The following is a 54,528-nucleotide window of genomic DNA, read 5'->3' as shown; positions in this document are numbered from 1 at the left end:
TCGACGGCGTCGTCGTAGGCGTCCTGCGTGTTCGCGAACCCGGCGCGGTAGACGCCGTTGTTGATGGGGTCGTAGATGTCGTCGATGATGCGGTCTACCTCGTCCTGATACCCGTCGGGGTAGAGATCCACGTCGCTCGCGGCGACGCCGTCGAACGCCGTGTCGAGCATCCGGAGTATCTCCTCGGACTCGTTGTTGACGATGGTCTCCTCCTGTTTGTCCCAGAGGACGGGGACCGTCACGCGGCAGGTGGCGTCGGGGTCGGCTTTCACGTACAGTTCGCGGAGGTAGTCGGCGCCGTACAGCGAGTCCTCGGTACAGCCCTCCTTCTCGGGGGTGAACTGCCAGCCGTCGTCCCCGCGGTACGGGTCCACGACGTCGACGCTGATGGCGTCCGTCAGCCCCTTGAGCGCGCGAACGAGGAGCGTGCGGTGGGCCCACGGGCACGCGAGCGAGACGTAGAGGTGATAGCGGCCCGCTTCCGGCTGGAAGCGTGCGTCCGGGTCGTCCTCGATTCGATCCCGAAACGTCGTGTCTTGCCGGTCGAACTCTCCGTCCTCGTTCGTACTCTGGTAGGCGTCTGTTCGCCACTCGCCGTCGACGAGCATGTTCATGGTATCCTTCGTTAGCGCTCGAACCGGATAAACACCCGAGCGAGGTAACATCCGTGTCACCCCAGACGACCGTCTCTGGGCCGCTGTGTAGTGTGTGGGTCTGACCCACTTGCCCGCCTGCCCTTCGAAGCCCTTATCAGGTCGCTCGGCCACGTATTCGCCAAGAGTACCTATGTCGGACAAACCTGCCTCGATGTACCGGGACATCGACAAGCCCTCGTACACCCGACGCGAGTACATCACGGGCATCCCTGGTTCGAAGATCGCACAGCACGAGATGGGTCGCAAGACGGCCGAGAAAGACGACTACCCCGTCCAGATTAGCCTCATCGTCGAGGAGTCGGTCCAGCTCCGTCACGGCTCGCTCGAAGCCTCGCGCCTGTCGGCCAACCGCCACCTCATCAAGGAAATCGGTGAGGAGGGTGACTACCGGATGACGCTGCGGAAGTTCCCCCACCAGGTCCTGCGCGAGAACAAGCAGGCGACCGGTGCCGGGGCCGACCGTGTCTCCGACGGGATGCGACAGGCCTTCGGGAAGATCGTCGGCACCGCCGCCCGCGTACAGGCCGGCGAACAGCTCTTTACGGCCTACTGCAACGTCGAGGACGCCGAACACGTCAAAGAGGCGTTCCGCCGTGCCTACAACAAGATCACGCCCTCCTGCCGCATCAAGGTCGAGCGCGGCGAGGAACTGCTCATCGCGTAACGCCGCGACGGCTTTCTCACGCTGGTCGTCCACCCGGACGACTGCACTTTGCGCTTAGCGGTTGCACTGATACGTCGTTTGACTGTCACTGACTCGCCGAGGGTCACACGAGGCAGGCGGCACCGCCGAAATAGTATTGAGGCAACATGTCGTACCGTGAGGTATGGTACTCAGACTACTGCTGCTCGCGGTCGGACTGCTCGAACTGGCCGCGCCTCGGAAGATGGTCGACTTCTGGATGGACCTCGCGGCCGAAGACGGCGACGTCGAACTCAAACCGTGGGTGTACAGCGTGGCACGGATCGAGGGTGCCGTCATCGTGCTATGGGTGTTGCTCCGGGGTCGGGGTGGCGGTCACAGCGAGGCGGACACAGCGGACGCATAGCCCGAACGCGGTCGTCCCTCGGCGTTTCGACGCTGTCAGCACACGGTCGTGAGGACTGGTCGGTCCCGTCACTCGGTCGGCGACCGGCGGGTGGTCGCGATACGAAGCGAGTAAGCGATGCTCAGGAGGCCGACGAGCTGCACCATCCGGACGACCAGTCGAATGACTGGTTGGTACTGGATGGAGACGACGCGAAACGCGATGAGTCCCTGTCCGGCCACCGCCAGCGCGTACGCGAGGCCGAACAGCAGTAACATCCCGACCGAGAGGTACCGCATCGACGGGTCGTCGTTCCGCCGGAGGCCGCGGTAGGCGTGATAGCCGATATAGAGGCCGACGACGGCCGACCCGGTGGCGGCGACGCCGGCGAGGAGGCCGACGGGAGCGGCGAACGGAGCCATCTCAGAAGTTCCCCCACAGGCGGCTCAACTGATCGGCCACGTCCTCACCCCGCCGCTCGATGCGCCACGTCAGGTCCCCGTCGCGGATGGCGAGTTCGAACCGCTCTAGCGTCGAGACGTAGACGGTGTCGTGGTGGCCGTCGGCTCTGGGTCGGGTCTGCTCTTCGAGGAGGTCTGCCGCCGTCAGCCGATCGACGCGCCGATAGATGGTCGAGACGGAGACGCCACAGCGGTCGCTGAGTTCGCTGGCCGACCGCGGTTCGGCGCTCGTCGCGACGAGAATCGTCCGGGCGTGGTCGTCGTCCAACAGGTCGACGACCGTAGAGAGGTCGGCGTCCTCGGTCACAGACTCATCCGTCATACCGGGGTGATAAATGTCGTTCGCATGGGTTCGTCGCTCTGGACTCCGTCGCGATGCGTTCGCTCGTCCGACGGGCGGGAGCCCGGTGTCGGTCAGCGTCACGGTCTCACTCCAGTTCGTAGGTGAACAGCATCCTGAAATCGGTCCCACCGCTCGACAGCACGACGTTGACCGCCGAGGGGTCGCCGTGGTCGCGAAGGTCGACGGTGGTGGTGTCACCCGGTTCGACCGTCTCGCGGTCCGGCCACAGCGAGATCTTCTCCACCTCGTTGGGACCTGCTCCGTCCTCGAAATCGAGCCAGAGCCACTCGGCCGGGACGGCGTCTCCGGCCTCGTGTCGGAGCGTCAGTGCCTCTACGCCCGCGTCGGTCGATGCGCCCCACGTGACCTGCGGTGGGTCCACGTCCGGTGTCGGGTCGACGCTTTCCCGGCGCGGCGCCCGCGCCTCGACGGTGGCGAGGCGGCCGTCGACCGTGATCTCCGCTCCCTGACTCTCCTCGGTCAGTCGGTAGCTCTCGCGGAAGGCCGATTCGAGTGACTCCTGCGTTGGCGTCCGGCCCGCGGCGAAGTGCATGGCGAGCACCTGATACGTCGCGTCGTCGCCCAGTCTAAACGCGTCGGCACCGAACTCCGAGTCGCCGCGGGGGTCCATGCTGTACGGCCCTGCGATGACCTGTCTGCTCGCGCCGACGGCGGCACTGACCGCCGCGAACGCGTCGCTGGCCTCGTGATACCGCGTTCGGTCGCCGGCACCGGTGTCGATCAGGAGTTCCAGATTCGCCGCCGGATGTTCCACCGCGTTGGTCCAGACGACGACGCCGTCGCCGACGGCGACCCGTCGCTCGGTGTCCCTGCGAGCGAACAGGTCGTACCCCCGGTAGGTCCCGTCGGGAGCGTAGCCGCTCCCGATGAGTGTCGACGCCACGGCGTCGCGGTCGAACGACGCTTCGACGACGACGCCGAGGTTCGACGTGACCATGCGGTCGTAGTTCTCGAACCCGATGCCGAAGTAATCCGGTTCGAGCTTGAACAAGGCGCGTCGGGCCCGGAACTTCCGGGGCGCGTCGGCGACGTATGGGCCGGGTTCGACGGACCCGAAACTGTAGCCGTCGTCGTAGCGCGTCTCGAACGCATCGGGGGTGGGGAGCCACCGTCGGTACGCCGGTTCGTCCGCCGGTGGAACGTCGAGGCGGCCGTAAGAGAGCGAACTGCCGAGCGGGGGGAGGCTGGACAGACACCCCGTGGTGCTCGCTGTGGCTCCGACCGCGAGCGTCGCGGTACCGGCCCGGAGAAACCCACGGCGTGTCCGTTCGTCGGAGGGTGATGTCGTGTCGTCGCTCATCGCTGTGTCTGTCTGGAGACACGCCTCGGACATCATACGACCGGATGGCCCGCAACGCGCTGCAAACGAGCGGAAGGTTTTTGTAGGGACTTCCACCCCACGCCCGACCCGACAGCACACACATCTTTGTAGCGATACCCCTAAGCGACGACGATGTTGGACCTCGCCGTCACTACGCGGTCCGAGACGTTCGAGCGGATGGTGGACCCGCTCGCCGCCCGGGGGATCGCCATCGGCCACGTCGATACGAGCGAACGAGCGGTACCGCTGACTGCGGACCCGTTCGAGGAGTACGACGTGGGGTTCGTCTACCCTCCACGAATCATGGAAGGGGCCGTCGCCGACGCGATGCTCGACGTCCCGTGGGTCAACGACCGCGAGACGATTCTGCGGTCGCGTAACAAAGCCGACGTACTGGCCCGACTCGGCCGCGCCGACGTCCCGGTGCCCGAGACGGTGATGGTGTCGAACCCGGCCGATGAGGCTGCCCTCGTTGCGGCCTTCGAGCAGGTGCAGTCGCCCGTCGTCGTGAAACCGAACTCGACGACCCGCGGCGTCGGCGTGACGACGGCCCACGACCTCGACTCGTTTCTGGGCGTCGCGGACTACCTCGATCTGGTCCACGACTACCGTGCGACTGGCGACCGGTCGTTTCTGGTACAGGAGTATCTCCCCGACGCGCGGGACTACCGGGCGATGGTCGTCGACGGGGAGTGCGTGGGGGCGGTCGAGCGCCGCCTCCCGACCGCGGCCCGCGAGCGCGGGCGCTGGAAGCACAACGTCCACCGCGGTGCCGACGCCGAGGGCGTCGAGCTGCCAGAGGAGTTACGCACTCTCGCAGAGCGGACGGCCGCGGTACTCGACGTCCAGTATCTCGGCGTCGACTTGCTGGTGACCGAGGACCGCGCGGTGGTCAACGAGACGAACGCCCGTCCGACTATCGACAGCGCGACGAAGTACGAGGACGGCTTTTGGGACGATTTAGCGGGACTGATTCGCGAGACCGCAGACGCGTAGCCGCCGCTGTCCGGTCACGAACGAACACGACGTGAGAGCGGAGAGAACGGAGACGGGACGACCTTACAGTTCGATGTCGGCGGAGTCTTCCTCGCGGTCGAAGGTGACTTCGAGGATGCCGTTGTTGTAGGTGGCCGACGCGGAGTGTTCGTCGACCTCGCTGGGGAGGGTGAGTCGCTCGTGGTACTCTCGCTGGTGGCTGTCGGCGTCGATGGTGAGGACGCTGCCGTCACACTTCAGGTCGATAGCCTCCTTCTCGACGCCGGGGATGTCGGCGACGACGCGGATCTCGTCGTCGGTCTCGTGGACGTCGACGTGGAGGTCACCGCCGCCGTTCGGGCCGTCGCGGTCGATATGTACGTCCCCTTCGGAACCCATCATCTCGTCCATCATGCGCTCGATTTCGCGGAAGAACTCGTCGAAAGGGTCGTCGTTGTCGTCCCGTCTCATCAGTACGAGGCGGTACGTCGCACTGTCTGAAAAGCCTTCTGACGGGCTCACTCTTTGCTTCCACTGCCGTCGGTTCGAGCCGAGGCGAGACGGCGTGTCCGGCAGGTCGTAGATTCGGTACGGAATGCTCATAAACAATCACCCGCGAAAACAACTCCGAAAACACTTTACTCCGTAGCGCAGGTTTACTAGGCGGTATGAGCGACCCAGTTCGTGTTGGCCTCAACGGCTTCGGCCGCATCGGCCGCAACGTGTTCCGCGCTTCGCTGGAGAACGACGACGTCGAAATCGTGGGTGTCAACGACGTGATGGACGACGAGGAGATCGACTACTTCGCCCAGTACGACACCGTCATGGGCAACCTCGAGGGTGCCGGCGTCGAGGACGGCGTGCTGACCGTCGACGGCACCGACTTCGAGGCGGGCGTCTTCCACGAGACGGACCCGACAGAACTCCCGTGGGACGACTTAGACGTCGACGTCGCCTTCGAGGCGACCGGCATCTTCCGCACCAAAGAGGACGCCAGCCAGCACCTCGAAGCGGGTGCCGATAAGGTCGTCATCTCCGCGCCGCCGAAGGGTGACGAACCGGTCAAACAGATCGTCTACGGCGTCAACGAGGACGAGTACGACGGCGAGGACATCGTCTCGAACGCCTCCTGTACGACCAACTCCATCACCCCCGTCGCGAAGGTGCTCGACGAGGAGTTCGGCATCAACGCCGGTCAGTTGACGACCGTCCACGCCTACACCGGCTCGCAGAACCTGATGGACGGCCCCAACAGCAAGCCCCGCCGTCGCCGCGCCGCCGCCGAGAACATCATCCCCACCTCGACCGGCGCCGCACAGGCCGCCACCGAGGTCCTGCCCGAACTCGAAGGCAAACTCGACGGGATGGCAATCCGCGTCCCGGTCCCGAACGGCTCCATCACGGAGTTCGTCGTCGACCTCGACGACGACGTCACCGAAGCCGACGTCAACGCCGCCTTCGAGGAGGCCGCCGCCGGCGAACTCGAAGGCGTGCTGGGCGTCACGAGCGAGGACGTCGTCTCCTCTGACATCCTCGGCGACCCCTACTCCACGCAGGTCGACCTCCAGTCGACGAACGTCGTCAGCGGGATGACGAAGATTCTGACGTGGTACGACAACGAGTACGGCTTCTCGAACCGGATGCTGGACGTCGCTCAGTACATCACCGAGCAGTAAGCGTCGGTCTCCGCCCGCGGTGTTTCTTTCGCCGTCGTCCCTCGACCGACTGGTCTCGCCGCCTGTTCGTGGCCGTCTCGACCCCGCTGGACGCCCGGAGCGCCGACGCCGACCGCTCGACTCGGAAACGCCTATACACGGGGCCGGCGTTGTCTCGCGTGATGACTTTCCAGACGCTCGACGACATCGAGGACGGCCAGCGCGTCCTCGTCCGACTCGACCTCAACTCGCCCGTAGAGGACGGCGACGTACAGGACAACCGCCGGTTCGACCGCCACGCCGAGACGATTCGCGAACTCGTCGACCGCGACTTCGAAGTCGCGGTGATGGCCCATCAGGGCCGCCCCGGCCGGGACGACTTCGTCTCGCTCGAACAGCACGCCGACATCCTCGCGGACCACATCGACAGCGACGTCGAGTTCGTCGCCGACACGTTCGGGCCCGACGCCATCCACGAGATAGCGGGGCTGGAGGCCGGCGACGTCCTCGTACTGGAGAACACCCGGATGTGCGACGAGGAACTCCCCGAGGAGGACCCCGAGGTCAAGGCCCAGACGGAGTTCGTCCAGACGCTGAAAGGCGAGTTCGACGCCTACGTCAACGACGCCTACTCGGCGGCACACCGCTCGCACGCTTCGCTCGTCGGATTCCCGTTGGTGATGGACGCCTACGCGGGTCGCGTCATGGAGACCGAGTACGAGGCCAACACCGCCATCGCCGAGAAGGAGTTCGAGGGCAACGTCACGATGGTCGTCGGCGGCACCAAGGCCACCGACGTCATCGACGTGATGACCCACTTAGACGAGAAAGTCGACGACTTCCTGCTTGGCGGTATCGCCGGCGAACTGTTCCTGCGCGCGGCGGGCTACCCCGTCGGCTACGACATCGACGACGCCGACCTCTACGACCACCAGTGGGAGAAAAACAGCGAGAAGATAGAGTCGATGCTCGACGCGCACCGCGACCAGATTTCCCTCGCGGTCGATCTGGCATACGAGGACGACGGGTCCCGCGCCGAGCAATCGGTCGACGACATCGACGAGAAGACCGTCTCCTACCTCGACGTGGGCAGCGAGACGGTCATGGAGTATTCGCCCGTCATCCGCGACTCCGAGGCCGTCTTCGTGAAGGGTGCGCTCGGGATGTTCGAGGACGAGCGCTTCTCTGTCGGCACCGCCGGCGTCCTCGAAGCCATCGCGGACACCGACTGCTTCTCCGTCGTCGGCGGCGGCGACACCTCTCGGGCCATCGAGATGTACGGGATGTCAGAGGACGAGTTCGGTCACGTCTCTATCGCGGGCGGGGCCTACATCCGCGCGCTGACCGGTGCAGAACTGGTGGGCGTCGAAGTGCTCAAGCGCTAGCGGTCCGTCTCGGCGTGTCGCCGCTTCCAGCCGTCTTTGGGGTCGTAGACCGCCACTGGCCGCTTCTCTCGGGGGCGCGTTCGCGCGTGTCTGGCCGTCCAGTCGCCGTCGTCGCGCTTTCGGGGAGCCATCGCAGGCATACGAACCGATACGACCCTCTGTAGTAAATTCCTTGTGATTAATGGTGTAAAAATACAACTCGATCCCGAGTAAGTCGTGGCGACGGTCGCCGAAGACGCCCCTCGGGGGCCGCCGAGCCGAAGTGTTTTCGATGGCAGCGCCCCACGGTTCGGTATGTTCACCGGTATCGTCGAGACGACGGGTGCGGTACAGGCAGTCGTAGACGACGAAGGGGGGCGGCGGGTTCGCATCGGCGCACCCTTCGAGGGCCTCGACCACGGCCAGTCGATAAGCGTCAGCGGCACGTGCCTCACTGTCGAGAACGTTTCCGACGGCGAGTGGTTCGAGGTGTTCCTCGCCCGCGAGACGCTGGCTCGGACCTACTTCGACGACCTATCGGGTGGTGACGCGGTCAACCTCGAACGGGCGATGCCGGCCGACGGCCGGTTCGACGGCCACATCGTGCAGGGTCACGTCGACGCCACCGCCGAGATCGTCGGCATCGAACGGGAGGGGGATGACTGGACGTTCACCTTCTCGCTTCCGGAGAGCCAGCGAGACTACCTCGTCGAGAAAGGCTCTATCACGGTCGACGGCATCAGCCTGACCGTCGCCGACCGGCGCGCGGAGTCCTTCGACGTGGCCATCATCCCGACGACGTACGCGGAGACGACCCTCTCCGAGAAGTCGGTCGGCGACCCCGTACATCTGGAAGTCGACGTCGTCGCGAAGTACGTCGAACAGCTCTGTTAGGGCTCGAAGTCGGTCCGTTCGGGGTCGTCCGTCGTTTCGCCCGGCGCCGCGTTGGCCGTCTGGTAGGCCTGCCGATAGGCGTCCAGTTTCCGCAGGAGGAGCAGGCCGAAGACGCCGTCGTACACCAGCACGAACGCGAAGAAAGCGACCAACTGGTCGACGCCGAACACCAGCGAGAGGACGCCGGTCGCCACGCCCGAGAGGGAGTTGTAGGTGGCGTGGATGACCGTCGCGATGAGTAACCCCTTCAGAACGATGGGGCCGGCGTCCTCCGGGTTGAACTTCGCCAGTCCGAGGTAGTAGCCCGCGAACGCGGAGTAGATGACGTGGCCGGGGCCGGCCAGCGCCCGCACCGCCGCGATGTCGCTCCCCGCGTCGAACGCCGCCAGCGTCCCGGTGACGACGTCGGTGTTCTGGACGATGTACAACGCGTTCTCGATAGTGGCGAAGCCCAGTCCCGCCGCCGCGCCGTACACCGCACCGTCGATGACCGCGTCGAACCGGTCGTCGCGGTAGGCGTACAGCCGAACGGCGAGCAGTTTCACGCTCTCCTCGACGGGGCCGACGACGAGGAAGAAAAAGAAGAACGTCCCGGCCGGCTGAAACAGGCCGAACCCGGAGCCGATGGCCTGTACTGGGCCGCCGAGGACGACGTTCAGCAACCCAGCGAACCCGGCAAACAACACGCCGAGCAGGAACGTTCCGACCAGCAGCGTCAGCGGTTCGGCGGTGGTCACGTCGGCGTACCAGATGTAGGCCGCGAGCAACAGCGCCGGCACGGCCGAGAGCGCGGCGAGTCCGGCGAACAGTGGCTGGACGCCCAGCGCGCCCAGACTGCCGAAGGCGACCTGTAACACCAGAATCCCGACGGCGGCGAGGATGACGAGCCCTCGGAGCGCCCACAGACCGGTGTGATAGAGCCAGTGTGCGAACCGGTCCAACCGTGAGCGGACCTCCCAGTCGGCTATCTCGTAGAGGTCCGTCGACCGGTCGGCGTTCGACGCGACCGGGTCTCGCCGTCGCTTTCCCATGCACGAACGGTCGGCAGCGCGCCACGTAACGGTTTGGCTCGCGGTAGGGCGTCGGACCCCGACCGCTGGCCGTGACAGGTCTCCATCGAGACGAGAGTGTTTTGACGGTGCCCGGCTTATCGTCTGCTATGACTCTACGGGCAGGCGTCCTCGCCGTTCAAGGCGACGTTTCCGAGCACGCTGACGCCATCGAGCGTGCCGCGGCGGCCCACGGCGAGACGGCGGAGGTCGTCGAGATACGCGAAGCGGGGCTGATCCCCGACTGTGATGTCCTCCTGTTGCCGGGTGGCGAGTCGACGACCATCTCCCGACTCGTCCAGCGCGAGGGCATCGACAGCGAAATCACGGCCCACGTCGAGGCCGGCAAACCGGTACTGGCGACGTGTGCAGGACTTATCGTCGCTGCCACCGACGCCCACGACGACCGGGTGGACACGCTGAACGTGCTGGACGTCACCGTCGAGCGAAACGCCTTCGGCCGGCAGAAGGATAGCTTCGAGGCACCACTCGACGTCGCGGGTCTCGACGACCCGTTCCCGGCCGTGTTCATCCGCGCGCCGGTCATCGACTACGTCGGCGACGGCGCGGAGGTGCTGGCCTCGTGGGACGGCCACCCCGTCGCGGTGCGTGACGGCCCCGTCGTCGGGACCTCCTTCCACCCCGAACTGACCGAGGACCCCCGCATCCACGACCTCGCGTTCTTCGACAGCGTGGAGTCGTAGGGGTTCGACGGCCTGAAGGCACACCCAGCCGATTCTCGGCGTATGGACGACGCCGACGACGTCATCGACGACCTGTTTGCGGTCATCGAGAACCGCAAGGAGACCCTCCCGGAGGGCTCTTACACCGCTTCGCTGTTCACCCACGAGAAAGGCGAAAACGCCGTGTTAGAGAAACTCGGCGAGGAGACGACCGAACTGATTCTGGCCGCGAAAGACGACGACCACGAGGAGTTGGCCCACGAGTCGGCCGACATCGTCTACCACCTGCTCGTCTTGCTGGCGATGAAGGACATGGACGTCGATGACTTGCGGGCTGAACTGGCAGAGCGGAGATAGCGAGCGCCCGAACGAAGCGAGAGGTCTCGAAGCGCGAACGAGGAACGGAGTGACCCGTGAGCGGTAGCGAAGTCCCTCGCCGAGACTGCGTGGGGTAAACTATTTAACATGATCTCCCATCGACACGACGTATGGACGCCGCCGGCTCCCCCGTCGAACTACTCTGTGTCGACGACGACACGGAGGCGCTCGACGCCCTCGCCGCGGGGCTGGAACGCGTCGACGGCGACGTCGCGGTCACGACGGCGACGGGAGCGGCGGACGCACTGAACGCGTTCGACCACGCGGCGTTCGACTGTATCGTTAGCGAGGCCGCCATGGCCGACATCGACGGCCTCGCCTTCCTGCAAGCGGTTCGAGCCGAGAACCCGGAGTTCCCGTTCGTCCTCTTTACCGCACAGGGCGACTGGTCGCTTGCGAGCGACGCCATCGCCGCCGGCGTCTCCGAGTACATACCGCGGGACGGCGACGACGGTCAGTATCGGTTGCTCGCACGACGCGTGCATACCATCGTCGAACGACACCGAGCGATGCGGACGGCCGCCGAGGACAGGGCCAGTGCCGAGACGATCTTAGACGTCGCGCCCGACGCGATTCTCGCCGCCGTCGACGGGAGGGTCGTGTACGCCAACCCCGCCGCAGGTGACTTCTTCGAGGTCAGGGGGCGTGACGCCCTCGTCGGACGGTCGGTCGACGACATCCTCGCTGGCGGGAGCGGAGTGTTCGAGGTGGCGCAAGCGACCGGACAGACGGCCCACACCGTCGAGACGACGGTCCGGCGTGGCGACGGGTCGACGGTCCTCGCGACGGTGACCGCCTGTACCGTCACGTGGGACGGGGCGGCGGCCGTCGTCGGTATCTTCCAGCACGCGACCGAAGCGGACACCCGCGAACGCCGTCTCGAAGCCCTCCACGAGGCGACGCGGAACCTCATGGGCTGTAAACAGCGGGAAGCGGTGGCCGGCATCGGCGTCACGGCGGCCTCCGAGATACTCGGTCTCGACGCGAACTCGGTCCATCTGGTCGACGACGACGGCCACCTCGAACCGGTCGTCGCGACCGACGCACTGTGCGACCTCGTCGGCGACCTCCCCTCGTTCACCGGGAGCGACAGCATCGCGTGGCGCGTCTACGAGAGCGACGAGGTGGCGGCGCTCTCGGACGTTCGGGACGACCCCGACGTTCACAACCCCGACACGCCGATTCGGAGCGAACTATACCTGCCACTGGGTGAGCACGGCATTCTCATCGCCGCGTCCCCCGTCGCCGACGCGTTCGACGAACAGGACGTGGCGCTCGGACAGGTGCTCGCCGCCAACATGGAAGCGGCGCTCGACGCGGTGGTCCGCGACAACGAGTTGCGCGAGCACGAACGGGAATTGGCGGCCCAGAACGCCCGTCTGGAGCGATTCGCCAGCGCGGTGTGCCACGACCTTCGGAACCCGCTGAACGTCGCGTCCGGGCGCCTCGAATTGGTCCGTGAGGAGTGTGAGAGCGAACACATCAACGCTATCGACCGGATGTTTCACCGGATGGAGGCGCTCATCGAAGACCTGCTGCTGATCGCGAAAACGGGCGAGGCGGTGTCCGACCTCGAACCGGTCGACGTCGGCGCCGTCGTCGAGGCGTGCTGGGCGACCGTGGAGACGGGCGCGGCGACGCTGGTGGTGGAGACGGACACGCGGATTCTGACCGACGTGACGCGGCTCAAACAGCTACTGGAGAACCTCGTCCGGAACGCCGTAGAGCACAGCGCTGCGTCTAGTCCGGTCCAGTCCGACGACGCCGTCGGAGACGGTAGCGAGGGTGTGACCGTCACCGTCGGCGACTGTCCCGGCGGGTTCTACGTCGCCGACGACGGCCCCGGCATCCCCGAGACCGACCGAGAGAAAGTGTTCGAGAGCGGCTACTCGACGCGGACCGACGGCACCGGGTTCGGGCTAGCCATCGTCAGACAGATAGCCGAGGCCCACGGCTGGGACGTGCGGGTCACCGAGAGTACCGACGGTGGGGCCAGATTCGAGATAACCGGCGTGGACACTCCCGAGACGTGAGGCGGTCGGCCTCGGCTACCGAGCGGCCGTTTCGACGCCCGAAACGTGCGTGACATTTATCCCGTCCCCAAAGCACCGACATGCCGTATGAGTACGTCGACAGTTCGCGGGACGGTCGCGGGGATGGGGGAACGGGCAAATCCGGCGTTCGCCGCCGGCGTGGTCGTCGTCGCAGTCGCGGCACTGGCCTACGCGACGACGGGGGCGTCGATCCAGCACCACACCTACGTCCACGTCATGGCGGGGGTCCTCTGGACGGGGACGGACATCTTTATCGGCGCCATCCTCGGCCCCGTCATCGGGAGTCTCGGCGAGGAACAGAGCGCAGCCGTCTTCGAGAAGCTGACGCCGAAGACGTCCTTTTTCCTGCCGTCGATGGCGTTTCTCACCATCGCGTCGGGCCTCGCTCTAGCGCTCCGACTGGACCTCTTCACGAACCCGGGCCCGTGGCTCGCGCTGTTCACGGCGGCGAACCTGATTCCGGTGTTCCTCCTGCTGGGGTGGCGGCTGAACGCGTGGTCGGACTGGCGGTGGCAACTCCCCTTCGCCGTCGCCACCCTCGGGTCGCTTGCGTGGGTCGCGACGACCATCGGCCAGTTCCAGATGACCGAACCGGCTATCGTCGTCGCCCTCGCTCTCGTCACGGTTCTATCGGTGCAGGGCTTTGGCTTCCTGATGCCGGGGGAAATCCGCATCTACAAGGAGATGACCTCACCTGCGCCCGACGCCAGCGTCATCTCGGCTATCGGGCAGCAGAACGCCATGCTCGGCGGCGTGCAGGGACTCGTCCAACTCCTGCTCATCGCGGACATGGTGTACCTCCGGTACGGCGGGTTCTGAATTGCGACTCCTCGACCGGGTCGAACCAGAACCAGACTTCGTCTGCGAGGGCTCGAAGTCGTTCGCTACTCGCTTACGACTTCGAACCGGTGCCGGACGACCTCGCTGTCGTCGTCCCACTCGAACTCGTCGTGGACCCGGTTCAGTCGTTCGCGGTACGCCGCTAGGTCTTCGGACCCCTCGCGTTGTGCGTCCTCGTCGGACAGGTCGCCCAGCGTCCGGTGGGTCACGTCCGTCACCTCGAACCGCCGGCCGTCGATGTCGAAGGTGTCGCCCTCCTCGGCGTACTGGTGGCCGCGGTGCATCTGTGTCACCTCGCCCGCGGCGGCCATCTGCTGGACGTGCTCGTTGGGCAGAATCTCGCCGGCGTCGATGTGTGCCATAGCGGCGGTACGAGGCCGACGGTGAAAAGCGTGGGTCGCAGTTGTTTGGGTCCGCCCACGCATACGTCTCACACGGCTGTCACCGATTGGACGCGCTTTTACGCGCCGACCGTCTACGACGCCGTAATGAGCAATCCTTTCGAGAATCTACCGACGACGCCGACCGGCGAGGAGGTCATCGATAAGGCCTTCTCGCGTGCGACGCGGGCCGGCGGCAGCAAGGACGGTATCGAGGCCCAGCAGTCGATGCTGATGACGGCCTCGAACATCGTCTCGGACAACCTCCAGAACGTCGCCCAGTCGTGGCCGACTATCGACGATTTGGACCCTTTCTACGTGGAACTGGCCGACGCCATCGTCGGCGACGCCTACCCCGCCGACGACGACCCGGGCATCGACGCCCTGAAACAGCACCTCTCCGAGGTGTCGTGGGCTGGCCGGAAGGCCAAGGAGATTCGCCAAGAGTACGAGGGCCGTCTCGTCCGCGGGGACAAGGACACCGCCCGGAAACTCCGCAAGCAGGCGTTCGCCCGCATGGCCGACGTCGTCGAGGAGGTCGAAGACGACCTCGCGGCCGTCTCGAAGGCCCGTGACGCGTTGAAAGGCATCCCGGACATCCGTCCGGACGAACCGACCGTCGTCGTCGCCGGCTACCCGAACGTCGGGAAGTCCTCGTTCGTCAACCGCGTCACTCGGGCCGACAACAAGATTGCCTCCTACCCCTTCACGACGACCCAGATTCGCGTCGGTCACTTCGAGGACGGCCGCATCCGCTACCAACTCGTCGACACGCCGGGTCTGCTCGACCGACCGCCGGAGGAGCGCAACGAAATCGAGTCACAAGCGGTGAGTGCGTTGGAACACGTCGCCGACGCCGTCCTCGTCCTCGTCGACCCGAGCGAGGAGTGTGGCTACCCCCTCGACCAGCAACTCGAACTGCGAGACGACATCGAGTCCCGCTTCGACGCGCCGGTGCTGACCATCGCCAACAAGAGCGACCGCTCGACCGACGTCGAGGCCGACCACTACATGAGCGTCACCGAGAACGACAACGTCGACGCCGTGTTGCAGGCGGCCATCGACGCCGTCGGCTACGAGATAGAGTTGCCGTTCGACGACGAGTAGGGCACCTCAGCCGAGGACGCCGAGCAGTCCGAGCGCCCACCGGACCATCTCCGAGGCCGCGAACAGCGCCCCTTCGACGCGCGACAACACTCGGCCGGTCCACAGCGCCGCGACCATCAGGAGCGAGATACCCGCCAGCCACAGTACCGTCTCCATCGCCGCCCCGGCCACCGTGAGCGGCCGGACGAGCGCCGCGACGCCCACGATTCCCGTGACGTTGTAGACGTTGCTCCCGACGACGTTGCCGACGGAGACGCCGAGGCTCCCGCGGCGAATCGCCACGAGCGAGACGGCGAACTCCGGCGTCGACGTGCCGGCGGCGACGATGGTCCCGCCGACGACCCACTCTGAGATGCCTGCGCCTCGGGCCAGTGCCGACGCCGCGAGCACCATGAAGTCCCCGCTCACGAGGACGAGCGCCAGGCCACCGACCAACAGCAGAGCGTCCCGGCCACGAAAGGCCACTCGTTCGGTGACTGCTCGCGTCACAGCGCCTTCCGGTGGCGACTCCGGAGCCGTCTCGGTCGTGGACTGTTCCGCGCGGAGCAGGTACGCGGTGTAGGCGACGAACACCCCGACCAAGATGGCCCCTTCCGTCCGCGTCACCGTCCCGTCGAGTAGGACGAGGCCGGCGAGGAGCGTGCTCGCGAGCAGCGCCAGTCCGTCTCGGTGGACCAGCGCCTCGGTGATCGGGAGCACTCGAATCAGCGAGACGACGCCGAGGATGAACGCGAGGTTGTAGACGTTCGACCCGAGGACGTTCGCGATGGCGATGTCGCCCAAGCCCTTCAACGCGGCGTCGACGGAGACGGCCAACTCCGGCGTCGACGTTCCCATCGCCACGATAGTCAGTCCAATCGTGAGGTCAGAGAGGCCGAACCGTCGGGCGAGTCGCACGACGGCGTCGACGAGGAACCGGGCCCCGACCCACAATCCGAGGACAGACAGGACGACGACGCCGACTTGAACGAGGGGGCCTCCGCTGACCATACTGTGGGTGGTATCACCGGCGGCGGGGAAATGAAAGTTCGTGCTCACTCAGTCCGGGGACGACTGCGCTCCGTTCGCTATTCGAGTTCGTAGGTCACCTGCACCGCAGCGTCGACGGTGACCGGGCCGGGCGAGATGGTCGTACTCCCGCCGGAGTCGGCGGCGAACGCGGCTTCCGTCCGAACGACGTATCGGCCGCTGTCGCTCGTCTGGATGGTGGCGACGCCGTCGACGTTCCGACCTTCGGCAGCGGCGACCGTCTCGGCGTCGGCGCGGGCCCGCTCCATCGCCGTCGTCAGGGCGTCCTCACGCGCGTCCTGTCGGGTCGCCTCGCTCAGTTCGTAGCGGATGCCCTCCACGCGGTCCGCGCCCGCGTCGACGGCGGTATCGATGAGTGTCCCGACCGAGTCCACGTCGCTCGTCTCGGCTTCGACGGTGTGGACCGCGACGTAGCCGACCTGTTCACGGCCCGTCTCGGTGCGTTCGTACTCGGGATGGATGCTGAACCGTGAAGACGTGACGTTTGCCCCCTCGTCTTCGAGGGCTTGCTGGACGGCGCCGGCGTCACCGGTCAGGTTGTCCCGGGCGGCCGCGGCCGTCTCACCCCGACCGACGGCGGCGACGGTGACCGTCGCCCTGTCGGGTGCGCGCTCGACCGTCGCGTCCGCGCTGACGCTGACTGTCGCGTTCTCTGCCGTCGGCGTCCCGCCGCTGTCTGCGAGTGCGAAGCCGGCACCGCCGGCCAGGAGGACCGCCACGACGCCTGCGATCGCGAGTGGTTTGGAGACCATACCCACGCGAACGCCTGCCGACGTATTTAGCCCGTCGGACGCTCAAACCCGAATTTGACCGTCAGGCGGCCGTCTCGACGACGACGTAGTGGACCGACGTCTCGACGTCTCGGCCGGCGGCCGCGTCGGCGACCTCGTCCAGTTCCGCGGCCAGTCCGGGCGGGTCGGTGCCCGGCGGGATGCCCACCGTGATTACGACGCGGCGCGGTTCCTGGAAGATGACCGTGTTCGTCCGCTCGACTTCGACGGAGAGGACGCGGGCGGGCGCGTCGACGGCCCCTTCGATCTGGTCCTGTATCGCCGCCTCGGTCGTCGCTCGCTGGAACGAGTCCAGCGTGACGCCGCCCAGAAACGCCGACAACACGAGGATGGACGCCACGAGGACGCCGATTCGCTTGACCGTCGCCGACCGGGCGTTCCCCTCCCGAAACCAGTGTTCCGGGCGGTAGCCCTGATACCAGAGGCCGACGAGGACGGCGAGGTTGATAGAGAGGACGTTCACGAGGAGGAGGACGCCCGACCCGAGGCTGACCAGCGGTTCGCCCCACGCGATGCCGATACCCACCGTCGCCGCCGGGGGGATGAGCGCGACGGCTATCATCACCCCCACGAGCGCCGTCGAGACGCCCGACGTGAGGCTGATGACGCCGGCCGCGCCCGCGCCCAGTGCCACCACCAGCGAGAGGAAGTCGGGCGCGACTCGCTCGCGTATCTGCCCGACGGACGTCACCTCTGCGAGCGGCGGGATGACGTTGGCCGTCCGGACGAACACGGCGAAGACGGTGGCGCTGACGATAGCCAGTAGCAACCCGACCGCCTGCAACTTGACCCCGCGGACGAACAGTTCTTGGTCGTCGACGACGGTGCCGACGTTGGCGGTCATCGCCGGGCCGATGAGCGGCGCGATGACCATCGACCCGACGACGACGGCCGGCGAGTCGAGCAGGAGGCCGGCGGTGGCGATGACCGCGCTGATGACGGTCATGATGGCATACGTCGGGAGCGACGGGGCGAGGTCGTTGGCCTTCGAGGTCAGTTCCTCGCGGGCGATGCGGTCCTCGTCTTCCTCCTCGGCGAAGCGGTCTTCGAGTGCCTCGAACTGCCGTGAGATGACCGTGTTAGCGTCCACGACGACGGTGTATGCGTCGTCGTCGATACCCACCTCGCGCAGCGCTTCGAGGACGGGTTCTAAGGCGTTCGTCGGCAGCGGAAAGGAGACGACGGCGGCGATGTCGCGGTTGCTCGTCTCGTCGCTGACGACGTAGTCGATGCCCTCGTCGTCCAGCACGCCGAGCGCCGCCTCGCGCTTGCCCGTCGGGACCGAGAGATGTACCAACCGCACGGCTATCCGTGCGACGGCGGCGAACAAAAATCCGGGTGATGGCCGGTCCCGCGACCCGCCCTGCTCCGCCGCCGGAAACTGACGCGCTTTTCCCCGTCGGCGCTGTATCGGGGATATGTTCGAGTCACGCCCGGACCGCGACGCCGAAGTGGTGCTCGTCGGCCGGTCGAACGTCGGCAAGTCGACGCTGATGCGGGAGGTGACCGGCCACACCTTCGACACCGGACAGCGACCCGGTGTCACCCGGAGCCCAAACCACTACGACTGGACCGGTCCAGACTTCATGATCACCGACCTCCCCGGGTTCGGGTTCATGAAGGGCGTCCCCGAGGAAGTCCGCGAGGAGATAAAGACCGACGTCGTCCGCTACGTCGAGGAAAACGCCGAGAAGATTCTGGTCGGCATCCTCGTCGTCGACGGGAAGTCCGTCGTCGACATCATCGACCGCCACTCCGGCCCCGACGAGATCCCTCACGACGTCGAGATGTTCCACTTCCTCCGGGAGGTCGGCGTCGAACCCGTCGTCGCCGTCAACAAGATGGACAAGGTCGACGACGAGGACGAACGCCTGAACGACCTGTGTGACCGCCTCGGTCTCTATCCCCCGTGGAAGCAGTGGCAGGAGACCATCGCCCCCATCTCGGCGAAACGGGGCAACGTCTCGGCGCTGAACGAGGCGGTCCGACACCACCTCCACGAGGCCAAGCGCGACGACCTGTTCCAGTTCTTCTGAACGACCTTTTTCACCCGGGGCATCGCGCTCGCTGACGGCGAGCGCTCAACCCCGGGCCAAAAACGTCGATGAAAAAGGCGCGAAGCGCCAGCGGCGCTTCGCGTGAAACGGCGCTCGCGTCGCTCGCGCCGTACGCTTCGACTGGACGCTACACCTACCCGTGGAGGTCGACGTTCTCGACGTCGAATCTGACCGACCCGGCGGTGGCGTCGGTGAGCGAGAGCGTCCAGCCCTGGTCCTCCGCGACCGATTTCGCGATGTAGAGGCCGAACCCGGTGTTGCCTTCGATCGTCGTGTACCCGGCGTCGAACACTCGCTCGGGCGGACTGACCTCGATTTCGGGGCCGTCGTTCGCGACGTAGAACCCGGTGGACGTCGTGCCGACGGTGACGGTCGACGCCCCGTGTTCCAGCGCGTTCTGAAACAGGAACTGCAGGAGCAGGCTCGCGGACTCCTGGTCCGCGAGGAAGCGAGCGTCGCCGTCGATTTCGAGGGCCGCGTGCGCGTCGGCGACCGTCTCCCACACCTCCCGACTGAGTCGCGAGAGCCACACCGGCGTCTGTTCCTGTCGATCCGACTCTCTCGTCGAGAGTTGCACGACCGTATCGACCAGCGAGGAGATGCGCGACAGCGACTCCTCGATGGGTGCGGTCTGTGTGTCGTCGTCCAGTCGTTCGAGGCGTCCGTGTGCGATTTGCAGTTCGTTCCGCAACTCGTGGGCCGATACGAGCGCCACTTTCACCATCCGCTCGTGTTGGCGGCGCAGGTCGTGTTCGCGGGTCTTGCGCGCGGTGATGTCCTGTGTGAGCCCGACGAGTCCCTGAATCTCGCCGTCGGCGTCGTACCACGGGACCTTGCGGGTTCGCACGTACGGCGCCGCGAGGTCGAGAAACTCCTCGACGTCGATTCGGTCCACCTCCCCTTCGAGGATGTCCATCTCGTCGCGGTAGGCCGCCTCGCCGTGTTCGTCCGCCAGCTCCGATACCTCTCGGTCTGTGAGTCCCACTCGGTCGGTCGGCTCGTTGAACCCACGTCCCATCAGGACGTGTCGCGCCTGGTCGTCTTTCGCGTACAGGTGGTCCGGCATCTCGTTGAACAGCGAGAGCAACAGCGTCTCCATGGGCGAGGGCGACCGCCCGGCGACGGACGGCGCGTCACCGTCGAGGCTGGTTCCTATCGCGTCAACGACGGCCTGCGAACCGAGGTCCGGCGACGCGACGGCGCGGACGTCGAGGTCGTCCGGCACTACCGCCGGGTCGACGCCCACGACGACGACGGGGAGGTCGGGAAACAGTTTCGTGACGCCGTAGGCGATGTCTGTCCCTGACTGGCCACCGACGGTCGCCGTGAGGACGAGACACTGATAGACGCCGTGTGTCAGTTCGTCGAAGACGTTCCGACGGTCGGTCAGTACGGTGACTGCAACGGCCTCCTCGTCGAATCCCGACTCGAGTTCGGCTGCCTCGTCGTCGGCGACGACGAGTACCGACTTCGGGTCTCCCCCCATCTATGGCCAGTACAAAGATATGTTCGAACGTTACTGTTTCGGCTGGTCGTTCTGATGGTTGCTCGGAGTCGGGCCACCCGCGCGACTGTCGGCACTCGTATCGTAGCTACCACAGAACCGTTCTGACGGTCAGGAGGTCAGGCGACGTTGAAGCCTTTGTCGCGGAGGAAGTCCTCGACGCGACCAGTGTGGTTGCCCTGGAGCTCGATTTGCCCGTCTTCGACGGTCCCGCCGCAGGCGAACTTGCTCTTCAAGTCCGAGGACAGCGAGTCCATGTCGACGTCTTTCGGGTCGAACCCCTCGATGATCGTTACCTCCTTACCGTAGCGGCGCTCGTCGATGCGGATGTTAATCTCCTGGGACTCTTTGGCGACGTCCTCGCAGACGCAGAGCTCCTCAGGCAGCCCGCACGTCGAGCAGACTTCCGACATTACATCGGGGCGTACGAAACCTTCGTATTAAACACTGTCGGGGGAAAGCGGAACTTACCGGTTCGAGACGATGCTATCGGCGATTTCGACGGCCTCATCGGCTGCTTCTTCCGAGACAGTCCCACCGTACCGGAGTCGCTCGCGGAGGATTGCGAGGCGACGGACGTCCTCGCCAGCGTCGACGTCGTCCAGATAGTCCCGGACCGTCTCGCCGCTCTCGCGAGGCCGGTACTCGTCGTCGAGGACGTACATCGCCCGTTGGAACGCCTGCTCGACGTCCGTCTCGGGGTCCTCGCGGCGCTGGTATCGGAGCCAGATGGCCCGTGAGACGCGCTTCGTGACGCCCGACCGACGGAGGCCGGCGGCCGTCCCCAGCAGCGCGACCAGTCCCAGCGCCGTCTCCTCGCGGGACGGCAGGTCCGGGAGGGTCGGGCCCGCCGGCCCCTCGGTACTGCTGTTCTCGCTACCCTCGACGAACGGGGTCGCCGTCTCGTTGCTGGTGTTGGCTGGCGTCGACGTCTCCGTCGTCTCGTTCGTCTCGGTCAGCGGCGGCGGAGTCGGCGTCTCAGTCTCGGTGAAATTGGAGTCGTTGCCCGTCTCACCCGTGTCGACCGCACCGTCTCCCTCGGAGCGGGCCTCCTCGATGCGTGCCTGTTCGGCCGCCGCACGTGGCTCGCTCGGCGTCGGGTCGAACTGGATCCAGCCGTGGTCGGGGAAGAAGACCTCGACCCACGCGTGTGAGTCGAGGCCGCGGACCACCCAGCGGTTCTCGTCGACTTGCTCGCCGGGCGTGTAGCCGACGGCCATCCGCGCGGGGATGTCCTGACTCCGCAGCATCGTCACCATCGTCGTCGCGAAGTAGACGCAGTAGCCCCGGTCCATCGCGTGGAGGAACCGGTCGGCGACGTTCCGCTCGGGCCGTTCGACGTCGAGCGAGTACTCCCGGTTGTTCTGGAGCCACTGTTCGACGACGAGCGCCGTCTCGTAGGGGTTCTGTGCGTTCTCGGTCAGCGTCGCCGTCGTCTCGCCGACTCGGCCTGGCGTACTCTCGGGCAGTTGCAGATAGCGGCGGGTCACTCTGTCGGGATACTCGGTCCCGGCCTCGCGCAACTGCCGCGGCGTCGCGACCGAGAGTTCGCTTACGATCTGATAACTGTCGCCGGCAGTGAGGTCGCCGACGGGTTGGAAGCCATCGTGCGTCGTGAGCTTGACGTCTACGTCCCCGTCGTATCGCACCGGCTTCCAGACGGCGGGGACCGTGCCGATGTCCGACTCGGCCTCGAAGGACTGGCGGACCGTCCGACTGTCGCCTGGCGGTTCGGCGAGACGGGTCCCGTCGTACGGACTGCTGTTGCCCGTCCGGACCCACCCGTCGCCGGTGTAACGGTCGTACGCGGCGACGCGCCAGTACCGCGCTGCCTCGCTCTCTACGGTGTATCGGACCGTCGGGGTCAGCGAGATATCCCCTTGAATCGTCATCGACTCGTCGGCGTCGACGAGACTCCCCTCGACGGTCGCCTGCTCCTCGTCGACGAAGGACAGCGACGTGCCGGAGACCGACGGTAGTCGTGAGAGGACCGCCGGCACGACGATGACCGCCGCCAACTGTTCGAGGACGCTACGGCGGCCCGAGTCGACGCCCTGATCGTCAACCGTGGCCGACGCACCCGTCGCGACCGACCCCCCGGCGCCCGGTGACTGCCGCTCGTCGGGATGGTCGATGGTGTCGAGCGTGCCGAACCCGATAGTCGCGAACGCACCGACGACGCCGAGCAACGTCGTCACTACGTCTGCGTCCGTCGTCAGGACGAAGAAGCCGAGCGCCGTCCCGGCCGCGAGCGTCGCCGTGACGTACCACCGCCGGAGCGCGAAGTACGTCGTGAGAAACACCGGCGCGGGCGCAAAGGAGATGACCCACAGGCGGACGTTGGCTATCTGGAGCAGTCGACGACCGGTCAACAGCGCCACGGTGTCCCGGAGGAGGGCGGACAACGCCGGGTCCGTCGAGAGGTTCGTGACGTACCACACGAGACCGGCGCCGAACAGGACCGCACCCACAGTGATGGCGAGGATCGGACGCAACACTCGTGCGAGGACGGCCGCCGCGGCCAGCGACACGGCCGTCACGACGAGAAACACCGTCGGCGACCCGACCACGTCGATGAGGTGATACATCGTCCGGAGCGGCGCGCCGAGTGCGAGTGCGACCGACAGGAGCGCCAGCAGTCGCGTCTCGTCCCACGGCACCCGCCTGCGGACGCGAGCGACGACGCTCACGACCCCACCTCCCCGGCGAGCGGGTTGTCGTGACTCACCGTCACGTCCTCGAAGGCCTGCTGTTGCCCCTCGACGGTGACGGTGACGCCATCGTCGTCTGCGGTCACCAGCACGTCCGCGTCGCCGCTCCGTCCCGTCGTCCCGGCCCCGGTGCGTGCGAGCGTCTCCAGCAGGCGAACCCGGTGGGTGTCGCCGTAGCCAGCGTCGACGCTCCCGCCGGGTGTCACCAGTTCGACGGCGAGGCCGCTCTCGAGTGCGCCCATCGTCACCGTCGCGGCGGCGGCCGCCATCTCGTCGGCGTAGTCGTCGTCGGCCTCCGCGACGACGACGAGGCCGCGGTCGCTGTTCCGGTCGGCGAACTCCTTGACGAGCAAGTCGTCGCGCTTCGCGCTGGACTTCCAGTGGACGTCTCGCAGGGAGTCGCCGGGGACGTACTCTCGTAGTCGGTCGAACGCCTGTCGGTCGTCGGCGTCGGGGACGAGCGTTCGGACGAACGCTTCCGGTCCGCCCAGTCGATACACGGGCGGATACACCAGCACGTCGTCGGTCACGTCGACGGTGGTCGAGGCGGCGACGAGGCCGAGCGAGTCCGTCAGCCGAACGTCGACCGGACCGACGCGGTGTTCGCCGCGTCGCTCGTAGGTCACGTCGTAACTGACGCTCGCCGGCAGGGAGCGAACGGTCGTCGCCGCCCCGTCAATGCCCCGAGAGAGGCGGTCGGTGATTCGGGCGACGCCGCTCCCGTCGACGGTCAGTTCGACGGTCCGGCGCTCGCCGGGAAACCCGCGCCGGGGTGGCTGGCGCTCGACCGTCGGCGTGCCGGCCCAGTACACCTGTCCGGCGGCGACGCCGAGGGCGACCAGCAGTGGGCCAGCGACCGCACCGAGTGCCTGCTGGCCGAACTGCGTGCCGATGGCGACGGCGGCGCCGGCAACCAACAAGACACCGACGCCGCGACGTGTCGGTCGCATCTTACTCGACGTCGACCGTCTTCAGGGCCGCGGTGACGAGGTCTGCGGCCGTCTGCTCGCTGCTGTCGGTCCGAATCCGGTGGGGCAGCACCACGGGGGCTTCCTGCTGGACGTCGTCGGGGACGACGTACGCGCGGTTGTTCAGGACCGCCCGGGCCTGTGCGGCACGCAACAGCGAGATGCTGCCGCGTGGGCTGACGCCCAACTCGGCGTGGTCACGGGTGTAGCGGGCCAGTCGCGTCGCGTAGGACCGAATCGGCTCCTCGACGGTCACGTCGGCGACGGTGTCCCGGGCCGCCTGCAGGTCTTCGAGCGTCGCGACCGGCTTCAGCTCCTCTATCGGGTGGTGGCCGACCACCTCGCCGAGCATCGCCGTCTCCTCGCCCGCCTCGGGGTAGCCCAGATGCAGTTTCGTCATGAACCGGTCGAGTTCGGCCATCGGCAGGTCGTAGGCCTTGTTCTGCTCGACGGTGTTCTGCGTGGCGATGACGGTGAACGGTTGCGGGACGCTGTGGGTCGTCCCGTCGACGGAGACCTGTCCCTCCTCCATGGCTTCGAGCAGCGCCGACTGGGTCTTCGGCGGCGCGCGGTTGATTTCGTCGCCCAGCACGACGTTGCCGAAGATGGGGCCGCGGCGGAACTCGAACTCCTGTGTCTTCTGGTTGAAGACGTTGACCCCGGTGACGTCGGTCGGTAGCAGATCCGGCGTGAACTGGACGCGCTTGAACTCGCCGTCGAACGAGGCGGCGACGGACCGGGCGAGCATCGTCTTGCCGACGCCGGGGACGTCCTCTAACAGGATGTGACCACGGCCCAGCATCGCCGTCACGATGTGCTCGATCTCCTCGTGGTGGCCGACGATGACCTCCTCTACGTTCTCGATTACCTGTGTCGCGACGCGGGTCGCGTCGCGGAGCGCACTGTCCGACTGTCGGCCGCGTGTAGTGTCCGTATCTGTCATGAGTGGAGGGTCCGCACCGTGGCGACAGACCACAGGGCGTGTTCCGCTCTGGTACGACGCCGAGTAAGTGTCTTCTCCCCGTGCCCATCGCCGCTGTGCGAAGTTCCAGTTGCCCGTTGTTCGGGGCGAGAATACGTAACTCTGCTGGATGCGCACCTGTGACACACGACCGTGTCAGGATCTGTCCCACTCCTTGCAATCTGTACAGACGAGGACGCCGTCCTGTTCCCAGCGACGTTCCACGACCTCGCCACACGCCGCACACTGCGCGCCCTCGCCGGTCCACGCGTAGGTTGTCGTCGCCGGCGTCGGGTCGTCCTCGGCCGTCGGTTTGGCGTCGGCGGCCTCGTTCGGACGCTCTTTGGCGGCCGACGCCGTCTCACCGTCGCTCTCGTCGTTCGCGCTGGTGTCGCCCTCGTCGCCCGCACCGCCGACGAACTGGTCTAGCGAGGCGTCTTCTCCCATGGCGCGCAGTGCGGTCGGGAGCGCCAAATAGCTGTGTGGCTCGGTCGCCGCGAACGGAAGCACAAAGTGGGGCGACTGCTAAGCGGCGCGTATGCAAGGGCTACTCACACAGCTTATCCAGAGTATCGTCGAAATGCCGGCTCGGTTCGCCGACGTCGCACTCGCCGACCCGCTGTCGGCCATCCTCATCCTCTTCGGGACGCTGTTCGTCGGCGCCGCCTCCGTCGTCTTCGGCTACCTGACGCTGGGTGCGGCCCTCTCGCTGTTCATTCGGCCGGGGAGTACTGGCCGTTCACCGCCGCCCCGAGAAGCGAGATAGCCCGCTCTACGTCGGGACCCAGTGGCGACGCGAAGACGACGCTGTCGGCGTGTTCTCGGAGCGCTTCGGTTCGCTCGGCGACGTCCGCTGGCGTGCCAGCGATGCAAAACGCCTCTAGCATCGGCTCCGTGACGAGACCGAACGCCTCCTCGAACTCGCCGGCCGAGATGGCGTCGCCGACGTCGCTTGCCACGTCGTGGTCGATGCCGTGGCGGTCTAGCACCGGCGGCGGCGACCCGGCGGCGACGAACGCGACCGGCGGTCGAGCGGCCGCTCTCGCTTGTTCTGCGTCCTCGGCGACGGAGACGCTGGCGTAGGCCGCGAGGTCGAACTCGGTGTCGGCGACGCGGTCCTCGGCCATGTCCTCGACCTGTTCGCGGGCCCACGCGAGGTCCGTCGGGTGCGCGCCGTTGTACAGCGCGCCGTCGGCGTGTTTCGCGGCCATCCGCGTCATGTGTGGCCCCTGTGCGCCGACGTAGACCGGAATCTCCCCGACCTCGTAGTTCAGGCCCGCGTCGTCGGCCGTGAAGGTGCCGTCGTGGTCGACGCGTTCGCCGTCCCAGAGGCGCTGGGCGACCTTGAACGTCTCCAGCACGCGCCGGAGGGCGTCGTCGTGGTCGAACCCGAGGTTGCGGATGGTGGACTTGTCGCCGGGGCCGACGCCGAAGAGGGCGCGGCCGTCGCTCATCTCCGCCAGCGTCGCCGTCCGCGAGGCCAGCGTCACAGGATGGGTCTCGTAGGGGTTGGCGATGCCGGGCCCGAGCAGTATCTCGTCGGTCCGACTGGCCATCCCGCCCAGCGCCATGAACTGGTCGCGGTTGTTGTAGTGGTGGCTCGCGAAGACGGCGTCGAAGCCCGCCTCTTCGGCCTGCACGGCGAAGTCGGATAGCTGTGCGACTGGGTGTTCCGGAGTGAGTTCAATCCCGTACATGAGACCATTCCCTGAGCGCCTGCCGGACGACGTCTTTCTCCGGCGAGCGGTAGAGGTCGTCGCTGCCGCCGTGGTCGCCGAACTCGAAGCCGCGGATGCGGGCGACCGGCGTCCCGCCGGCCCCCTCGCCGGTGACGAGGTTGCCCGCGGCGGCGAGTTCGTCGACGACGGCCTGCACCGTGACGCCGAGTTCGCGCCCGTCCCTGTCGTGTTCGCCGCGCCAGTCCCGGGCGGCGTGGATGCCGGCCCAACCGAGCGCGACGCCTCGCTGTCCGAGGCGGAACGGCCGGCCCGAGGTGTCCGTGACGACGACCGCGACGTCCGCGCCGGTTCGCTCTCGGATGCCCGCCCGAATCCGTTCGGCGCAGTCCGTCGGGTCCTCGGGGAGCAAGAGCAGGTCGGCGTCGGGCACGTTCGAGCGGTCGATACCCGCGTTGACCGTGATGTGGCCGAAGTGCGTGACCGCGAGGATGAAGGGCGCGTCGAGGATAATCTCCTCGCTCTCTTCGAGGACCGCCTGTGCGAAGCGGGGGTCTTTCTCCTCGTCGGCGATGGCGGCGATATGGTCGGCGATGTCGCGGGCGCGATCGCTCGCCTCGAAGTCGTCGAGGTCGGCCTGCCGACCCGCCGCCTTCGAGACGATGGTGCTGGCCACGCAGAGCACGTCGCCGTCCTGCAGGTCCGTACACTCGGCGACGAGTTCGGCCACGTCGTCGCCGGGGCAGACCTCGGGCAGTCCCTCAACCGCGAAGACGTCCATACTCCCCCTGCGGGTTCCGCGGGAAAAAGGACGCCGTTAGTAGCAAGCACGTCCAACGGTGGCAACCGCTGCCGGTAGCGCGTCCGTGGGGTTTGGTCCGGGCCCGCAGCGACGGTATGGGCGCCCGTGACGCCCGGTGTGCTGGCGTCGCTCCCGGCCGCCCTGCTCCGCCCGGACGGCACCGTCGGGATCGTCGGCCGTTTCTGGGCGCTGTGGCGTCTCGTCGGTGGGTCGCGACTCGACGACGCGGCCCTGAGAAATCCGGCGGCTACTGTTCGTGGAGCGTCACGTCGAGGTCGCCGTCGGCGACGGTCGCGGTCAGCATCGTCGCTCGGTCCGCGGGCGACGCGCCCGTCGCGCTCCCGGGGTTCAAGAGGCGCACGCCGCCGTGGGTCGTGTCCAGCACCTCGTGGGTGTGGCCCGCGACGCCGACGGCGTCCGGTCCCGCCTCCTCCCGAACGATGCCGGCCACCCGGTCCTCGTAGCCGCGGCGCGACCCGGTGCCGTGCGTGACGACGAACGTGACGCCGCCGAGGTCGACCGTCGCCACGTCCGGCAGGCCGATTCTGGGGTCCATGTTCCCGCCCACGGCCGTGAGGCGAGGGACCATCGCCCTGACGTTCGACAGCGCCCCCTCGCTGTCGAAGTCGCCGGCGTGGACGACGTGGTCGACGGCCTCGATGCGCTCGCGAAACGCGTCGGGAATCGCGCTCGCTCGCGAGGGGATGTGCGTGTCGCTGATGAGTGCGACGTCCATAGAAACGGATTCGACGGCCCCGGTGAAAACGGTTCGCCGGTCTGTGTCACTCGGCCGTTTCGGTCGCCGGGATGAGCCCTCCGAGTTCTTCGAGTCGGTCGACGAGGTCGTCGATACCCTCGTTGATAGCCGCCACGCGCTGGTCGATGTCGTCCGCCGGGATCGCCCCCTGTGGCGTCGGATCGATTAGCTCGTCGTCTTCCAGCATCCGCAGCGAGTACCGTACCTTGTGTTCGGGGATGTCCGTCTCCTCAGAGAGCCGAACGATACCGATCGGTCCCTGTTCGATGACGACTTCCAGAATCGCGAGGTCCCTGCTCTCCTTTTCCACCTGATTGGCGAGTCGCTCCATGCCCATTGAGAATCGTACCTACGATTACGTGTGACACTATATAAACGCCTCCGTTGTGGGCGCGTCACTGCCCGTGTCGGTCTCTACGGGTGGCACGTTCTTCCCGTTCGGGGTCCGAAGGTCACGCTCTCGCCATCGCTTCACGGGTCACTCCGTTCCCCGTTCCGCCGAGGGTCTTCGCTCGGCTCAGACCCTCGCTTTCGAGGTGGACCGCTCGCTTCGCTCGCGCCCCACCCTACTCACGGCTCACTATATTCACCGTTCGTACTCCGAGACCGTTCCCTCCGGTCACGCTCTAGCCATCGCTTCACGGGTCACTTCGTTCCCCGTTTCGCCGAGGGTCTTCGCTCCGCTCAGACCCTCGCTACTGCTCGCGGTTCACTCCGGTCACCGCTCGCTTTCGAGGTGGACCGCTCGCTTCGCTCGCGCCCCACCCTACTCCTCTACGGGTGTCCGCCGCAACTCGTCCAGTTGGTCCCTGAGCTTCGACAACTCCGTCTCTAACTCCTCTCGCCGGTCGATGAGCGTACTCAGTTCCTCGGTGTTGACGGAGTAGTCGTTTTCTAAGGCGACGTCGAGGCCGTCGGTCGTCGCCGACGCGAGGTCCGTCGCCACCCGCAACACCTCGCTCGGTGTCCCTCGTGATTCGTACAACTGCTGGTCGCCAGAGAGCGGACTGTACGTGATCATCGGTGACTCGACGGTGTGGTGGTAAGTGACCGTGTAGCTGGTGTCGGTCACCGGGTTTAGCCGGTCCTCCGCTCGCTCCGTGCGCACGATGTTGAACGGTTCGGCGAGCGTCGAGTACGTCTCTGCGAGGTCGCGCAGGCGGTCGGCGGCGGTCACGTCCAGTTGGGCCTCCACGTCGCCGAAGAACTGCCGGGAGGTGGTGAGGCTGAACGCGACGGTGTAGAACACCGACTCGTCGCTGTCGGCGAGGTTCCGGAGACGCTCGCGAACCTCCTCGTGGCGCCCCTCGATGGTCAACTTCTCCAGTTCCTCCAGTAGCGCCCGCACGCCCTCCTCGCGTTCGAGGAACGCCTCGACGATGGCGCCGGGCATCTCCTCGCCGTCCACGTCGTCCATGCTCCCTGTTGGAACGGCGCCACTAAACAGTCTGTCGGCGTCTGACCGTCGTGTTCAGGTAGCGGTATCAGTGTCAGAGCGCCCCGATGCTCTCGGCGCCCGCGACTCGCTGCGCGTTTTGCGTGGGCCGTCGTCGAGGGTCGCTGAGAGTGCGGCCGTACGCCCGTCCGAGCAGCCAGCTTCGGTGGGCCGCTCTGACCGTCTGAACCGCGCTGCTCCGTGATCGTCTCGTCACTACCACCGCCCACCGCGGGTGGGACAAAGCCTATGCCGGACTGCTGTTAGTGTCTGTACGTCCGCCGTCGCGGCGGGCCTATGACAGGGAGAGGGGGAACTCCCCCTCACGCGCCGCAGTTCTCGGCCCGCGTGTATGGTTATACCGTCGCTACCAGTCGTTATCGGTCCTGAGGCCCGCATTTGTCGTCTCGCGTGAGTCGACTCCCTCGCAGTCACACAGCGAACTCGGGACGGGCCGACGAAACGCGCCGCTTGTCGATTTGAGTTCGAAGAAGCGCCCGGAGCGGGATTTGAACCGGAGCCAGACGTGCTCTCCCTCCGGTCGCTGCGCGCGACTGGCAGGGTTCGACTCAGCTCGTCTACGTTTCGACGCTCACGGAGACGAGCACACGCGATGCTCGTCGGAATAGTTCGCGTCAGAAAGCGCCCGGAGCGGGATTTGAACCCGCGTCACGACCGTGACAGGGTCGTATGATGGGCCACTACACCATCCGGGCACGCTGCCTTGCTGCATTCATTCGTATCCCGGTGGTAGTATTAAGGCTTTCCAAAGGAAGGCGCCCTGTTATGGGTACCCGTGACGGGACCCAAACTTCTATATCCGGTCTGGCCGAACTGGCTGGTACGAGAGGCCATCCCACGGCCGCCTGTGTGCGGGCGCTGTGGGGCTCGATAGCTACAGCAGGCCAAGTTGGTAAGTGTTATATGCGTCCCGACAATACCGACCTGTAGTATCTCGTGACAGCCACCTTCTCCAGCAGCAGGCCCCACGCACGCACACACACATGGTAGATGTAAGTCAACACGACCTCGTCCCCGACCACAGCGTCGTCGACGAGGACGACCTCGAGGCAGTGCTCGACGAGTACGACATCAAGAAGACCGACCTCCCGAAGATCAAACGCGCCGACCCGGGACTCCCGGACGACGCGGAGGTCGGCGATGTCATCCGCATCGAACGCGACTCGCGAACGACCGATACGGCAGTCGTCTATCGACTGGTGGTGGAATAATGGACACACAGGACCGACGCGCGATTTCGCGCGAGTATTTCGCGAAGGAACGGCTCGCAGAACATCACTTCCGCTCGTTCAACGCCTTCCTCGACCGAGGGATGCAACAGGTCGTCGACGAGAAAGAGACCATCGACACCGACATCGGCGACAAGGAGGGACAGGAACCGGTGTGGGTCGAACTCGGCGACGTCCGCGTCGTCACCCCCCGAGTGCGGGAAGCCGACGGGAGCGAGGAACTGCTCTACCCGCAGGAGGCCCGACTCCGGAACATCACCTACTCCGCGCCGGTGTTCATGGAGATGGCCATCGTCCGCGGCGGCGAGGAAGAACCCGAGGAAGTCGTCGACCGGACCGAGACCAAGATCGGGCGCATGCCCATCATGGTCGGATCGAACAAGTGTAACATCGCCGGCTTCTCCGACGAGGAACTCATCGACATCGGCGAGGACCCCGCCGACCCCGGCGGCTACTTCTGTGTCAACGGCTCCGAGCGAGTCCTGATGACCAGCGAGGACCTCGCGCCGAACAAGATTCTCGCGGAGTACGACACCAAGTACGGCGACGAAGTGCAGGTCGCTAAGACGTTCTCCCAGCGCCGTGGCTACCGCGCACTCGTTCTCTGTGAGCGCACCCGCGACGGCCTGCTGGAAGTCTCTTTCCCGTCTGTCTCCGGCAGCATCGACTTCGTGACGCTCGTGCGCGCGCTGGGCCTGGAATCCGACGAGGAGATCGTCCACCGCGTCTCCGAGGACCCGGAAATCGTGAAGTTCATGCTCGAAAACCTCGAGGAAGCCGAGGTCCAGACGACCGAGGAAGCCATCGAGACGCTCGGTCAGCGCGTCGCCTCCGGGCAGGGCAAGAACTACCAGCTCAAACGCGCCAACTACGTCATCGACCGCTACCTCCTGCCACACCTCCACGAGGAGGGCGTCGACGAGGAAGAGGTCCGCATCAACAAGGCGTACTACCTCTGCCGGATGGCCGAGGCCTGCTTCGAACTCGCCCTCGAACGGCGCGAGTCCGACGACAAGGACCACTACGCCAACAAGCGGCTGAAGGTAAGCGGCGACCTGATGACCGACCTGTTCCGGACGGCGCTGAACAAGCTCGCCCGGGACGTGAAGTACCAGCTCGAACGCGCGAACATGCGGAACCGACAGCTCTCTGTCTCCACTGTCGTCCGCTCGGACGTGCTGACCGAACGACTCGAACACCCCATCGCGACGGGGAACTGGGTCGGTGGCCGCTCCGGTGTCTCCCAACTGGTCGACCGGACCGACTTCATGGGGGTTCTCTCACACCTCCGACGGTTGCGCTCGCCACTCTCGCGCTCGCAACCGCACTTCGAAGCGCGTGACCTGCACGCGACCCAGTGGGGTCGCATCTGTCCCTCCGAGACGCCGGAGGGACCGAACTGTGGGCTGGTGAAGAACTTCGCGCAGGCGATGGAGCTCTCACAGGACGTCGAAGACGCACAGGGTCTCAAACAGGAACTCGCAGATATGGGGGTCCAGGGCATCCCCGGTATCGAATCCATCCAACAGCAGCCCGCGGACGACTAACATGAGTCAGGGACGAGAAGCCAAGGTATACGTCAACGGTAGTTTGGTCGGGACACATCCCGACCCCGAACAGCTCGCAGATCAGGTCCGACAGGCGCGACGCCGGGGAGACGTCTCCCAGATGGTCAACGTCTCGGTCAAGGACCGAACCGACGAGGTCATCATCAACGCCGACGCTGGCCGCGCCCGCCGACCACTGCTCGTCGTCGAAGACGGCGAACCGCTGATGTCCGACGAGGAGGTCGAGCAGGTCAAGAACGGCGACCTCGAGTTCGAGGAGCTCGTCGAGCGCGGCATGGTCGAGTTCATCGACGCCGAGGAGGAGGAGGACATCCTCGTCGGCGTCGACGAGAGCGAACTCACCGAGAACCACACCCACCTCGAAGTCGACCCGCAACTGATGTTCGGTATCGGTGCGGGGATGATTCCGTACCCCGAACACAACGCTTCGCCCCGGATTACGATGGGGTCGGGGATGATCAAGCAGTCGCTGGGCCTGCCGAGCGCGAACTACCGCATTCGCCCGGACACCCGCCAGCACCTGCTGCACTACCCGCAGCTCTCGATGGTCAAGACCCAGACCACCGAACAGATCGGCTACGACGACCGGCCGGCGGCACAGAACTTCGTCGTCGCCGTCATGAGCTACGAGGGGTTCAACATCGAGGACGCACTCGTGATGAACAAGGGGTCGGTCGACCGCGCGCTCGCCCGGTCGCACTTCTTCCGGACCTACGAGGGCGAGGAACGGCGCTACCCCGGCGGACAGGAGGACCGCTTCGAGATGCCCGACGACGAGGTCCGCGGCGCTCGCGGCGAGGAAGCGTACACGCACTTAGACGACGACGGCCTCGTCAACCCGGAGACGGACGTCGGCGAGAACGCCGTCTTGCTGGGGAAGACGTCGCCGCCCCGGTTCCTCGAAGAACCGGACGACATGGGCGGGCTCTCCCCCCAGAAACGTCGAGAGACGAGCGTCACGATGCGCTCCGGTGAGTCCGGCGTCGTCGACACCGTCACGCTCATGGAGGGCGAAGACGGCTCGAAGCTCTCGAAGGTGTCCGTGCGCGACGAGCGTATCCCCGAACTCGGGGACAAGTTCGCCAGCCGGCACGGCCAGAAGGGCGTCGTCGGTCACATCGCACCGCAGGAGGACATGCCCTTCACCGAGGAGGGCGTCGTGCCGGACCTCATCATCAACCCGCACGCGCTCCCCTCGCGCATGACCGTCGGCCACATCCTCGAGATGATCGGCGGGAAGGTCGGCGCACTCGAAGGCCGCCGTGTCGACGGCACCGCCTTCACCGGCGAGGACGAGGACGAACTCCGCGGGTCGCTCGAAGCCCACGGCTTCGACTCAAGCGGCAAGGAGACGATGTACTCCGGGGTCACTGGCGAGAAGATTGAAGCCGACATCTTCGTCGGGGACATCTTCTACCAGAAGCTCTACCACATGGTCTCGAACAAACTGCACGCCCGTTCGCGCGGGCCGGTGCAGGTGCTTACCCGCCAGCCCACCGAGGGGCGCGCCCGCGAGGGTGGCCTCCGCGTGGGTGAGATGGAGCGGGACGTGCTCATCGGGCACGGCGCGGCGATGGCGCTCAAAGAGCGCTTGCTGGACGAGTCCGACCGCGAGTGGATCAACGTCTGCGGTGAGTGTGGCATGACCGCCGTCGAGAACGTCGAACAACGGCGCATCTACTGCCCGAACTGCGAGGAGGAGACGGACATCCACGAGGTGGAGATGTCCTACGCGTTCAAGCTTCTGCTCGACGAGATGAAGGCACTCGGCATCGCTCCGCGAATCGAACTGGAGGACGCAGTCTAGCATGAGTTCCCAACAGACACCACAGGAAATCGGTCAGCTCAGTTTCGGGCTGATGGACCCCGAGGAGTACCGAGAGATGTCGGCCACGAAGGTCATCACGGCCGACACCTACGACGACGACGGCTTCCCCATCGACATGGGGCTGATGGACCCGCGACTGGGCGTCATCGACCCCGGACTGGAGTGTAAGACCTGTGGGAAACACAGCGGGTCCTGTAACGGCCACTTCGGCCACATCGAACTCGCCGCCCCGGTCATCCACGTCGGGTTCGCGAAGCTCATTCGACGGCTCCTGCGCGGTACCTGCCGTGAGTGTTCGCGGCTCTGTCTCGACGAGGGCGAACGCGAGGAGTTCAGCGACCAACTCCAGCGCTCGCGTGACCTCGGTCGTGACCTCAACGACGTGACGAAGGCCGCCATCCGACAGGCTCGCAAGAAGGACCGCTGTCCGTTCTGTGGCGAGAAGCAGTACGACATCAAACACGAGAAGCCGACGACCTACTACGAGGTCCAGCAGGTTCTGGCCGCGGACTACCCCGACCGCATCGCCGAGGCGATGGAGGAGTCCGACGAACGCATCGCACCGACGGACCTCGCAGAGGAGACCGGCATCGACAGCGGGCGCGTACAAGAGATTCTAAGCGGCGAGTTCCGCCCGCGACAGGACGACCGCCGCGCACTGGAGAAGGCGCTCTCGGTCGACCTGACCGAGGAGGACATGAACAAGCTGATGCCCAGCGACATCCGGGACTGGTTCGAGGACATCCCGGACGAGGACATCGAAGTGCTCGGGATGAACCCCGAGCGATCCCGTCCCGAGTGGATGATTCTGACGGTGCTGCCGGTGCCGCCGGTCACCGCTCGCCCCTCGATTACGCTCGACAACGGCCAGCGCTCCGAGGACGACCTCACCCACAAGCTGGTCGACATCATCCGTATCAACCAGCGGTTCATGGAGAACCGCGAGGCGGGTGCGCCCCAACTCATCATCGAGGACCTCTGGGAACTCCTGCAGTACCACGTCACCACGTTCATGGACAACGAGATCTCGGGCACGCCACCGGCTCGACACCGCTCCGGTCGGCCCCTGAAGACCCTCTCCCAGCGGCTGAAGGGCAAGGAAGGTCGCTTCCGTGGCTCGCTGTCCGGGAAGCGCGTCAACTTCTCTGCGCGTACCGTCATCTCGCCCGACCCGACCCTCTCGCTGAACGAGGTCGGCGTCCCAGAACGCGTCGCTCGCGAGATGACCCAGACGATGAACGTCAACGAGCGGAACCTCGACAACGCTCGTCGCTACGTCGCCAACGGCCCCGAGGGTCACCCCGGCGCCAACTACGTCCGACGACCGGACGGCCGCCGACTCAAGGTGACCGAGAAGAACTGCGAGGAACTGGCCGAGAAGGTCGAACCCGGCTGGGAAGTGTCCCGGCATCTCGTGGACGGTGACATCATCATCTTCAACCGGCAGCCGTCGCTGCACCGGATGTCCATCATGGCCCACGAAGTGGTCGTGATGCCGTACAAGACGTTCCGGCTGAACACCGTCGTCTGCCCGCCGTACAACGCCGACTTCGACGGCGACGAGATGAACATGCACGCCCTGCAAAACGAGGAGGCCCGGGCCGAGGCCCGCGTCCTCATGCGCGTGCAGGAACAGATGCTCTCGCCGCGCTTCGGTGAGAACATCATCGGCGCGATTCAGGACCACATCAGCGGGACCTATCTGCTGACTCACACCAACCCGCAGTTCAACGAGACGCAGGCGCTGGACCTCCTGCGTGCGACCCGCATCGACGAACTGCCTGAGGCAGACGGCGTCGACGACACCGGCGAGGCGTACTGGACCGGCCGCACGCTGTTCTCGGAACTGCTGCCGGACGACCTCAACCTCGAGTTTACGTCCTCGGCCGGCGACACCGTCACCATCGAGGACGGCGAGATGACCTCCGGGACCATCGACGAGGACGCCGTCGGCGCGTTCGGCGGCGAAGTCGTCGACACCATCGCGAAGGACTACTCGAAGACGCGTGCCCGCATCCTCGTCAACGAAGTGTCGGCGCTGGCGATGCGCTCTATCATGCACTTCGGGTTCTCTATCGGTATCGACGACGAGTCGATTCCGCGACCGGCCGAAGAGCAGATCAACGACGCCATCGACAACGCCTACGACCGCGTCGAGGAACTCATCGAGACCTACGAGCGCGGTGACCTCGAATCCCTGCCGGGCCGGACCGTCGACGAGACCCTAGAGATGAAGATCATGCAGACGCTCGGCAAGGCGCGTGACTCTGCCGGTGACATCGCCGAAGACCACTTCGACGACGACAACCCGGCCGTCGTGATGGCCGAGTCCGGCGCGCGTGGGTCGATGCTGAACCTGACCCAGATGGCCGGCTGTGTCGGTCAGCAGGCAGTCCGCGGCGAGCGTATCAACCGTGGCTACGAGAACCGTACTCTCTCGCACTTCGAGGAGGGTGACCTCTCGGCGGACGCCCACGGCTTCGTGGAAGCTTCCTACCGCTCGGGCCTCTCGCCGAAGGAGTTCTTCTTCCACGCCATGGGTGGTCGCGAGGGGCTGGTCGACACGGCAGTCCGGACCTCGAAGTCCGGGTACCTCCAGCGCCGTCTCATCAACGCGCTCTCCGAACTGGAGACCCAGTACGACGGCACCGTCCGGGACACCTCGGACACCATCGTCCAGTTCGAGTTCGGCGAGGACGGCACGTCGCCGGTCGACGTCTCTTCCAGTCAGGACGAGGCCGCCGTCGACGTCGAGCAGATCGCCGACAGCGTCCTCAACGAGGAGTTCGAGAGCGAGAAACAGAAAGAGAGCTTCCTCGGGCAGCGCACCGAGCGGACAAACCTCTCGGAACACGCCGACGACTGGTGGATGGCCGAGGGTGATGACTAACCATGGTATCCGAAGACATCGAGGCCGTCGTCGAGGACACTGAACTCCCGCGACGGCTGAAAGACGACGTGTACAGCACGATAGAAGCCAAGGGCGTCGGCGTCGAGGACGCCGACCGCATCGCGAAGGCCGTCGAGTCCCGCTACATGGACACGCGTGTCGACCCGCTCGACCCGGTCGGGACCGTCTCGGCCCAGTCCATCGGGGAACCGGGGACCCAGATGACGATGAACACGTTCCACTACGCGGGGGTCGCCGAAATCGACGTCACGCAGGGGCTGCCGCGCCTCATCGAACTGGTGGACGCCCGGAAGACGCCGGACACGCCGATGATGACCGTCCATTTGGACGAGGAGTACGCCGACGACCGCGAGCGCGCACACGAGGTCGTCTGGAAGATAGAGGCCACACGCATCCTCGCGCTGGGTGACATCTCGACGAACGTCGCGGACATGCTCGTCCAGATCGACCTGAACGAGGACACGCTGCTGGAACGCTGGCCGACCGTGAACGACACGGAGGCCATCGCCGAGGAGATCGCCGAGACCATCGAGTCGAATCTCGGCGTCCAGACCCGACAGGCCGGCACCGTCATCGAGTTCGGCCCCGAGGAGCCGAGCTACCGGGACCTCCTCCAACTGGTCGAGGAACTGCGCGACATCGTCTTCAAGGGCATCGAGGAGATCTCCCGCGTCGTCATCCGCAAGGAGGAGACCGACAACGGCGAGGAGTTCGTCCTCTACACCGAGGGGTCGGACTTCGGCGAGGTGCTGGGCATCGAGGGCGTCGACGCCTCCCGCACCACGTGTAACAACATCCACGAGATCTACCGGAGCCTCGGCGTCGAAGCGGCCCGCGAGACGCTCATCAACGAGACGATGAACACCCTCGAAGAGCAGGGGCTGGACGACGTGAACGTCCGGCACCTGATGCTGGTCGCGGACATCATGACCAACGAGGGGACCATCGAGTCCATCGGCCGCCACGGCATCTCCGGATCGAAAGACTCCGTACTCGCGCGTGCGGCGTTCGAGGTCACCGTCAACCACCTGCTCGACGCCGCCATCCACGGCGAGGTCGACGAACTCGACGGCGTCACCGAGAACGTCATCGTCGGCAAGCCCATCAAACTGGGCACCGGCGACGTCGACCTCCGCATGGGCACCAGTCAGGACTGATGCGGGTCGAAATCTCGGACGAAGCGCGCCGACTGGTCGCCCTCTTCGAGGACGAGGCCGACGTCACCGTCCGGGATTGCGTCGTCGACGAGGACCACGACCAGATCGTCTACCTCGTCAAACACGGCCAGATGGCCGACGCCATCGGCCCCGGCGGACAGACGGTCGAAGCCGTCGAAGCGCAACTCGGTCGCGACGTGAAACTGGTCGAGGACGCCGAGACGGCGGAGAACTTCGTCGCGAACGCGCTGGCTCCGGCGGCGGTGTACAACGTCACCGTCTCGGAGAACGACGACACCGTCGCCTACGTCGAGGTCGCACAGGAGGACCGCGGCGCGGCCATCGGCCGCGAGGGTCGCAACATCGACGCCGCACGGATGCTTGCGAAACGGCATTTCGAGATCGACGGCATCGAACTGACCTGAGCGACGACCGGTTCTTTTAGTCGTCGTCCTCGCCCTCGCCGTTGGCGGCGACTTCGGGGTCGAACACGTCGGTATCGCTCCCGTGGTGTTGCCCGGTCTCGACGTCGAACTGCGTGAGGAGTTCACGGAGGTCCGTCGCCTGTGCCGACAGCGATTCGATGCTCGTGGTCACCTCGTTGATCGTCGCGGTCTGTTCTTCCGCGGCGGCGGCGACGTCCTCGGCTTGACTGGCGGTCTCTTCGCTGATGGAGCCGACTTCGTCGACCATCGCGACCGTCTCCTCGGTGGCGCTGGCCTGTTCGTCGGTCGCGTCGTTGATGGACTGGATGCCGTCGTTGACGTTCTCGACCCGGTCGACGATAGTCTCCAGCGATTCGATGGCGTCGTCTACGGTGTCGATGCCTTCGGTGATGCTGTCGCCCATCTCCTGGATGTCCGAGACGGCCTCGTCGGTCGAGTCCTGTACGTCGGTGATGACCGCAGACACCTCGTCGGTGGCCTCGCCGGTCTCTTCGGCGAGTTGCTTTATCTCGTCGGCGACGACGGCGAACCCGGACCCGGCCTCGCCGGCACGGGCGGCCTCGATAGAGGCGTTCAGCGCGAGCATGTTCGTCTGCTCGGCGATGTCGTCGATGAGGTCGACCACCTCGCCGATGTGGGCCATCTCCTCGTCGAGTGCCTCCACGCGGGCGATCGTCTCGTCGGCCCGGCGCTCGATATCGTTCATGACCGACATGGCCTCGCCGGCACGTTCGCTTCCGGTCTCACCGACGTCGGCGGCCTCCTCGGTGGTGCCGGCCACCTCGTTGGCCTGTGCGGCGACCTCTTCGATGGTCGCAGAGAGGTTCGACATCTCGTTGGCGGCCTGCTGGAGGTTCTCGTGTTGGCGGTCGGCTCCGCCTGCGATCTCCTGGACGGACTCGCTGACTTCCTCGCTCGCGTCCCGAACCTCGGTGGCGCTCGCCGTTATCTGGTCGGCGGAGCCGTCGACCTCGGTAGCGAACTCCCGGATGTGGACGACGGTCTGGCTCAGTTCGGTGAGCATGTCGTTGAACGCCCGCGCTATCTCGTCCATCGCATCGGTGCCCGTCTCGGTGTCGAGGCGCTGGCTCAGGTCGCCGTCGGCGGCCCGGCGCATCACGGCCGAGAACTCCTCGGCTTGCTGTTCCAGCGAGGTCGCCAGTTCTTCGGCCTCCCGCTGTGCATCCTCGGCGTCGGCCTTCGCGTCTTCTATCTCCGAGATGAAGCGCTGGAGGTCGGTCCGCATCGCGTCCAGGGACTCGCCGAGGCGTCCCGGAACGTCTTCTTCGAGGACCGGGTCGTCGAACTCCTGTCTGGAGAGTGCGTCGGCCTGCGAGGCGACGGTTCCCAGATAGGACTGGATGTCGGTAAACGCCCGCTCGACCTGCCCGATTTCGTCGAGTCGGTCGCTCGTCTCGCTGGCCTCGTTGATACGACCGGCGGCCAACGCCTCGGCGCGGTCGGCGACCCGGGTCAGCGAGCGTCGGATGTCGCGGCCGACGACCGCTCCGAAGACGACGAATCCGACCAGTGCGAGGCCGATAAGCGCGAACAGATCTCGTTCGACCTGGTTACGGAGGGCGTAGACGTTCTCGCTCGGGGCACTCTTGACGACGACCCAGTCGGTGCCCTCGACGGGCGCGTAGCTGAGTACTCGGTCGCCGGCCTGCATGACGCCGGTGCCCCCGCTGGCACCCGCCTCGACGGCGGCCGCGCCGTACTCGCCGTCGTACCAACTGAAGATGCGCGACTGATTGTCGGCGAAGACGATTTCGTTCCGGCCGGTACCGGACTCGACGACCATCGTCTCGCTCCCGTCGATAGAGTTACTGAACGCTTGTGACCGCTTGCTCACGTTGTAGAAGACGACGGTGAGAGACTCGCTCTCCGGGACGGTACTCGCGAACGCGATGTAGAAGTGACCGTCGTGACGGAACACGCGCGACTGGGCGACGTCGTCGGCGTCCTCGAAGACGAGGGTGCCCCGCCGCCACGCCACGCCGAAGTCGCTCAGCGTCTGGTCGCGGTAGGCGTCGACCGTGCTTCGCTCGATGCGGTTGGTCGCCGACGAGACGTAGTTGATAGCGTGGACGGAGCCATCGAGACGTTGCTTTTCGTTCTCGAAGGTCCCCTGTGCTCGCGTCGCGGTCGCGCCGGCGACGTAGTAGTGATTCGAGAGGAGCCTCGTCGTCCGTTCCTGTCGTTCGAGCCAGTCGGACATCGACTGGGCCTCTTGTTGTGTCGTCGTCGAGAGTTCGCCTTCGCGTTGCTCGGTGAGTTCGGCGGCGATGGTGCTCTGGGCGACGAGGCCGGCGCTCGTGACCACCACCGCGATGACGGCGACGGCGAGTGCGAACTTCCGGAGGTAGCTCTGCCGAACGGCGTCAGGGAGGAGTTTCGCACTATTCATGGGTCTGTGTCGGATTCTTTTGCGGCCATATTCGATTGTGTACGTTGCCCCTACTTTTCTAAAGGGAACTGTAAAGGCTACTCCCCGGTTATCAACAACAAATATCGGGGCTGACGGTGTGACCGGTTCACGTGGGGGAGACCGCCTCAGGCGGGCGGTACGGCGCCGACAAAAGAGGAGTCTTAAGTACCTCGGCAGGATAACGATGCCTACTATGGCAAACGGCAAATACGCCGCGCGCAAACTCAAGAAGGACCGCCAGAAGCACCGGTGGTCCGACTCTGACTACGCGCGCCGCGAACGCGGACTCGGCAAGAAGTCCGACCCGCTCGAGGGCGCGCCGCAGGGTCGAGGCATCGTACTGGAGAAGGTGGGCATCGAAGCGAAACAGCCCAACTCAGCGATTCGGAAATGTGTGCGTGTTCAGCTCATCAAGAACGGCAAGCAGGTCACTGCGTTCTGTCCCGGTGACGGCGCTATCTCCTTCATCGACGAGCACGACGAGGTCACCATCGCCGGTATCGGTGGGGCGAAGGGTCGTGCGATGGGCGACCTCTCCGGTGTCAACTACAAGGTCGAGAAGGTCAACGGCGTCTCCATGATCGAACTCGTCCGCGGCAACGCCGAGAAACCGGTCCGATAATCATGAGCGAGGAAGAACAACCCGAACCCGACGCACCCGCCGGCACAGACGAGGAAGAGACGGCCCGCGCCGAACTGTTCGGTACGTGGTCGGTCACCGACATCGAGTACACCGACCCCTCGACCGAGCGCTACATCACCGTGACGCCCATCGCCCACACGATGGGTCGCCACGCGGACAAGCAGTTCAAGAAGTCCGAGATCAGCGTCGTCGAGCGTCTCATCAACCGCCTGATGCAGACCGACGAGAACACCGGCAAGAAGCAACTGGCCACCTCCATCGTGCAGGACGCCTTCGACATCGTCCACGAGCGCACGGAGGAGAACCCGGTGCAGGTGCTCGTCCGCGCCGTCGAGAACAGCGCCCCCCGAGAGGAGACCGTCCGCCTGAAGTACGGTGGCATCTCCGTCCCGAAGGCCGTCGACGTCGCCCCCCAGCGCCGCGTCGATCAGGCCCTGAAGTACCTCGCAGAGGGCGTCTACGGGAGCACGTACAAGACGACCACCAGCGCTGCCGAGGCACTCGCCCAGCAGCTCATCGGTGCCGCCAACGACGACGTCCAGACGTACGCCGTCAACCAGAAAGAGGAAAAAGAGCGCGTCGCGGCCGCCGCTCGCTAATCTGACCGACTGTCTTTCTCGATTTTCTCGCCCGCTCAGCCGCGGCGTCGCCGTCTGGCTCGTCGGTTCGCTAGTCGGTCCGAGACGCGCCCGACCGCCACGCACGAGGCCGTCAACCGTCGGTTATATTCTGGTTGACGAGAGAGGATAGCGCATGTCACAACAGCACGAGTCGGTCGAACTGGTCGGCGAGGAGACGGTCAAGCACTTCACGACGGCTGTCCTCGTCGCGGCGCTGACGGCGGCGCTCTCCCAGGTGTCGATACCGATTCCGGGGCCGCTGCCACCGTTCTCGCTCCAGCCGTTCGGGATGTTCTTCGCGGGCCTCCTCCTCGGACCGCTCTGGGGTGGGTTCGCGCTGACGCTGTACATTCTCGTCGGTATCGCCGGGGTGCCGGTGTTCTCGAACGGCAATGCCGGACTGGGGTACGTCCTCGTCGGACAGGGAACCGGCGGCTTCCTCGTCGGCTTTCTCGTCGGCGCCGTCGTCGCCGGTGCCATCGTCCACCGGGGCGTCGAACCGCGTTCCCTCTCTTCGGTGTCCGTTCCCGTTCAACTCACGGGCCTGTTCGCGGCGCTCGTCGTCGTGTACGCCATCGGTGTCCCGTGGCTCTCCGCTGTCACCGGTTTCCCGCTCCCGCGTGCCGCCGGGGTGATGGCGCCGTACGTCCCGCTCGACCTGCTGAAACTCGGTATCGCCGTCGCCATCGTCGAGGGGGGCTACCTCGTACGGCGATGATAGCGGTTCGGGACCTCACCTTCCGGTACGACGACCGGATCGTCCTCGACGACGTGTCGCTCTCGATTCCCGAGGGCCAGTTCTGTCTGCTCGTCGGCCCCAACGGGAGCGGGAAGACGACGCTCGTCCGCCACCTCAACGCGCTGTTGACTCCCGACAGCGGGGCGGTCGAAGTCGACGGGACCGACGTGAGCGAGGCGCCGGTAGTCGCACGGACGACCGTCGGCATGGTGTTCCAGCATCCTCGCGACCAGTTCGTCGCGGCGACGGTCGGCGCCGACGTGGCCTTCGGTCCGGAGAACCTCGGCCTCGACAGGGCCGAGATAGACAGGCGCGTCGAGGACGCGCTCGCGGCCGTGGGGCTGGACGGCCGGGCCGACGAACGACTCGACGAACTCTCCGGCGGCGAACAGGCGCGTGCGGCCATCGCGGGCGCGCTCGCGATGGATCCCGACTATCTCGTGTTGGACGAACCGCTGGCGGGGCTGGACTGGCCGGCCCGTGAGCGCGTCCTCTCACATCTCGATTCGCTCTACGCCGACGGTACCGCGCTCCTCGTCGTGACCCACGACCTGCGTGACCTCCACGAACGGGCCGACCGCGTCGTCGGGATGCGGGCGGGACGGGTCGCCCTCGACGACGACCCCGAGACGGCGCTCGACGACCTCGCGGCCCTCGGCGTGCGTGACCCGCGATGCTGAGCTACCGACCCGGCGATACGTTCGCCCATCGGCTGGACCCCCGGTCGAAACTACTGGTCCAGTTCGGCCTCGCCGTCGCCGTCGTCGCCCACCCGACGGTGCCGTGGCTCGCCGGCGCGACGGTGCTGGGCCTGCTAGCGGCCGCGACGGCGAGACTCTCGCCGCTGGCCGTCGTCCGGTCGTACCGGGTCGTCCTCGTGGTGCTGGCACTCGCGCCGCTGCTCGCCGGCGTCACGCTGGGGCCGCCGTGGTTTCGGGTCGACCCGGCGCTTCGCTCGGCACGTCTCGTCGCTCGGGTCGTTCCCGTCCTGTTCGTAAGCGCCGCCTACCTGCGGAGTACGCCGGTCCGGGAGACGCGTGCGGCGGTCCAGCGTCTCGTCCCGGGGAAAGCCGGGCAGTTGCTCGGCGTCGGCACGGCGCTGGTCGTTCGCCTGTTCCCCGTCGTCCTCGTCGACGTTCGCGAGATTCGCGACGCGATACGGGCCCGCGGTGGCGAGCGTCGCCCGCCGTGGGAGCGGGCGCGATTGCTCGTCGTCCGGTCACTGGAACGGACCCTCGCTCGCTCCGACCGACTCGGCGTCGCGCTTCGGGCGCGCTGTTTCGCGTGGAACCCGACGCTCCCGCCCCTCGCGTTCGCTCGGGCCGACTACCCGGTGCTGGCGCTGGGGCTGGCACTGGCGCTCTCGCCGGTGCTGACACGCTTCTAGTCGGCGGCGCGACCGCTCTCGTCGCTGGCGTACGCTCTGGTCACGTCGACCAGCGCCTTGCGGAACTCCGACTCGTCGGGGTCCGGCGCGAGCGACTCGAAATGGCGCTTGAACTCCACGAGGTCGACGTCGGCGGCGTCGTGTGCGGCCGCGTGTGCGAGGTCGTACAGTCGGTGGCCGTCGGCCACGAGGCCGTGGCGCTCACAGAGCGCCAGCGCGAAGGCGGCATTGACCGCCGTGATGTCCGGGTCCGCGGCGGGCGTGAGACGGGTCGCTGCATCGCTCGCTCGCCGATGCCGGGGTGGGGCGGCCATACTCCCCCACCCGCGCATCTCGGCCGGGCGGTCGGCGACTGCGGCCGCCAGACTCGCCTCGAGGAAGCCGACGAGTTTGTCGCCCGGCGCCATCGCCATCCAGACGTCGTCGGCGTAGACGTCTTTCATGTGGTTCGCGATCTGATAGCAGTGAATCAGCTTCCGCCGTTCGACCGAGCGTCCGGCGAGTGCGAGGTAGATGGCCTCCTCGGTCGATTGCGTGTGTGAGGGATGACCCCGTTCGTAGTGGTGCATGTGTGCGAACTCGTGGAGTGCGAGTTCGCGGGCCATCGCACTCGTCGCGGCCTTCCGTGAGATCGTCAGTCGATGGCTGTCGTCGTCGTGACTCACGCGGGTCCGTTCGTCCGGGTCCGCTTCCACCCGTACTGTCACCGGGCGGTCGAGGTCGTACTCGGTCGAGAAGAGGTTCCGCGCGCTGAGAAACGGTTCCGCCGGCCCACTCCGTACGTGGACGTCCATGTGTGTTGTTCACACTCGGCGAGAACGTATGGCTCTTGTGGCGATCCGCACACCGTTTTTCCCTATCCGGGTGCTCGGCTCGGCGGTCCGACGTCCCTGCCGTCTCCCGAGTGCTACGTTCGCGTGCGAATAGCACGCTCACACGGAAACACTATCCTTTTGACCCTCCTGTGGATACGCTTCTGTATAATGGGCCGACGTAAGAAAATCGTTCAAGAATGTGAGACACTGATGGACGACCCGGAGCACATCCGGAACATCGCCATCGCCGCTCACGTCGACCACGGCAAGACGACGCTGACGGACAACCTGCTCGCCGGTGCGGGCATGATCTCCGACGATACGGCTGGCCAGCAACTGGCCATGGACACGGAGGAAGACGAGCAGGAACGTGGGATCACCATCGACGCCGCGAACGTCTCGATGACCCACGAGTACGAGGACCAGAACCACCTCATCAACCTCATCGACACCCCCGGCCACGTCGACTTCGGTGGCGACGTGACCCGTGCGATGCGTGCCGTCGACGGCGCGCTCGTCGTGGTAGACGCCGTCGAAGGCGCCATGCCCCAGACGGAGACGGTTCTCCGGCAGGCACTCCGCGAGGGCGTCAAGCCGACGCTGTTCATCAACAAGGTCGACCGCCTCATCTCCGAACTGCAGGAAGGTCCCGAAGAGATGCAACAGCGTCTTCTCGCGGTCATCCAGGACGTCAACGAGCTCATCCGCGGGATGACCGAGGAGATGGACGACGTCGAGGACTGGACCGTCTCCGTCGAGGAGGGGACCGTCGGCTTCGGGTCTGCCCTCTACAAGTGGGGCGTCTCGATGCCGTCGATGCAGCGCACCGGGATGGACTTCGGTGAGATCATGGAACTGGAGCGCAACGACAAGCGTCAGGAACTCCACGACCGCACGCCGCTGTCGGACGTCGTCCTCGACATGGTGTGTGAACACTTCCCGAACCCCGTCGACGCCCAGCCGATGCGTATCCCGCGCATCTGGCGTGGCGACGCCGAGTCCGAACTCGCCGAGCAGATGCGACTAGTCGACGAGGACGGCGAGGTCGTCCTGATGGTCACCGACATCGGCGTCGACCCCCACGCCGGCGAGATCGCCGCCGGCCGCGTCTTCTCCGGCACGCTGGAGAAAGGCCAGGAGCTGTACGTCTCCGGGACCGCGGGCAAGAACCGCATCCAGAGCGTCGGCATCTACATGGGTGGCGAGCGCGAGGAAGTCGAGCGAGTACCCGCCGGCAACATCGCCGCCGTCACCGGTCTGAAGGACGCCATCGCCGGCTCCACGGTGTCCTCCATCGAGATGACCCCCTTCGAGTCCATCGAACACATCTCGGAGCCGGTCATCACGAAGTCCGTCGAGGCACAGAACATGGACGACCTGCCGAAGCTCATCCAGACGCTCCAGCAGGTCGCGAAGGAGGACCCGACCATCCAGATCGAGATCAACGAGGACACCGGCGAACACCTCATCTCCGGGCAGGGCGAACTCCACCTGGAGGTCATCGGGCAGCGCATCGAGCGCAACCAGGGCATCCCCATCAACACCGGGGAACCGATCGTCGTCTATCGCGAGGCGCCCCAGAGCGAGTCCCGCGAGGTCGAGGGTCGCTCGCCGAACAACCACAACCGGTTCTACATCACCGTCGAACCGCTCAGCGACGACATCGTCGAGACCATCAAGCTCGGCGAGGCGTCGATGGACATGCCCGAACTGGAGCGCCGCGAGGCGCTGCAGGAGGCCGGCATGGACAAGGACGACTCCCAGAACATCGAGCACATCCACGGGACCAACATCCTGCTCGACGAGACGAAGGGTATCCAGCACCTCAACGAGACGATGGAACTGGTCATCGAGGGGCTCGAAGAGGCCCTCGACGACGGCCCCCTCGCCGCGGAGCCGGTCCAGGGGTCCCTCCTGCGTCTCCACGACGCCCGTCTCCACGAGGACGCCATCCACCGCGGTCCGGCCCAGGTCATTCCGGCCGTGCGTGAGGCCGTCCACAACGCCCTCATCGACGCGGACATCAAACTGCTGGAGCCGATTCAGCAGGTCCGCATCGACGTGCCCAACGAACACATGGGCGCCGCCTCCGGCGAGATTCAGGGTCGCCGTGGCCGCGTCGACGACATGTACCAGGAAGGGGACCTGATGGTCGTCGAGGGCGTCGCGCCCGTCGACGAGATGATCGGGTTCTCCTCTGACATCCGCTCGGCCACCGAGGGTCGTGCCTCCTGGAACACGGAGAACGCCGGCTTCCAGGTCATGGCCGACAACCTCCAGCCCGAGAAGATCACCGAGATTCGAGAGCGCAAGGGCATGAAGACGGAACTGCCCGCCGCCATCGACTACTTCTAACTCACTCTTTCTGTCCGCTGAGAGGGCACGCGGCGCTCTCTCGGACGACTTCGAGCGACGTTCGAGACCCGCCTCCGGCAGTGACTATCCGGACCCGGGAGTGACACTCACGAAGCGTGGAGCGCGAGACCGGTGTCGGTCGGCTAGAGCGAACTACGTCGGCCGGATCGCGTGGCGTTCGACCCCGGTGATCTCGAATCGAGTGCCGCGGAACCCGTCGGCGCGGTGCGCTTCTATCCCTCTGTGTCTTCTCGCAGCCTGTCGATTCGGTCGCCAAGCGTGGGTGACTTCGACAGCGGGTTCGGGATGCGCCGTCGACTCGGTTCGAGACTGTGAAAGGAGGCGTAGCGTTCGAGCGCGACGGCGAGCGTCTCGTTACCGACCCGTTCGGCGGCGTACTCGTCGGCGGCGTCCACCCCTCGGCGCGTGAACCAGAGGCCACAGAGGAGCGTCCCGACAGCGCCAGCCAGCAGCGGAAGCATCGGGCCGTCGAGGCTCAACAGCAGCAATACCGCCATTGCAACCACTGTTCCGAGCAACCGGGTGAGGACGTTCGCGTCGACCCGGCCGGCCTGTACCGCGAGCAGGGCTGTCGCGGTGTCGTCGTCGAAGGCGTCGCGGAACGCGTCGCTGACGAACAGGCGACGGTACCCCGGCGGTCCGCGGACGATGGCGTTGGCCGTCTCCGCGTCTCCGGTTTCGAGTATCCGGGTATCGCGGACGTCGAGACCGGCCCGCGACCGGAGGCGTTCGAGACGGTCGCCCGCCTCGTCGTCGGGACGGCGCGTCGAACGCAACAGCGGGACGTACCACGGTGCGCCGAAGTAGAGGACGACGACGAACGCAGCGAGGCCGGCGACGAGTACGAGCACCGAGTCGCCGTGCCTGAACGCGGTGAAAAACACGGTGAGAAGCACGCTCACACCGACGACGTACCGTAGCATCTGTGCGACCGCTCGTCGTGTCGTGAGACCGATGTCCCTGACCGTTCGAACACCGCGGACCGTCGGCGCGTAGGCGGCGACGGCGACGACGCCCGCAGCGACGGTCTCGACGAAGGCGGCCGCTGCCGTCACGAGGGGGCCAGACTGTGTCCCGAACAGCGGCGCGACGACGGCAGGTCCCAGTCCGAGTGCGCCGAGGACGACGTACGAGACGACCGCGAAGGGCAACAGTACGATACCGTAGAACAACCGGTACTTTCCGACCGGGTTCGAGAGGCGGCGGACGACGGCGCTCCCCATCGCGCCGAGGGCGGCCCCGGCGACGGCGAGGACGACCGTACCGACGAGCGGCGGTCCGAGTGCGGGTGGTGACGACTGGAGGGCGAGCATATGGGTCCCCCCACGGCGCACCGGCAAAACGGTGGCGTCTCGTGACCTACGCACCGGTGGCCCCTACGTTTAGGCCACTGCACGGCCAACCGACTGGTATGCCGAACCGACTCCATCAGGCCGTCGATCTCCTCGTCGCTGCGCTCGTCGCCGGGACCTCGACGTTCCTCTGGCAGCTAGTCGTCTCGCCGGCGATAGCGCTCTGGATATCGACGCTGTTTGCGGCCATCTACTACTTCTCGCGGAACCCGTGGGGCTCTCCGCGCGGCGAGGAGTACAACGAGTGGATCGACGACCTCTACGACCGGTACTTGCCCTGACACCGCCGACCAAACGGACGGTTTCTTATACGTGCCCCTGCTGAGTCTCCCACAATGAGCGGTACTACTCCACAGGAGGTGAGCGGGCGATGAGCGACTCGACCGACGAGGTTCGGTCCTACACACTGCGGCTCGAACTGGTCGACGAACCGGGCGAGCTGCTGCGGGCGCTCGAACCCATCGCCAACAACGGCGGGAACCTCCTCTCTATCTTCCACGAGCGGGGCAACGTCACGCCCCGCGGGCACATCCCCGTGGAGGTCGACCTAGAGGCGACCCCCGAGCGATTCGAGGGCATCGTCGACGCCGTTCGGGACGCCGGCATCAACGTCATCCAGGCCGGTGCCGAACGCTACAGCGAGACGCTGACGGTCGTCCTCTCGGGACATCTCATCAACACGGACCTCTCGGATACGCTCTCGCGCATCCAGGAATCGACGAACGCCACGGTGACCGACCTCTCGCTGTCTGCCCCCGAGGGGACCGAGGACGCCTCCAGCGCACGCATCCGACTGGCGACCGAACAGGGCGCCGCCGACGGCGTGATGGAGACGGTCCGTGCCCTCGCGGCCGAGAAGGACTTACGCGTCATCGAACCGCTCGCGGCCGGAGGTGACCTATGAGACTCGCCGTCCTCGGTGCCGGTGCGGTCGGCTCCTCGGTCGCCGAACTGGCGGCCGGCTACGGCCACACGGTCACGGCCTACGCGGACTCCCAGAGTGCCGCCGTCGACCCGGACGGCATCGACGTGGCTGGCGCTATCGACCGGAAAGCGACCGACGGCATCGTCGGCGACGCCACCCCCGAGGACGCCCTCGACGGCGCCTACGACGTGCTCGTCGAGGCGACGCCGACGACGCTGGGCGACGCCCAACCCGGCTTCGGTCACGTCGAGGCCGCGCTCGAACGCGACCGCCACGTCGTGCTGGCGAACAAGGGCCCCGTCGCCGAGCGTTACGCGGACGTGCGCGCACTCGAACGTGAGAGCGCGGGGACGGTGCTGTTCGAGGCGACCGTCGGCGGTGCGATGCCGGTCCTCTCGACTATCGACGACTTCGACCCCGAACACATCAACGCGGTCCGAGGCGTCCTCAACGGCACGGCGAACTTCATCCTCTCGCGGATGAGCGCCGAGGGACTGGGCTACGAACACGTGCTGGCGGAGGCCCAGGACCTCGGCGTCGCCGAGGCCGACCCGACCTTCGACGTCGACGGCACCGACGCCGCACTCAAGGGCGTCATCGTCGCCAACGTCCTCTCGGACGACGACAGCGAGTACACGCTCGAAGACGCCGACGTCGAGGGCATCGAGGACATCGAGGGGAGCGCCCTCGAACTGGCCGCCGAAGACGGGCGGACGGTGCGGCTCATCGCCGAAGTGGCCGACGGCGAGGTCCGGGTCGGCCCGCGACTCGTCCCCGAGAACGCACCGCTGGCCCCGACGGGCACGCGCAACATCGTCCAGCTAGAGACCGAACACGCCGGCCGACTCAACATCTCCGGGCGCGGTGCCGGTGGCCCCGAGACGGCGAGTGCCGTCCTCGCGGACGTGGGTCGCCTGCCCGACCTGTAGGAAGCGCGGTTTCGTGGCGCGCCGGTACTCCTACCCAGACTCTGTCAGCATTTTCACACACTGTCCGGCAGCAACTCTCAACTTTATACGCGACTGACGATACGAAACCAGGGGCTGTGCAGTCTTCACGGACGTGCACTGACTGCCCAAACGACAGGCGGTCGGTGAGACCGGGTGCAGGCCCCGTTGCGTGACACCGCGTCCCAAATCGCCAGACAGCGCGGTTCTCGCCCGCGATTGCTTTCGAAATCGTTTTATGAACCACCGGCCAAAGACTCCGATATAGCGCCCCTGCGCGTGAGAATCAACAATGAGCGACGAACAACACCAGAACCTGGCCATCATCGGCCACGTCGACCACGGTAAGAGCACGCTCGTCGGCCGACTCCTCTACGAGACAGGATCGGTACCGGAGCACGTCATCGAACAGCACAAGGAAGAGGCCGAGGAGAAGGGCAAGGGCGGCTTCGAGTTCGCCTACGTCATGGACAACCTCGCCGAAGAGCGAGAGCGTGGTGTCACCATCGACATCGCCCACCAGGAGTTCAGCACGGACGCCTACGACTTCACCATCGTCGACTGTCCGGGCCACCGCGACTTCGTGAAGAACATGATCACGGGCGCGAGCCAGGCCGACAACGCCGTGCTCGTCGTCGCCGCTGACGACGGCGTTCAGCCGCAGACTCAGGAACACGTCTTCCTGGCCCGTACGCTGGGCATCGGCGAACTCATCGTCGCCGTCAACAAGATGGACCTCGTCGACTACAGCGAGTCCGACTACAAGCAGACCGTCGAAGAGGTCAAGGACCTCCTCAACCAGGTCCGCTTCGACACGGAGAACGCCTCGTTCATCCCGATCTCGGCTTTCGAAGGCGACAACATCGCCGAGGAGTCCGACAACACGGGCTGGTACGACGGCGACATCCTGCTGACCGCCCTCAACAACCTGCCGGCTCCGGAGCCGCCGACGGACGCGCCGCTCCGCCTGCCGATCCAGGACGTCTACACCATCTCCGGCATCGGTACGGTCCCGGTCGGCCGTGTCGAGACGGGTATCCTCAACACCGGCGACAACGTCAGCTTCCAGCCGTCTGACGTCGCCGGCGAGGTCAAGACCGTCGAGATGCACCACGAGGAAGTCCCGAAGGCAGAGCCCGGTGACAACGTCGGGTTCAACGTCCGTGGCGTCGGCAAGGACGACATCCGTCGTGGTGACGTCTGTGGTCCCGCCGAGGACCCGCCTTCGGTCGCCGAGACCTTCCAGGCCCAGATCGTCGTGATGCAGCACCCGTCGGTCATCACCGAAGGGTACACGCCGGTCTTCCACGCCCACACCGCACAGGTCGCCTGTACCGTCGAGTCCATCGACAAGAAGATCGACCCGTCCTCCGGCGAAGTCGCCGAGGAGAACCCGGACTTCATCCAGAACGGCGACGCCGCAGTCGTCACGGTCCGACCCCAGAAGCCGCTCAGCATCGAGCCGTCTTCCGAGATTCCGGAGCTCGGTTCGTTCGCTATCCGCGACATGGGTCAGACCATCGCCGCTGGGAAGGTCCTCAGCGTCAACGAGCGATAACACATGTCCCAACAGGCACGCGTTCGGCTCGCGGGTACGAGCCCCGAGGACCTCGACGACATCTGCGCCGACGTGCGGGAGATAGCGGAGAAGACCGGCGTCGAACTGTCCGGTCCGGTTCCGCTCCCGACGAAGACGCTCGAGGTTCCCACCCGGAAGTCCCCCGACGGTGAGGGGACGGCCACGTGGGAACACTGGGAGATGCGGGTCCACAAGCGGCTCATCGACATCGATGCCGACGAACGGGCGCTGCGCCAGCTGATGCGCATCCAGGTGCCCAACGACGTCTCCATCGAGATCGTCCTCGAGGACTAACCCGACCGGTCGTCCTCGAGTACGGCACCCGCCCCGAATCGCACGCCGGGACACACCCCACACACCGTGTGAATCGCTATCGAAGTTCGCCCTCACGCGCAGGGTTTATACTACCCCGCGTTCGAGTGGCAGACGACGCGGGCTCGTAGATCAGTGGCAGATCGCTTCCTTCGCAAGGAAGAGGCCCCGGGTTCAAATCCCGGCGAGTCCACTTCTACCATACACCAGTTACGTCCATTAGGACGACAGCCGCAATCGAGGCGTCGTGAATTCGTTACGCTCCGTGACGGACACGGTTTCGTGAGTACCACCTGCATAGCGAGTCCGCTCGGCGGCAAGGTTTTGGCAGATGCGTCTGCAAAGCGTCTGTCCATCTCCGACGCGGATACCGCGGCAGGCGACGACGGATCGGAGATGGTCCGAATCAACCTCCATCTCAGCGAGGGATTCCTCGAAGACACTGATCGACTTGGAACGAACAGGGTCCCGGAGTGAGTTCCATCGGGGCGCCGCACGAGATGCGGTGAAACGCCCAGCATTCTCTCACGAGGGGTGAAAGTAGGTCACCGCCAGCGAACACGAACTGCGAGTGACGAAGAGTTGGTGTCACGCGAGGCAGTCGTCGAGATGATGGACCGAGACGCAAGTGCCGATGACGAGTGGACGTGGAAGTTCACGACCCGCGCGGCCGACCAGTTCGACTCGCTCGACCCGCGCGTGCAGGACCGTATCGTCTCGAAATTGGACGCGATCGTCGCCTCAGAGTGGCGTGAGCCCGACGACTGCCTCGAACCACCGACCGGCGGTCCGTTCTCGAAACTCCGCGTCGGACCGTACCGACCCGCCCGTACGCTCGGCTGGGGCGGGTCGATGTCCCGGATTTCCGCCGCTCAAATACTCGGCAGCTAGATGCGGTCCCTGCTGTCTTTGGGTTTATATTCCACGACGTTTCTCAGTTGGTTCTCAAATGAGTGTGTAACCCNCAGCACAGGGCGGGCTCGAGACGAGTCATTTATATGTACCCCTCCCATCGGATATGATGCGAAGGTCGCCCCGGGCCGCCCGGGTCGACACGGCCGGTCGTCGACGCGGCGACCGGTCGCTCGTAGAAGGCTGCTCGACGCGAGTACCCTTCGACCCCATGAGGATTCCACCCCTGCGGTCCGCCGTCAAGATGGAATCTGATGTGAGCCCACGGACCCATACAGTAGTCACCACTGACGTAGGAGTCAGTGGGTTACGCTTCCGACGGAGTGCAACCACTTCCGCCGCTGACTTTGTCAGCACATTCCGGTTGATCCTGCCGGAGGCCATTGCTATCGGAGTCCGATTTAGCCATGCTAGTCGCACGAACTTAGAT

Annotated in this window: 57 protein-coding genes, 2 tRNA genes and 1 rRNA gene (1 of these 60 only partly in view); 34 read left to right on the top strand and 26 right to left on the bottom strand. The window is 66.0% G+C overall.

Translation table 11 applies throughout. The features are described from left to right. Positions 1 to 614 carry the 5' portion of a glutathione S-transferase family protein gene (locus tag IEY28_RS14815; RefSeq protein ID WP_188999373.1) on the bottom strand. 385 nt of this gene lie to the left of the window's left edge, so the window shows 614 of its 999 coding nt (coding positions 1–614); the start codon lies at positions 612 to 614; the stop codon falls past the left edge of the window. Between the two features lie 172 nt (positions 615 to 786). Between IEY28_RS14815 and IEY28_RS14810 the strand changes: the two genes are divergently transcribed. Next, positions 787 to 1,320 (top strand): 50S ribosomal protein L16, encoded by a 534-nt coding sequence (locus tag IEY28_RS14810; RefSeq protein ID WP_166968141.1) that lies wholly within the window; start codon positions 787 to 789, stop codon positions 1,318 to 1,320. A 163-nt stretch (positions 1,321 to 1,483) separates the two neighbouring features. Further along, the gene (locus tag IEY28_RS14805; protein WP_188999370.1) at positions 1,484 to 1,705 is read left to right on the top strand and encodes a hypothetical protein; all 222 of its coding nucleotides are present in this window, start codon (positions 1,484 to 1,486) and stop codon (positions 1,703 to 1,705) included. Between the two features lie 68 nt (positions 1,706 to 1,773). On the opposite strand, the gene IEY28_RS14800 is transcribed toward IEY28_RS14805, so the two are convergent. From IEY28_RS14800 to IEY28_RS14790, 3 genes are all read right to left on the bottom strand, one after another. Then, entirely contained in the window at positions 1,774 to 2,106 is a 333-nt protein-coding gene (locus IEY28_RS14800; RefSeq protein ID WP_188999367.1) for a DUF7521 family protein, read from the bottom strand. Between the two features lies 1 nt (position 2,107). Beyond that, entirely contained in the window at positions 2,108 to 2,467 is a 360-nt protein-coding gene (locus IEY28_RS14795; RefSeq protein ID WP_188999363.1) for an ArsR/SmtB family transcription factor, read from the bottom strand. A gap of 106 nt (positions 2,468 to 2,573) precedes the next feature. Next, a complete protein-coding gene (locus tag IEY28_RS14790) occupies positions 2,574 to 3,842 on the bottom strand; it encodes a hypothetical protein (protein ID WP_188999360.1) in 1,269 nt (422 codons plus the stop codon). A 120-nt stretch (positions 3,843 to 3,962) separates the two neighbouring features. On the opposite strand from IEY28_RS14790, the gene IEY28_RS14785 reads away from it, so the two are divergent. Continuing rightward, positions 3,963 to 4,826: an ATP-grasp domain-containing protein gene (locus IEY28_RS14785; protein WP_188999357.1), complete on the top strand. Its 864-nt coding sequence runs from the start codon at positions 3,963 to 3,965 to the stop codon at positions 4,824 to 4,826. Positions 4,827 to 4,889: 63 nt separating this feature from the next. Here the strand turns inward: IEY28_RS14785 and IEY28_RS14780 are convergent, their stop codons facing one another. Beyond that, a complete protein-coding gene (locus IEY28_RS14780) occupies positions 4,890 to 5,276 on the bottom strand; it encodes an Hsp20/alpha crystallin family protein (protein ID WP_188999354.1) in 387 nt (128 codons plus the stop codon). Between the two features lie 197 nt (positions 5,277 to 5,473). On the opposite strand from IEY28_RS14780, the gene gap reads away from it, so the two are divergent. Beyond that, a complete protein-coding gene (gap, locus tag IEY28_RS14775) occupies positions 5,474 to 6,481 on the top strand; it encodes a type I glyceraldehyde-3-phosphate dehydrogenase (protein ID WP_188999350.1) in 1,008 nt (335 codons plus the stop codon). Positions 6,482 to 6,642: 161 nt separating this feature from the next. Beyond that, positions 6,643 to 7,845, top strand: coding sequence for a phosphoglycerate kinase (locus tag IEY28_RS14770; RefSeq protein WP_188999345.1), 1,203 nt, complete (start codon positions 6,643 to 6,645; stop codon positions 7,843 to 7,845). Here the strand turns inward: IEY28_RS14770 and IEY28_RS14765 are convergent. After that, positions 7,842 to 7,985: a hypothetical protein gene (locus IEY28_RS14765; RefSeq protein WP_189000450.1), complete on the bottom strand. Its 144-nt coding sequence runs from the start codon at positions 7,983 to 7,985 to the stop codon at positions 7,842 to 7,844. The genes IEY28_RS14770 and IEY28_RS14765 overlap by 4 nt on opposite strands. A gap of 154 nt (positions 7,986 to 8,139) precedes the next feature. Here IEY28_RS14765 and IEY28_RS14760 point away from each other — a divergent pair, with 154 nt between their 5' ends. Next, positions 8,140 to 8,718 (top strand): riboflavin synthase, encoded by a 579-nt coding sequence (locus tag IEY28_RS14760; RefSeq protein ID WP_188999342.1) that lies wholly within the window; start codon positions 8,140 to 8,142, stop codon positions 8,716 to 8,718. Here the strand turns inward: IEY28_RS14760 and IEY28_RS14755 are convergent. Beyond that, the gene (locus IEY28_RS14755) at positions 8,715 to 9,749 is read right to left on the bottom strand and encodes a PrsW family intramembrane metalloprotease (RefSeq protein ID WP_188999339.1); all 1,035 of its coding nucleotides are present in this window, start codon (positions 9,747 to 9,749) and stop codon (positions 8,715 to 8,717) included. The two genes, IEY28_RS14760 and IEY28_RS14755, sit on opposite strands and share 4 nt — an antisense overlap. A 128-nt stretch (positions 9,750 to 9,877) precedes the next feature. Here IEY28_RS14755 and pdxT point away from each other — a divergent pair, with 128 nt between their 5' ends. The 4 genes from pdxT to IEY28_RS14735 all read left to right on the top strand — a co-directional run bounded on the left by pdxT (position 9,878) and on the right by IEY28_RS14735 (position 13,701). Beyond that, positions 9,878 to 10,471: a pyridoxal 5'-phosphate synthase glutaminase subunit PdxT gene (pdxT, locus tag IEY28_RS14750; protein ID WP_188999335.1), complete on the top strand. Its 594-nt coding sequence runs from the start codon at positions 9,878 to 9,880 to the stop codon at positions 10,469 to 10,471. Positions 10,472 to 10,513: 42 nt separating this feature from the next. After that, the gene (hisE, locus tag IEY28_RS14745; protein ID WP_188999330.1) at positions 10,514 to 10,807 is read left to right on the top strand and encodes a phosphoribosyl-ATP diphosphatase; all 294 of its coding nucleotides are present in this window, start codon (positions 10,514 to 10,516) and stop codon (positions 10,805 to 10,807) included. 131 nt (positions 10,808 to 10,938) lie between these two features. Beyond that, positions 10,939 to 12,861 carry an ATP-binding protein gene (locus IEY28_RS14740; protein ID WP_188999326.1) on the top strand — a complete coding sequence of 641 codons (1,923 nt, stop codon included), beginning with the start codon at positions 10,939 to 10,941 and terminating at the stop codon, positions 12,859 to 12,861. Between the two features lie 123 nt (positions 12,862 to 12,984). Beyond that, complete coding sequence (locus IEY28_RS14735; protein ID WP_189000405.1) at positions 12,985 to 13,701, top strand: hypothetical protein; 717 nt, start codon at positions 12,985 to 12,987, stop codon at positions 13,699 to 13,701. 65 nt (positions 13,702 to 13,766) lie between these two features. On the opposite strand, the gene IEY28_RS14730 is transcribed toward IEY28_RS14735, so the two are convergent. After that, positions 13,767 to 14,084: an ASCH domain-containing protein gene (locus IEY28_RS14730; protein WP_166968153.1), complete on the bottom strand. Its 318-nt coding sequence runs from the start codon at positions 14,082 to 14,084 to the stop codon at positions 13,767 to 13,769. Positions 14,085 to 14,210: 126 nt separating this feature from the next. Between IEY28_RS14730 and IEY28_RS14725 the strand changes: the two genes are divergently transcribed. Beyond that, positions 14,211 to 15,209 carry an NOG1 family protein gene (locus tag IEY28_RS14725; protein WP_188999322.1) on the top strand — a complete coding sequence of 333 codons (999 nt, stop codon included), beginning with the start codon at positions 14,211 to 14,213 and terminating at the stop codon, positions 15,207 to 15,209. Positions 15,210 to 15,215: 6 nt separating this feature from the next. On the opposite strand, the gene IEY28_RS14720 is transcribed toward IEY28_RS14725, so the two are convergent. The 3 genes from IEY28_RS14720 to IEY28_RS14710 all read right to left on the bottom strand — a co-directional run bounded on the left by IEY28_RS14720 (position 15,216) and on the right by IEY28_RS14710 (position 18,332). Continuing rightward, complete coding sequence (locus IEY28_RS14720) at positions 15,216 to 16,199, bottom strand: calcium/sodium antiporter (protein ID WP_188999317.1); 984 nt, start codon at positions 16,197 to 16,199, stop codon at positions 15,216 to 15,218. A gap of 77 nt (positions 16,200 to 16,276) precedes the next feature. Next, positions 16,277 to 16,990 carry an SIMPL domain-containing protein gene (locus IEY28_RS14715; RefSeq protein WP_188999314.1) on the bottom strand — a complete coding sequence of 238 codons (714 nt, stop codon included), beginning with the start codon at positions 16,988 to 16,990 and terminating at the stop codon, positions 16,277 to 16,279. Positions 16,991 to 17,051: 61 nt separating this feature from the next. Beyond that, positions 17,052 to 18,332, bottom strand: a complete 1,281-nt coding sequence (locus tag IEY28_RS14710; RefSeq protein WP_188999311.1) for a TIGR00341 family protein — start codon at positions 18,330 to 18,332, stop codon at positions 17,052 to 17,054. A gap of 115 nt (positions 18,333 to 18,447) precedes the next feature. Between IEY28_RS14710 and engB the strand changes: the two genes are divergently transcribed. Next, entirely contained in the window at positions 18,448 to 19,065 is a 618-nt protein-coding gene (gene engB / locus IEY28_RS14705) for a GTP-binding protein EngB (RefSeq protein ID WP_188999307.1), read from the top strand. Positions 19,066 to 19,219: 154 nt separating this feature from the next. On the opposite strand, the gene IEY28_RS14700 is transcribed toward engB, so the two are convergent. The 6 genes from IEY28_RS14700 to IEY28_RS14675 all read right to left on the bottom strand — a co-directional run bounded on the left by IEY28_RS14700 (position 19,220) and on the right by IEY28_RS14675 (position 25,677). After that, positions 19,220 to 20,572, bottom strand: a complete 1,353-nt coding sequence (locus IEY28_RS14700) for a sensor histidine kinase (RefSeq protein WP_188999304.1) — start codon at positions 20,570 to 20,572, stop codon at positions 19,220 to 19,222. 137 nt (positions 20,573 to 20,709) lie between these two features. Continuing rightward, positions 20,710 to 21,003, bottom strand: coding sequence for a stress response translation initiation inhibitor YciH (gene yciH, locus IEY28_RS14695; RefSeq protein WP_004516073.1), 294 nt, complete (start codon positions 21,001 to 21,003; stop codon positions 20,710 to 20,712). Between the two features lie 54 nt (positions 21,004 to 21,057). Further along, positions 21,058 to 23,280, bottom strand: coding sequence for a transglutaminase TgpA family protein (locus IEY28_RS14690; RefSeq protein ID WP_420842331.1), 2,223 nt, complete (start codon positions 23,278 to 23,280; stop codon positions 21,058 to 21,060). Beyond that, entirely contained in the window at positions 23,277 to 24,251 is a 975-nt protein-coding gene (locus IEY28_RS14685) for a DUF58 domain-containing protein (RefSeq protein ID WP_188999299.1), read from the bottom strand. Before IEY28_RS14685 ends, IEY28_RS14690 begins: the two co-directional genes overlap by 4 nt. Position 24,252: 1 nt before the next feature. Further along, on the bottom strand, positions 24,253 to 25,212 hold the full coding sequence (locus tag IEY28_RS14680) for an AAA family ATPase (RefSeq protein WP_188999296.1): 960 nt from the start codon (positions 25,210 to 25,212) through the stop codon (positions 24,253 to 24,255). Positions 25,213 to 25,386: 174 nt separating this feature from the next. Continuing rightward, a complete protein-coding gene (locus tag IEY28_RS14675; protein ID WP_188999293.1) occupies positions 25,387 to 25,677 on the bottom strand; it encodes a DUF7573 domain-containing protein in 291 nt (96 codons plus the stop codon). Between the two features lie 91 nt (positions 25,678 to 25,768). Here IEY28_RS14675 and IEY28_RS14670 point away from each other — a divergent pair, with 91 nt between their 5' ends. Further along, entirely contained in the window at positions 25,769 to 25,996 is a 228-nt protein-coding gene (locus IEY28_RS14670) for a DUF8024 family protein (protein ID WP_166968164.1), read from the top strand. Here the strand turns inward: IEY28_RS14670 and IEY28_RS14665 are convergent. The 6 genes from IEY28_RS14665 to IEY28_RS14640 form a co-directional block, all read right to left on the bottom strand. Continuing rightward, complete coding sequence (locus IEY28_RS14665) at positions 25,944 to 26,927, bottom strand: 5,10-methylenetetrahydromethanopterin reductase (RefSeq protein WP_188999291.1); 984 nt, start codon at positions 26,925 to 26,927, stop codon at positions 25,944 to 25,946. The genes IEY28_RS14670 and IEY28_RS14665 overlap by 53 nt on opposite strands. After that, the gene (locus tag IEY28_RS14660; RefSeq protein WP_188999286.1) at positions 26,914 to 27,687 is read right to left on the bottom strand and encodes a coenzyme F420-0:L-glutamate ligase; all 774 of its coding nucleotides are present in this window, start codon (positions 27,685 to 27,687) and stop codon (positions 26,914 to 26,916) included. Before IEY28_RS14660 ends, IEY28_RS14665 begins: the two co-directional genes overlap by 14 nt. A gap of 268 nt (positions 27,688 to 27,955) precedes the next feature. Continuing rightward, the gene (locus IEY28_RS14655; protein ID WP_188999283.1) at positions 27,956 to 28,444 is read right to left on the bottom strand and encodes a metallophosphoesterase family protein; all 489 of its coding nucleotides are present in this window, start codon (positions 28,442 to 28,444) and stop codon (positions 27,956 to 27,958) included. A gap of 46 nt (positions 28,445 to 28,490) precedes the next feature. Then, positions 28,491 to 28,796: a winged helix-turn-helix transcriptional regulator gene (locus IEY28_RS14650; RefSeq protein WP_188999280.1), complete on the bottom strand. Its 306-nt coding sequence runs from the start codon at positions 28,794 to 28,796 to the stop codon at positions 28,491 to 28,493. Between the two features lie 435 nt (positions 28,797 to 29,231). Further along, positions 29,232 to 29,882: a hypothetical protein gene (locus tag IEY28_RS14645; protein WP_188999277.1), complete on the bottom strand. Its 651-nt coding sequence runs from the start codon at positions 29,880 to 29,882 to the stop codon at positions 29,232 to 29,234. A gap of 661 nt (positions 29,883 to 30,543) precedes the next feature. Continuing rightward, positions 30,544 to 30,616 (bottom strand) — tRNA-Asp (locus IEY28_RS14640). Between the two features lie 288 nt (positions 30,617 to 30,904). On the opposite strand from IEY28_RS14640, the gene IEY28_RS14635 reads away from it, so the two are divergent. From IEY28_RS14635 to IEY28_RS14610, 6 genes are read left to right on the top strand one after another with little or no spacing between them, the layout of a single operon-like run. After that, on the top strand, positions 30,905 to 31,132 hold the full coding sequence (locus IEY28_RS14635) for a DNA-directed RNA polymerase subunit H (RefSeq protein WP_166968171.1): 228 nt from the start codon (positions 30,905 to 30,907) through the stop codon (positions 31,130 to 31,132). Next, positions 31,132 to 32,697 carry a DNA-directed RNA polymerase subunit B'' gene (locus tag IEY28_RS14630; RefSeq protein ID WP_188999274.1) on the top strand — a complete coding sequence of 522 codons (1,566 nt, stop codon included), beginning with the start codon at positions 31,132 to 31,134 and terminating at the stop codon, positions 32,695 to 32,697. The genes IEY28_RS14635 and IEY28_RS14630 overlap by 1 nt, the downstream gene beginning before the upstream one ends. 1 nt (position 32,698) lies before the next feature. Continuing rightward, positions 32,699 to 34,525, top strand: a complete 1,827-nt coding sequence (gene rpoB / locus IEY28_RS14625) for a DNA-directed RNA polymerase subunit B (RefSeq protein WP_188999271.1) — start codon at positions 32,699 to 32,701, stop codon at positions 34,523 to 34,525. Position 34,526: 1 nt separating this feature from the next. After that, on the top strand, positions 34,527 to 37,436 hold the full coding sequence (locus tag IEY28_RS14620) for a DNA-directed RNA polymerase subunit A' (RefSeq protein WP_188999268.1): 2,910 nt from the start codon (positions 34,527 to 34,529) through the stop codon (positions 37,434 to 37,436). 2 nt (positions 37,437 to 37,438) lie between these two features. Continuing rightward, on the top strand, positions 37,439 to 38,614 hold the full coding sequence (gene rpoA2 / locus IEY28_RS14615) for a DNA-directed RNA polymerase subunit A'' (protein WP_188999265.1): 1,176 nt from the start codon (positions 37,439 to 37,441) through the stop codon (positions 38,612 to 38,614). Then, complete coding sequence (locus tag IEY28_RS14610) at positions 38,614 to 39,039, top strand: NusA-like transcription termination signal-binding factor (protein ID WP_188999258.1); 426 nt, start codon at positions 38,614 to 38,616, stop codon at positions 39,037 to 39,039. The genes rpoA2 and IEY28_RS14610 overlap by 1 nt, the downstream gene beginning before the upstream one ends. A 16-nt stretch (positions 39,040 to 39,055) precedes the next feature. On the opposite strand, the gene IEY28_RS14605 is transcribed toward IEY28_RS14610, so the two are convergent. Further along, positions 39,056 to 41,470, bottom strand: coding sequence for a methyl-accepting chemotaxis protein (locus IEY28_RS14605; RefSeq protein ID WP_188999253.1), 2,415 nt, complete (start codon positions 41,468 to 41,470; stop codon positions 39,056 to 39,058). A 214-nt stretch (positions 41,471 to 41,684) separates the two neighbouring features. Here IEY28_RS14605 and IEY28_RS14600 point away from each other — a divergent pair, with 214 nt between their 5' ends. The 5 genes from IEY28_RS14600 to IEY28_RS14580 all read left to right on the top strand — a co-directional run bounded on the left by IEY28_RS14600 (position 41,685) and on the right by IEY28_RS14580 (position 44,880). Continuing rightward, entirely contained in the window at positions 41,685 to 42,113 is a 429-nt protein-coding gene (locus IEY28_RS14600) for a 30S ribosomal protein S12 (RefSeq protein ID WP_135305350.1), read from the top strand. 2 nt (positions 42,114 to 42,115) lie between these two features. Further along, on the top strand, positions 42,116 to 42,733 hold the full coding sequence (locus tag IEY28_RS14595; protein ID WP_188999249.1) for a 30S ribosomal protein S7: 618 nt from the start codon (positions 42,116 to 42,118) through the stop codon (positions 42,731 to 42,733). A 154-nt stretch (positions 42,734 to 42,887) separates the two neighbouring features. Then, positions 42,888 to 43,472 (top strand): biotin transporter BioY, encoded by a 585-nt coding sequence (locus tag IEY28_RS14590; protein WP_188999246.1) that lies wholly within the window; start codon positions 42,888 to 42,890, stop codon positions 43,470 to 43,472. Next, entirely contained in the window at positions 43,469 to 44,173 is a 705-nt protein-coding gene (locus IEY28_RS14585) for an energy-coupling factor ABC transporter ATP-binding protein (RefSeq protein ID WP_188999243.1), read from the top strand. The genes IEY28_RS14590 and IEY28_RS14585 overlap by 4 nt, the downstream gene beginning before the upstream one ends. After that, positions 44,167 to 44,880: an energy-coupling factor transporter transmembrane component T family protein gene (locus IEY28_RS14580; protein WP_188999240.1), complete on the top strand. Its 714-nt coding sequence runs from the start codon at positions 44,167 to 44,169 to the stop codon at positions 44,878 to 44,880. The genes IEY28_RS14585 and IEY28_RS14580 overlap by 7 nt, the downstream gene beginning before the upstream one ends. Here the strand turns inward: IEY28_RS14580 and IEY28_RS14575 are convergent. Then, positions 44,877 to 45,674 (bottom strand): DUF5781 family protein, encoded by a 798-nt coding sequence (locus IEY28_RS14575; RefSeq protein WP_188999237.1) that lies wholly within the window; start codon positions 45,672 to 45,674, stop codon positions 44,877 to 44,879. The two genes, IEY28_RS14580 and IEY28_RS14575, sit on opposite strands and share 4 nt — an antisense overlap. 189 nt (positions 45,675 to 45,863) lie before the next feature. Here IEY28_RS14575 and IEY28_RS14570 point away from each other — a divergent pair, with 189 nt between their 5' ends. Continuing rightward, complete coding sequence (locus IEY28_RS14570; RefSeq protein WP_188999233.1) at positions 45,864 to 48,050, top strand: elongation factor EF-2; 2,187 nt, start codon at positions 45,864 to 45,866, stop codon at positions 48,048 to 48,050. A 233-nt stretch (positions 48,051 to 48,283) separates the two neighbouring features. Here IEY28_RS14570 and IEY28_RS14565 read toward each other — a convergent pair whose 3' ends face one another. Beyond that, positions 48,284 to 49,384, bottom strand: coding sequence for a peptidase (locus IEY28_RS14565; protein ID WP_188999227.1), 1,101 nt, complete (start codon positions 49,382 to 49,384; stop codon positions 48,284 to 48,286). 98 nt (positions 49,385 to 49,482) lie between these two features. Between IEY28_RS14565 and IEY28_RS14560 the strand changes: the two genes are divergently transcribed. From IEY28_RS14560 to IEY28_RS14520, 9 genes are all read left to right on the top strand, one after another. Beyond that, complete coding sequence (locus IEY28_RS14560) at positions 49,483 to 49,704, top strand: hypothetical protein (RefSeq protein WP_188999223.1); 222 nt, start codon at positions 49,483 to 49,485, stop codon at positions 49,702 to 49,704. 89 nt (positions 49,705 to 49,793) lie between these two features. Further along, a complete protein-coding gene (locus IEY28_RS14555) occupies positions 49,794 to 50,327 on the top strand; it encodes an amino acid-binding protein (protein WP_188999220.1) in 534 nt (177 codons plus the stop codon). Further along, positions 50,324 to 51,277, top strand: a complete 954-nt coding sequence (locus tag IEY28_RS14550; RefSeq protein WP_188999216.1) for a homoserine dehydrogenase — start codon at positions 50,324 to 50,326, stop codon at positions 51,275 to 51,277. Before IEY28_RS14555 ends, IEY28_RS14550 begins: the two co-directional genes overlap by 4 nt. Before the next feature lie 310 nt (positions 51,278 to 51,587). After that, complete coding sequence (gene tuf, locus IEY28_RS14545; RefSeq protein WP_188999213.1) at positions 51,588 to 52,853, top strand: translation elongation factor EF-1 subunit alpha; 1,266 nt, start codon at positions 51,588 to 51,590, stop codon at positions 52,851 to 52,853. Between the two features lie 3 nt (positions 52,854 to 52,856). Continuing rightward, on the top strand, positions 52,857 to 53,168 hold the full coding sequence (gene rpsJ, locus IEY28_RS14540) for a 30S ribosomal protein S10 (protein WP_135305362.1): 312 nt from the start codon (positions 52,857 to 52,859) through the stop codon (positions 53,166 to 53,168). A gap of 139 nt (positions 53,169 to 53,307) precedes the next feature. Beyond that, positions 53,308 to 53,379: transfer RNA gene (locus IEY28_RS14535), tRNA-Ala, on the top strand. A gap of 89 nt (positions 53,380 to 53,468) precedes the next feature. Further along, positions 53,469 to 53,663: a hypothetical protein gene (locus IEY28_RS20685; RefSeq protein ID WP_229783152.1), complete on the top strand. Its 195-nt coding sequence runs from the start codon at positions 53,469 to 53,471 to the stop codon at positions 53,661 to 53,663. A gap of 135 nt (positions 53,664 to 53,798) precedes the next feature. After that, entirely contained in the window at positions 53,799 to 54,077 is a 279-nt protein-coding gene (locus tag IEY28_RS14525) for a type II toxin-antitoxin system RelE family toxin (protein ID WP_420842335.1), read from the top strand. Positions 54,078 to 54,455: 378 nt separating this feature from the next. After that, a 16S ribosomal RNA gene (locus IEY28_RS14520) occupies positions 54,456 to 54,528 on the top strand; the annotation flags it as partial.

This window comes from Haloarcula pellucida (assembly GCF_014647235.1).
GTDB lineage: Archaea > Halobacteriota > Halobacteria > Halobacteriales > Haloarculaceae > Haloarcula > Haloarcula pellucida.
The sequence above is the reverse complement of the archived record's forward strand: the minus strand, read 5'-3'. Positions and strand labels throughout refer to the sequence as shown.

Excerpts from the sequence above, each read along its gene's own strand:
- IEY28_RS14670 (WP_166968164.1), top strand. The coding sequence starts at position 25,769 with ATGCAAGGGCTACTCACACAGCTTATCCAGAGTATCGTCGAAATGCCG.
- IEY28_RS14580 (WP_188999240.1), top strand. The coding sequence starts at position 44,167 with ATGCTGAGCTACCGACCCGGCGATACGTTCGCCCATCGGCTGGACCCC.
- IEY28_RS14805 (WP_188999370.1), top strand. The coding sequence starts at position 1,484 with ATGGTACTCAGACTACTGCTGCTCGCGGTCGGACTGCTCGAACTGGCC.
- rpsJ (WP_135305362.1), top strand. The coding sequence starts at position 52,857 with ATGTCCCAACAGGCACGCGTTCGGCTCGCGGGTACGAGCCCCGAGGAC.
- IEY28_RS14620 (WP_188999268.1), top strand. The coding sequence starts at position 34,527 with ATGAGTTCCCAACAGACACCACAGGAAATCGGTCAGCTCAGTTTCGGG.
- IEY28_RS14665 (WP_188999291.1), bottom strand. The coding sequence starts at position 26,927 with ATGTACGGGATTGAACTCACTCCGGAACACCCAGTCGCACAGCTATCC.
- IEY28_RS14645 (WP_188999277.1), bottom strand. The coding sequence starts at position 29,882 with ATGGACGACGTGGACGGCGAGGAGATGCCCGGCGCCATCGTCGAGGCG.
- IEY28_RS14725 (WP_188999322.1), top strand. The coding sequence starts at position 14,211 with ATGAGCAATCCTTTCGAGAATCTACCGACGACGCCGACCGGCGAGGAG.
- IEY28_RS14680 (WP_188999296.1), bottom strand. The coding sequence starts at position 25,212 with ATGACAGATACGGACACTACACGCGGCCGACAGTCGGACAGTGCGCTC.
- IEY28_RS14675 (WP_188999293.1), bottom strand. The coding sequence starts at position 25,677 with ATGGGAGAAGACGCCTCGCTAGACCAGTTCGTCGGCGGTGCGGGCGAC.
- IEY28_RS14605 (WP_188999253.1), bottom strand. The coding sequence starts at position 41,470 with ATGAATAGTGCGAAACTCCTCCCTGACGCCGTTCGGCAGAGCTACCTC.
- IEY28_RS14660 (WP_188999286.1), bottom strand. The coding sequence starts at position 27,687 with ATGGACGTCTTCGCGGTTGAGGGACTGCCCGAGGTCTGCCCCGGCGAC.
- engB (WP_188999307.1), top strand. The coding sequence starts at position 18,448 with ATGTTCGAGTCACGCCCGGACCGCGACGCCGAAGTGGTGCTCGTCGGC.
- IEY28_RS14740 (WP_188999326.1), top strand. The coding sequence starts at position 10,939 with ATGGACGCCGCCGGCTCCCCCGTCGAACTACTCTGTGTCGACGACGAC.
- IEY28_RS14685 (WP_188999299.1), bottom strand. The coding sequence starts at position 24,251 with ATGCGACCGACACGTCGCGGCGTCGGTGTCTTGTTGGTTGCCGGCGCC.
- IEY28_RS14700 (WP_188999304.1), bottom strand. The coding sequence starts at position 20,572 with ATGGGGGGAGACCCGAAGTCGGTACTCGTCGTCGCCGACGACGAGGCA.
- IEY28_RS14655 (WP_188999283.1), bottom strand. The coding sequence starts at position 28,444 with ATGGACGTCGCACTCATCAGCGACACGCACATCCCCTCGCGAGCGAGC.
- IEY28_RS14790 (WP_188999360.1), bottom strand. The coding sequence starts at position 3,842 with ATGTCCGAGGCGTGTCTCCAGACAGACACAGCGATGAGCGACGACACG.
- IEY28_RS14720 (WP_188999317.1), bottom strand. The coding sequence starts at position 16,199 with ATGGTCAGCGGAGGCCCCCTCGTTCAAGTCGGCGTCGTCGTCCTGTCT.
- IEY28_RS14575 (WP_188999237.1), bottom strand. The coding sequence starts at position 45,674 with ATGGACGTCCACGTACGGAGTGGGCCGGCGGAACCGTTTCTCAGCGCG.
- IEY28_RS14800 (WP_188999367.1), bottom strand. The coding sequence starts at position 2,106 with ATGGCTCCGTTCGCCGCTCCCGTCGGCCTCCTCGCCGGCGTCGCCGCC.
- IEY28_RS14785 (WP_188999357.1), top strand. The coding sequence starts at position 3,963 with ATGTTGGACCTCGCCGTCACTACGCGGTCCGAGACGTTCGAGCGGATG.
- IEY28_RS14555 (WP_188999220.1), top strand. The coding sequence starts at position 49,794 with ATGAGCGACTCGACCGACGAGGTTCGGTCCTACACACTGCGGCTCGAA.
- IEY28_RS14600 (WP_135305350.1), top strand. The coding sequence starts at position 41,685 with ATGGCAAACGGCAAATACGCCGCGCGCAAACTCAAGAAGGACCGCCAG.
- IEY28_RS14565 (WP_188999227.1), bottom strand. The coding sequence starts at position 49,384 with ATGCTCGCCCTCCAGTCGTCACCACCCGCACTCGGACCGCCGCTCGTC.
- hisE (WP_188999330.1), top strand. The coding sequence starts at position 10,514 with ATGGACGACGCCGACGACGTCATCGACGACCTGTTTGCGGTCATCGAG.
- IEY28_RS14635 (WP_166968171.1), top strand. The coding sequence starts at position 30,905 with ATGGTAGATGTAAGTCAACACGACCTCGTCCCCGACCACAGCGTCGTC.
- IEY28_RS14765 (WP_189000450.1), bottom strand. The coding sequence starts at position 7,985 with ATGCCTGCGATGGCTCCCCGAAAGCGCGACGACGGCGACTGGACGGCC.
- rpoB (WP_188999271.1), top strand. The coding sequence starts at position 32,699 with ATGAGTCAGGGACGAGAAGCCAAGGTATACGTCAACGGTAGTTTGGTC.
- IEY28_RS14735 (WP_189000405.1), top strand. The coding sequence starts at position 12,985 with ATGGGGGAACGGGCAAATCCGGCGTTCGCCGCCGGCGTGGTCGTCGTC.
- IEY28_RS14525 (WP_420842335.1), top strand. The coding sequence starts at position 53,799 with ATGGACCGAGACGCAAGTGCCGATGACGAGTGGACGTGGAAGTTCACG.
- IEY28_RS14650 (WP_188999280.1), bottom strand. The coding sequence starts at position 28,796 with ATGGAGCGACTCGCCAATCAGGTGGAAAAGGAGAGCAGGGACCTCGCG.
- IEY28_RS14730 (WP_166968153.1), bottom strand. The coding sequence starts at position 14,084 with ATGGCACACATCGACGCCGGCGAGATTCTGCCCAACGAGCACGTCCAG.
- tuf (WP_188999213.1), top strand. The coding sequence starts at position 51,588 with ATGAGCGACGAACAACACCAGAACCTGGCCATCATCGGCCACGTCGAC.
- rpoA2 (WP_188999265.1), top strand. The coding sequence starts at position 37,439 with ATGGTATCCGAAGACATCGAGGCCGTCGTCGAGGACACTGAACTCCCG.
- IEY28_RS14780 (WP_188999354.1), bottom strand. The coding sequence starts at position 5,276 with ATGAGACGGGACGACAACGACGACCCTTTCGACGAGTTCTTCCGCGAA.
- IEY28_RS14590 (WP_188999246.1), top strand. The coding sequence starts at position 42,888 with ATGTCACAACAGCACGAGTCGGTCGAACTGGTCGGCGAGGAGACGGTC.
- IEY28_RS14585 (WP_188999243.1), top strand. The coding sequence starts at position 43,469 with ATGATAGCGGTTCGGGACCTCACCTTCCGGTACGACGACCGGATCGTC.
- IEY28_RS14770 (WP_188999345.1), top strand. The coding sequence starts at position 6,643 with ATGACTTTCCAGACGCTCGACGACATCGAGGACGGCCAGCGCGTCCTC.
- IEY28_RS14595 (WP_188999249.1), top strand. The coding sequence starts at position 42,116 with ATGAGCGAGGAAGAACAACCCGAACCCGACGCACCCGCCGGCACAGAC.
- IEY28_RS14795 (WP_188999363.1), bottom strand. The coding sequence starts at position 2,467 with ATGACGGATGAGTCTGTGACCGAGGACGCCGACCTCTCTACGGTCGTC.
- IEY28_RS14715 (WP_188999314.1), bottom strand. The coding sequence starts at position 16,990 with ATGGTCTCCAAACCACTCGCGATCGCAGGCGTCGTGGCGGTCCTCCTG.
- IEY28_RS14760 (WP_188999342.1), top strand. The coding sequence starts at position 8,140 with ATGTTCACCGGTATCGTCGAGACGACGGGTGCGGTACAGGCAGTCGTA.
- pdxT (WP_188999335.1), top strand. The coding sequence starts at position 9,878 with ATGACTCTACGGGCAGGCGTCCTCGCCGTTCAAGGCGACGTTTCCGAG.
- yciH (WP_004516073.1), bottom strand. The coding sequence starts at position 21,003 with ATGTCGGAAGTCTGCTCGACGTGCGGGCTGCCTGAGGAGCTCTGCGTC.
- IEY28_RS14560 (WP_188999223.1), top strand. The coding sequence starts at position 49,483 with ATGCCGAACCGACTCCATCAGGCCGTCGATCTCCTCGTCGCTGCGCTC.
- IEY28_RS14630 (WP_188999274.1), top strand. The coding sequence starts at position 31,132 with ATGGACACACAGGACCGACGCGCGATTTCGCGCGAGTATTTCGCGAAG.
- IEY28_RS14550 (WP_188999216.1), top strand. The coding sequence starts at position 50,324 with ATGAGACTCGCCGTCCTCGGTGCCGGTGCGGTCGGCTCCTCGGTCGCC.
- IEY28_RS14755 (WP_188999339.1), bottom strand. The coding sequence starts at position 9,749 with ATGGGAAAGCGACGGCGAGACCCGGTCGCGTCGAACGCCGACCGGTCG.
- IEY28_RS14810 (WP_166968141.1), top strand. The coding sequence starts at position 787 with ATGTCGGACAAACCTGCCTCGATGTACCGGGACATCGACAAGCCCTCG.
- IEY28_RS14570 (WP_188999233.1), top strand. The coding sequence starts at position 45,864 with ATGGGCCGACGTAAGAAAATCGTTCAAGAATGTGAGACACTGATGGAC.
- IEY28_RS14610 (WP_188999258.1), top strand. The coding sequence starts at position 38,614 with ATGCGGGTCGAAATCTCGGACGAAGCGCGCCGACTGGTCGCCCTCTTC.
- gap (WP_188999350.1), top strand. The coding sequence starts at position 5,474 with ATGAGCGACCCAGTTCGTGTTGGCCTCAACGGCTTCGGCCGCATCGGC.